General features: G+C 35.3%; 56 protein-coding genes, 1 tRNA gene, 2 pseudogenes and 1 riboswitch (1 of these 60 running past the window's edge). Of the genes and pseudogenes, 27 read left to right on the forward strand and 32 right to left on the reverse strand.

What is annotated here, in order from left to right; genetic code table 11:
* Positions 1-248: 248 nt before the first annotated feature.
* Positions 249-1,319 carry a branched-chain amino acid aminotransferase gene (locus tag BOQ62_RS01180; RefSeq protein WP_129036611.1) on the reverse strand — a complete coding sequence of 357 codons (1,071 nt, stop codon included), beginning with the start codon at positions 1,317-1,319 and terminating at the stop codon, positions 249-251.
* 85 nt (positions 1,320-1,404) lie between these two features.
* Between BOQ62_RS01180 and mnmD the strand changes: the two are divergent.
* Both mnmD and BOQ62_RS01190 read left to right on the forward strand, forming a co-directional pair.
* Positions 1,405-2,078: pseudogene (gene mnmD / locus BOQ62_RS01185) on the forward strand (tRNA (5-methylaminomethyl-2-thiouridine)(34)-methyltransferase MnmD).
* A gap of 208 nt (positions 2,079-2,286) precedes the next feature.
* Positions 2,287-2,703, forward strand: coding sequence for an NUDIX domain-containing protein (locus BOQ62_RS01190; RefSeq protein WP_129036612.1), 417 nt, complete (start codon positions 2,287-2,289; stop codon positions 2,701-2,703).
* Positions 2,704-2,727: 24 nt separating this feature from the next.
* Here BOQ62_RS01190 and BOQ62_RS01195 read toward each other — a convergent pair whose 3' ends face one another.
* On the reverse strand, positions 2,728-3,432 hold the full coding sequence (locus tag BOQ62_RS01195; RefSeq protein ID WP_129036613.1) for a DUF4294 domain-containing protein: 705 nt from the start codon (positions 3,430-3,432) through the stop codon (positions 2,728-2,730).
* A gap of 51 nt (positions 3,433-3,483) precedes the next feature.
* Between BOQ62_RS01195 and BOQ62_RS01200 the strand changes: the two genes are divergently transcribed.
* Together BOQ62_RS01200 and rpe are read left to right on the forward strand one after the other, a co-directional pair.
* A complete protein-coding gene (locus BOQ62_RS01200) occupies positions 3,484-4,557 on the forward strand; it encodes a M42 family peptidase (protein ID WP_121487549.1) in 1,074 nt (357 codons plus the stop codon).
* A 339-nt stretch (positions 4,558-4,896) separates the two neighbouring features.
* The gene (gene rpe / locus BOQ62_RS01205; protein ID WP_105702994.1) at positions 4,897-5,547 is read left to right on the forward strand and encodes a ribulose-phosphate 3-epimerase; all 651 of its coding nucleotides are present in this window, start codon (positions 4,897-4,899) and stop codon (positions 5,545-5,547) included.
* 217 nt (positions 5,548-5,764) lie between these two features.
* Here the strand turns inward: rpe and BOQ62_RS01210 are convergent, their stop codons facing one another.
* Genes BOQ62_RS01210 through BOQ62_RS01220 form a run of 3 tightly spaced genes read right to left on the reverse strand, consistent with a single transcriptional unit; the run spans position 5,765 to position 7,612 of the window.
* Positions 5,765-6,250, reverse strand: coding sequence for a DUF1772 domain-containing protein (locus BOQ62_RS01210; RefSeq protein WP_228413531.1), 486 nt, complete (start codon positions 6,248-6,250; stop codon positions 5,765-5,767).
* 39 nt (positions 6,251-6,289) lie between these two features.
* The gene (locus BOQ62_RS01215) at positions 6,290-7,387 is read right to left on the reverse strand and encodes a DUF692 family multinuclear iron-containing protein (protein ID WP_129036615.1); all 1,098 of its coding nucleotides are present in this window, start codon (positions 7,385-7,387) and stop codon (positions 6,290-6,292) included.
* A 3-nt stretch (positions 7,388-7,390) separates the two neighbouring features.
* Positions 7,391-7,612 carry a hypothetical protein gene (locus BOQ62_RS01220; protein WP_129036616.1) on the reverse strand — a complete coding sequence of 74 codons (222 nt, stop codon included), beginning with the start codon at positions 7,610-7,612 and terminating at the stop codon, positions 7,391-7,393.
* 157 nt (positions 7,613-7,769) lie between these two features.
* On the opposite strand from BOQ62_RS01220, the gene BOQ62_RS01225 reads away from it, so the two are divergent.
* The gene (locus BOQ62_RS01225; protein WP_129036617.1) at positions 7,770-9,617 is read left to right on the forward strand and encodes an alpha-L-fucosidase; all 1,848 of its coding nucleotides are present in this window, start codon (positions 7,770-7,772) and stop codon (positions 9,615-9,617) included.
* 78 nt (positions 9,618-9,695) lie between these two features.
* On the opposite strand, the gene BOQ62_RS01230 is transcribed toward BOQ62_RS01225, so the two are convergent.
* The 10 genes from BOQ62_RS01230 to BOQ62_RS22805 all read right to left on the reverse strand — a co-directional run bounded on the left by BOQ62_RS01230 (position 9,696) and on the right by BOQ62_RS22805 (position 18,580).
* Positions 9,696-10,112, reverse strand: a complete 417-nt coding sequence (locus BOQ62_RS01230; RefSeq protein ID WP_048507564.1) for a nucleoside-diphosphate kinase — start codon at positions 10,110-10,112, stop codon at positions 9,696-9,698.
* Positions 10,113-10,698: 586 nt separating this feature from the next.
* Entirely contained in the window at positions 10,699-11,625 is a 927-nt protein-coding gene (rsgA, locus tag BOQ62_RS01235) for a ribosome small subunit-dependent GTPase A (protein ID WP_129036618.1), read from the reverse strand.
* A gap of 164 nt (positions 11,626-11,789) precedes the next feature.
* Complete coding sequence (locus tag BOQ62_RS01240) at positions 11,790-12,869, reverse strand: chorismate mutase (RefSeq protein ID WP_129036619.1); 1,080 nt, start codon at positions 12,867-12,869, stop codon at positions 11,790-11,792.
* Positions 12,870-13,268: 399 nt separating this feature from the next.
* On the reverse strand, positions 13,269-13,850 hold the full coding sequence (locus BOQ62_RS22795; protein WP_228413533.1) for a hypothetical protein: 582 nt from the start codon (positions 13,848-13,850) through the stop codon (positions 13,269-13,271).
* Between the two features lie 32 nt (positions 13,851-13,882).
* Positions 13,883-14,968, reverse strand: coding sequence for a DNA polymerase III subunit gamma/tau (dnaX, locus tag BOQ62_RS01250; RefSeq protein ID WP_105702999.1), 1,086 nt, complete (start codon positions 14,966-14,968; stop codon positions 13,883-13,885).
* Between the two features lie 98 nt (positions 14,969-15,066).
* Positions 15,067-15,699 (reverse strand): TetR/AcrR family transcriptional regulator, encoded by a 633-nt coding sequence (locus tag BOQ62_RS01255; RefSeq protein WP_105703000.1) that lies wholly within the window; start codon positions 15,697-15,699, stop codon positions 15,067-15,069.
* 5 nt (positions 15,700-15,704) lie between these two features.
* On the reverse strand, positions 15,705-16,961 hold the full coding sequence (locus BOQ62_RS01260) for an aminotransferase class I/II-fold pyridoxal phosphate-dependent enzyme (protein WP_129036620.1): 1,257 nt from the start codon (positions 16,959-16,961) through the stop codon (positions 15,705-15,707).
* A gap of 426 nt (positions 16,962-17,387) precedes the next feature.
* Positions 17,388-17,747 (reverse strand): helix-turn-helix domain-containing protein, encoded by a 360-nt coding sequence (locus tag BOQ62_RS01265; RefSeq protein WP_129036621.1) that lies wholly within the window; start codon positions 17,745-17,747, stop codon positions 17,388-17,390.
* Between the two features lie 96 nt (positions 17,748-17,843).
* A complete protein-coding gene (locus BOQ62_RS22800) occupies positions 17,844-18,215 on the reverse strand; it encodes a response regulator transcription factor (RefSeq protein ID WP_228413536.1) in 372 nt (123 codons plus the stop codon).
* A 26-nt stretch (positions 18,216-18,241) separates the two neighbouring features.
* Positions 18,242-18,580 (reverse strand): hypothetical protein, encoded by a 339-nt coding sequence (locus BOQ62_RS22805; RefSeq protein ID WP_228413538.1) that lies wholly within the window; start codon positions 18,578-18,580, stop codon positions 18,242-18,244.
* A gap of 89 nt (positions 18,581-18,669) precedes the next feature.
* On the opposite strand from BOQ62_RS22805, the gene BOQ62_RS01275 reads away from it, so the two are divergent.
* The 15 genes from BOQ62_RS01275 to BOQ62_RS01340 all read left to right on the forward strand — a co-directional run bounded on the left by BOQ62_RS01275 (position 18,670) and on the right by BOQ62_RS01340 (position 31,648).
* Positions 18,670-19,317: a DUF1349 domain-containing protein gene (locus tag BOQ62_RS01275; protein ID WP_129036622.1), complete on the forward strand. Its 648-nt coding sequence runs from the start codon at positions 18,670-18,672 to the stop codon at positions 19,315-19,317.
* A 1,349-nt stretch (positions 19,318-20,666) separates the two neighbouring features.
* The gene (locus tag BOQ62_RS01285) at positions 20,667-23,300 is read left to right on the forward strand and encodes a two-component regulator propeller domain-containing protein (RefSeq protein ID WP_129036624.1); all 2,634 of its coding nucleotides are present in this window, start codon (positions 20,667-20,669) and stop codon (positions 23,298-23,300) included.
* Positions 23,301-23,335: 35 nt separating this feature from the next.
* On the forward strand, positions 23,336-23,575 hold the full coding sequence (locus tag BOQ62_RS24195; protein WP_410494161.1) for an ATP-binding protein: 240 nt from the start codon (positions 23,336-23,338) through the stop codon (positions 23,573-23,575).
* A gap of 85 nt (positions 23,576-23,660) precedes the next feature.
* Complete coding sequence (locus BOQ62_RS22810) at positions 23,661-23,858, forward strand: response regulator (protein ID WP_228413540.1); 198 nt, start codon at positions 23,661-23,663, stop codon at positions 23,856-23,858.
* The gene (locus tag BOQ62_RS01295) at positions 23,855-24,262 is read left to right on the forward strand and encodes a LuxR C-terminal-related transcriptional regulator (protein WP_228413542.1); all 408 of its coding nucleotides are present in this window, start codon (positions 23,855-23,857) and stop codon (positions 24,260-24,262) included. Before BOQ62_RS22810 ends, BOQ62_RS01295 begins: the two co-directional genes overlap by 4 nt.
* A 376-nt stretch (positions 24,263-24,638) precedes the next feature.
* The gene (locus tag BOQ62_RS01300) at positions 24,639-25,841 is read left to right on the forward strand and encodes an MFS transporter (RefSeq protein ID WP_129036625.1); all 1,203 of its coding nucleotides are present in this window, start codon (positions 24,639-24,641) and stop codon (positions 25,839-25,841) included.
* 196 nt (positions 25,842-26,037) lie between these two features.
* The gene (locus tag BOQ62_RS01305) at positions 26,038-26,451 is read left to right on the forward strand and encodes a hypothetical protein (protein ID WP_129036626.1); all 414 of its coding nucleotides are present in this window, start codon (positions 26,038-26,040) and stop codon (positions 26,449-26,451) included.
* Between the two features lie 165 nt (positions 26,452-26,616).
* On the forward strand, positions 26,617-26,964 hold the full coding sequence (locus BOQ62_RS01310) for a DoxX family protein (RefSeq protein WP_129036627.1): 348 nt from the start codon (positions 26,617-26,619) through the stop codon (positions 26,962-26,964).
* A gap of 150 nt (positions 26,965-27,114) precedes the next feature.
* A complete protein-coding gene (locus BOQ62_RS01315; RefSeq protein WP_228413544.1) occupies positions 27,115-27,405 on the forward strand; it encodes a hypothetical protein in 291 nt (96 codons plus the stop codon).
* A gap of 103 nt (positions 27,406-27,508) precedes the next feature.
* Positions 27,509-28,105 carry a Crp/Fnr family transcriptional regulator gene (locus BOQ62_RS01320; protein ID WP_129036629.1) on the forward strand — a complete coding sequence of 199 codons (597 nt, stop codon included), beginning with the start codon at positions 27,509-27,511 and terminating at the stop codon, positions 28,103-28,105.
* A 65-nt stretch (positions 28,106-28,170) separates the two neighbouring features.
* Positions 28,171-28,791, forward strand: a complete 621-nt coding sequence (locus BOQ62_RS01325) for a hypothetical protein (RefSeq protein ID WP_129036630.1) — start codon at positions 28,171-28,173, stop codon at positions 28,789-28,791.
* Between the two features lie 13 nt (positions 28,792-28,804).
* Positions 28,805-29,206 carry a DoxX family protein gene (locus tag BOQ62_RS01330; protein ID WP_129036631.1) on the forward strand — a complete coding sequence of 134 codons (402 nt, stop codon included), beginning with the start codon at positions 28,805-28,807 and terminating at the stop codon, positions 29,204-29,206.
* A gap of 135 nt (positions 29,207-29,341) precedes the next feature.
* Positions 29,342-29,878 carry a PhzF family phenazine biosynthesis isomerase gene (locus BOQ62_RS23765; RefSeq protein ID WP_262708285.1) on the forward strand — a complete coding sequence of 179 codons (537 nt, stop codon included), beginning with the start codon at positions 29,342-29,344 and terminating at the stop codon, positions 29,876-29,878.
* 26 nt (positions 29,879-29,904) lie between these two features.
* Positions 29,905-30,252 carry a PhzF family phenazine biosynthesis isomerase gene (locus BOQ62_RS23770; protein ID WP_262708286.1) on the forward strand — a complete coding sequence of 116 codons (348 nt, stop codon included), beginning with the start codon at positions 29,905-29,907 and terminating at the stop codon, positions 30,250-30,252.
* A 157-nt stretch (positions 30,253-30,409) separates the two neighbouring features.
* A complete protein-coding gene (locus tag BOQ62_RS01340) occupies positions 30,410-31,648 on the forward strand; it encodes an RNA polymerase sigma factor (RefSeq protein WP_129036632.1) in 1,239 nt (412 codons plus the stop codon).
* A gap of 40 nt (positions 31,649-31,688) precedes the next feature.
* Here BOQ62_RS01340 and BOQ62_RS01345 read toward each other — a convergent pair whose 3' ends face one another.
* The gene (locus tag BOQ62_RS01345; protein WP_129036633.1) at positions 31,689-32,336 is read right to left on the reverse strand and encodes a DUF1062 domain-containing protein; all 648 of its coding nucleotides are present in this window, start codon (positions 32,334-32,336) and stop codon (positions 31,689-31,691) included.
* A 501-nt stretch (positions 32,337-32,837) separates the two neighbouring features.
* On the opposite strand from BOQ62_RS01345, the pseudogene BOQ62_RS01350 reads away from it, so the two are divergent.
* Positions 32,838-34,252 (forward strand): annotated as a pseudogene (locus tag BOQ62_RS01350) (aldehyde dehydrogenase family protein).
* Between the two features lie 122 nt (positions 34,253-34,374).
* On the forward strand, positions 34,375-35,172 hold the full coding sequence (locus BOQ62_RS01355; RefSeq protein ID WP_129036634.1) for a helix-turn-helix domain-containing protein: 798 nt from the start codon (positions 34,375-34,377) through the stop codon (positions 35,170-35,172).
* Positions 35,173-35,184: 12 nt separating this feature from the next.
* Here the strand turns inward: BOQ62_RS01355 and BOQ62_RS01360 are convergent, their stop codons facing one another.
* A complete protein-coding gene (locus BOQ62_RS01360; RefSeq protein ID WP_129036635.1) occupies positions 35,185-35,883 on the reverse strand; it encodes a hypothetical protein in 699 nt (232 codons plus the stop codon).
* A 209-nt stretch (positions 35,884-36,092) separates the two neighbouring features.
* Positions 36,093-38,396, reverse strand: coding sequence for a 5-methyltetrahydropteroyltriglutamate--homocysteine S-methyltransferase (gene metE, locus BOQ62_RS01365; RefSeq protein ID WP_129036636.1), 2,304 nt, complete (start codon positions 38,394-38,396; stop codon positions 36,093-36,095).
* 174 nt (positions 38,397-38,570) lie between these two features.
* Positions 38,571-38,757: riboswitch (cobalamin riboswitch) on the reverse strand.
* Positions 38,758-38,952: 195 nt separating this feature from the next.
* On the opposite strand from metE, the gene BOQ62_RS01370 reads away from it, so the two are divergent.
* A complete protein-coding gene (locus BOQ62_RS01370) occupies positions 38,953-39,414 on the forward strand; it encodes an Lrp/AsnC family transcriptional regulator (protein ID WP_129036637.1) in 462 nt (153 codons plus the stop codon).
* Positions 39,415-39,497: 83 nt separating this feature from the next.
* On the opposite strand, the gene BOQ62_RS01375 is transcribed toward BOQ62_RS01370, so the two are convergent.
* The 3 genes from BOQ62_RS01375 to BOQ62_RS01385 form a co-directional block, all read right to left on the reverse strand.
* Positions 39,498-40,040, reverse strand: a complete 543-nt coding sequence (locus tag BOQ62_RS01375; RefSeq protein ID WP_129036638.1) for a hypothetical protein — start codon at positions 40,038-40,040, stop codon at positions 39,498-39,500.
* A gap of 103 nt (positions 40,041-40,143) precedes the next feature.
* A complete protein-coding gene (locus tag BOQ62_RS01380; protein WP_228413546.1) occupies positions 40,144-40,515 on the reverse strand; it encodes a VOC family protein in 372 nt (123 codons plus the stop codon).
* A 4-nt stretch (positions 40,516-40,519) separates the two neighbouring features.
* On the reverse strand, positions 40,520-41,380 hold the full coding sequence (locus tag BOQ62_RS01385; RefSeq protein ID WP_164976650.1) for an alpha/beta fold hydrolase: 861 nt from the start codon (positions 41,378-41,380) through the stop codon (positions 40,520-40,522).
* Between the two features lie 286 nt (positions 41,381-41,666).
* Here BOQ62_RS01385 and BOQ62_RS22285 point away from each other — a divergent pair, with 286 nt between their 5' ends.
* The 4 genes from BOQ62_RS22285 (at position 41,667) to BOQ62_RS22295 (ending at position 43,469) form a co-directional block, all read left to right on the forward strand.
* Complete coding sequence (locus BOQ62_RS22285; RefSeq protein WP_002980068.1) at positions 41,667-41,810, forward strand: bacteriocin-like protein; 144 nt, start codon at positions 41,667-41,669, stop codon at positions 41,808-41,810.
* A gap of 27 nt (positions 41,811-41,837) precedes the next feature.
* Positions 41,838-41,984 carry a bacteriocin-like protein gene (locus BOQ62_RS22290; RefSeq protein ID WP_164976651.1) on the forward strand — a complete coding sequence of 49 codons (147 nt, stop codon included), beginning with the start codon at positions 41,838-41,840 and terminating at the stop codon, positions 41,982-41,984.
* Between the two features lie 795 nt (positions 41,985-42,779).
* A complete protein-coding gene (locus tag BOQ62_RS01390; RefSeq protein WP_129036639.1) occupies positions 42,780-43,184 on the forward strand; it encodes a hypothetical protein in 405 nt (134 codons plus the stop codon).
* Positions 43,185-43,310: 126 nt separating this feature from the next.
* Positions 43,311-43,469 carry a hypothetical protein gene (locus BOQ62_RS22295; protein WP_164976652.1) on the forward strand — a complete coding sequence of 53 codons (159 nt, stop codon included), beginning with the start codon at positions 43,311-43,313 and terminating at the stop codon, positions 43,467-43,469.
* A gap of 247 nt (positions 43,470-43,716) precedes the next feature.
* On the opposite strand, the gene BOQ62_RS01395 is transcribed toward BOQ62_RS22295, so the two are convergent.
* The 11 genes from BOQ62_RS01395 to BOQ62_RS01445 all read right to left on the reverse strand — a co-directional run.
* The gene (locus tag BOQ62_RS01395; RefSeq protein ID WP_228413548.1) at positions 43,717-44,574 is read right to left on the reverse strand and encodes a GLPGLI family protein; all 858 of its coding nucleotides are present in this window, start codon (positions 44,572-44,574) and stop codon (positions 43,717-43,719) included.
* 91 nt (positions 44,575-44,665) lie between these two features.
* Complete coding sequence (locus BOQ62_RS01400; protein WP_129036640.1) at positions 44,666-44,920, reverse strand: hypothetical protein; 255 nt, start codon at positions 44,918-44,920, stop codon at positions 44,666-44,668.
* 573 nt (positions 44,921-45,493) lie between these two features.
* Positions 45,494-45,578, reverse strand: a tRNA-Ser gene (locus BOQ62_RS01405).
* Between the two features lie 215 nt (positions 45,579-45,793).
* Positions 45,794-46,288, reverse strand: coding sequence for a hypothetical protein (locus BOQ62_RS01410; protein ID WP_129036641.1), 495 nt, complete (start codon positions 46,286-46,288; stop codon positions 45,794-45,796).
* A 74-nt stretch (positions 46,289-46,362) separates the two neighbouring features.
* Positions 46,363-46,902: an SMI1/KNR4 family protein gene (locus tag BOQ62_RS01415; protein ID WP_129036642.1), complete on the reverse strand. Its 540-nt coding sequence runs from the start codon at positions 46,900-46,902 to the stop codon at positions 46,363-46,365.
* Between the two features lie 30 nt (positions 46,903-46,932).
* Entirely contained in the window at positions 46,933-47,487 is a 555-nt protein-coding gene (locus BOQ62_RS01420; RefSeq protein ID WP_228413550.1) for a hypothetical protein, read from the reverse strand.
* A gap of 73 nt (positions 47,488-47,560) precedes the next feature.
* On the reverse strand, positions 47,561-48,235 hold the full coding sequence (locus BOQ62_RS01425) for a leucine-rich repeat domain-containing protein (RefSeq protein ID WP_129036644.1): 675 nt from the start codon (positions 48,233-48,235) through the stop codon (positions 47,561-47,563).
* The gene (locus BOQ62_RS01430; protein ID WP_317127346.1) at positions 48,226-52,953 is read right to left on the reverse strand and encodes an RHS repeat-associated core domain-containing protein; all 4,728 of its coding nucleotides are present in this window, start codon (positions 52,951-52,953) and stop codon (positions 48,226-48,228) included. The genes BOQ62_RS01425 and BOQ62_RS01430 overlap by 10 nt, the downstream gene beginning before the upstream one ends.
* 18 nt (positions 52,954-52,971) lie before the next feature.
* Positions 52,972-54,231, reverse strand: coding sequence for a tetratricopeptide repeat protein (locus tag BOQ62_RS01435; RefSeq protein ID WP_129036645.1), 1,260 nt, complete (start codon positions 54,229-54,231; stop codon positions 52,972-52,974).
* 6 nt (positions 54,232-54,237) lie between these two features.
* Complete coding sequence (locus BOQ62_RS01440; protein WP_129036646.1) at positions 54,238-56,400, reverse strand: type VI secretion system Vgr family protein; 2,163 nt, start codon at positions 56,398-56,400, stop codon at positions 54,238-54,240.
* A gap of 570 nt (positions 56,401-56,970) precedes the next feature.
* Positions 56,971-57,671: the 3' portion of a S41 family peptidase gene (locus BOQ62_RS01445; protein WP_129036647.1), read on the reverse strand. The gene runs 1,066 nt beyond the window's last position; the window shows 701 of its 1,767 coding nt (coding positions 1,067-1,767); its start codon lies off the right edge, out of view — the gene reads right to left on this strand; the stop codon is at positions 56,971-56,973.

Below are 57,671 nucleotides of genomic sequence, written 5' to 3' on the forward strand. Positions count from 1 at the left end.
CTTAAAAGTGCTTCGGGAATAAATTCTAAAACATCTTTAAGTGATATTTTGTGATCTTTAAAAACTGACATAAACAATTGATTATCAGCAATAAAGATACAAAAAATGAAATAATAAAACAAATTAAATGGCTGATAATCAATTAATTAAAATAATAATATTGAATATCTAAAAACAAAAAGTCGGAAGAAAAAATCTTCCGACCATGACTAGGAAAACCCGGCTTTCATATCATTATTTAAATACTATTAAACTGTTTCTAAAGCATGATCTACAATCACTCTCCATCCGAAAGGATCTTCAGACAGGTTGTTTTGAAGATCTACCAAGTCTTTCTTAAGAAGAGCAGCAAAGCTTTCTTCGTCAGATAATCTTGGAAGCGCCAATTTCTCACCCTGATATCCTAAAGCCTGGAACTGAGTGGTTACAACTGCTGTACCTACTCCCCACACTTCTTTAAGAGATCCTCCTTTTAAAGCTTCAATAACTGTTTTTACAGGAATTGGTTCTACTTTTACTTCGATTCCTCTTTTCTTAGCTAACTGGATGAAACTGTCTCTTGTTACTCCGTCAAGAATTTTCTCAGACGTTGGAGGTGTATAGATCGTATCATTAATTCTTACAAATACGTTCATAGTACCACTCTCTTCGAAATATTCGTGAGTAGCATCATCCGTCCAGATGATTTGCTCGTAACCTTCTTCAATAGCCAACTGAGTTGGATAGAAAGAAGCAGCATAGTTTCCTGCAGCTTTTGCAGAACCTACTCCTCCGTTTGCAGCTCTTGAATAATGGTCAGAAATTTTTACAGATACCGGCTCAGAATAGTAGCTCTTCGCTGGTGTTGCAACAATAGCAAACATATATTTATTAGATACTCTTGCTTTCAAAGCTTCTTCTGTAGCAAAAATCAATGGTCTGATATAAAGAGACATTCCTTCCCCCTGTGGAATCCACTCTCTATCGATATCTACCAATGCTTTTAATCCGTCTAAAAACATTTCTTCAGTTACCTCAGGCATCGCAAGACGCTTTGCCGACTTATTGATACGTTCAAAATTCTTTTCAGGCCTGAAAAGGAAAACCTGCCCGTCTTTGTCTTTATAGGCTTTCATACCTTCAAAACAAGCTTGTCCATAGTTTACTCCCATCATAGCAGGTGTAAATGGTATTGGACCGTAAGGAACTAATTTTACATCTCCCCATTTTCCGTCTTCGTACTCACATATAATCATATGATCAATGAAAGTACCACCAAATGAAAAATTGTTAGGGTCAAATGTAGAAATTCTGGAGTTTTCAGTTTTTTGAATTATCATTTTTTAAAATTTTTACGATGTTCTACAAATTTAACATAATTTTCTAAATATAAAAATTTTAGAGTAAATTTGACAAAAAAATAGCTTGAAAAGAGAGATTAAGACTACAAACGACGGAAGTAAAACATTGTTTATCAATGATTTAAATGAAAACTACCATTCTCATCATGGAGCACTTCAGGAAGCAGAACATGTGTTTATTAAAAATGGACTAAATCTAATAAATGATTGCGAAATTAATATTTTAGAACTCGGTTTTGGAACAGGTTTGAATGTTTTGGTGACAATTAATGAATATTTAAAAACTGACAAAAATCATGTCATTAATTATTTTTCCCTTGAAAAATACCCCATAAATGAATCCGAAGTTAAGGATTTGGCTTACTTTGAGCTTTTTGACAATCCTGAGTTCAAAAATATTTATCAGAAAATTCATCTGGCAGATTGGGAAAAGTCAGTAGAAATTATTAGTGGATTCAACTTAAAAAAGATAGAATGTGATTTTTTGCGCTGAAAGACATTGATCTGCCCAAAATCAATCTGGTTTACTTCGATTGTTTTGGAGCCAGAGTACAGCCGGATCTTTGGGAAAAGCCCTTATTTGAACTTGTATCTGACAAAATGGCCATTAACGGATTATTAACCACCTATTCTTCTAAAGGCAGTGTAAGACGAATCCTTCAGGAACTGAATTTCCAGGTTGAGAAAAAACAGGGACCTCCGGGAAAAAGAGAGATGATTAATGCCATTAAATTGTAGAATGGAAGCTTGGGGATGGGTGCCGGATGTTTACAACCGGCTGTTTAATTAATTTTTTATTTTAAAATAATAATCAATATATAAAATTCGTTGATTCAAGATTACTAAAAATAAATAGTATTAAACTTCCAGCTTCGCGCTTCCAACTTCCAGCTTTTTCTCAACAAAATTTCTTACATTAGCTATACAAATATTATACATTATATATATGATAGATAAGATCAACATTAGAGTGTATGCGTGTGCAGTAAAAGATAAACAAGTTCTGACTTTATTTGAGGAATATGCCGGCGAGCCTTTAATGAAATTTCCGGGTGGCGGATTGGAATACGGTGAAGGAGTTGTGGAATGTCTGCATCGTGAATTTGATGAAGAACTGAATGTGAAGATCAATATTCTGGAACATTTCTACACTCAGGAAAACTTCCTGGTTTCCCGATTCAAAGAAAATGAGCAGCTTCTTACCATATATTATTTAGTAGACATCGTCAATGAGGAAGATTTTATTATTCTGGATCCCTGTATCGAAAAAACAGAATGGATTGATATAGACAGACCAGACAATCCTTTTCCTCTTCCAATAGATAAGATTGTATTCGATAAATTAAAAGAAAAATTCCTGTAAGTATTCTTACAGGAATTTTTTATATTATCTTTTAACTTTAAAATCATTGGCTCCGGGATAAGGCTGCAGGTAACCTGAATTCCAATTAGACTGAAGCAGTGACTCTATAAACTCATCCGTTCTGTTGCTATGAGGATCGTAGCGGTCCTTCAGATCAATATCGGCCATTTTTCCTTTTACATTCCACCAGAAAGCACTCCATCCACCTCTTAATTCTTTGATGATTTCAAATACATTTTTTCCGGTAGCTCTGTTCATCAGCTTTGCAAAAACCTGCCCTTCTGTCGTGGTAAGGTCTCTCAGTTGTTTTTCATACTGATCTGCAAGCATGTTCTGTCTCTCTCTTACAAACTTTCTTTTGGCTTTGCTGTCCATATCGTTCATATCCACCTGAATATCTCTGTACTGCTGGAGTGCAGTCACAAATAACGGATATACTCTATACAGCTTTTTATTGAGGAAATAATAGTAATTTTTATCCAGTTGATTGTTAAATCTTGGTTTATTCACCAAAACCAACTCATCCAGTACAATTACCGGTTCCCCATTCGTCTCATACACTCTGAACTTTTGCTGTTCATCGTAATAGTATTTACTTCCAAATTCATCTACTTTCAGAGATTCGGGCGGATATTGATTCAGTGGTTTTGCCACTATACCATCTTTTTGTCCGAAAACACTGACTCCAAAAAAGAAAACAAAAAGGCAGATAATCTTACTAAAATTCATTATTTTTACACTTATAAGAACAAAAATTGAACGCAAAAATCATTCCTTTTTATGAAATTTGAAAAGAAATCTTTGAAATTTTTAGAAAATTATTTAAACACTTCGTCACCAACCGGTTACGAACACAAAGGACAGGAAGTCTGGATGAACTACATCCGACCTTATGTAGACAAAATAGAAGTAGACCATTATGGGACCTGTTATGGGATCATCAATCCGGAAGCTGAATTTAAAGTAGTGATTGAAGCTCATGCTGATGAAATTTCGTGGTACGTTAATTATATTACAGATGACGGATTAATCTATGTTATCAGAAACGGAGGTTCAGACCAAACCATTGCTCCTTCAAAAGTGGTTCATATTCATGGAGAAAAAGGAATTGTAAAAGGAGTATTCGGATGGCCGGCTATTCATACAAGAACCAATCAAAATGAACCTACACCAAAAATCGAAAATATCTTCATCGACTGTGGTGCCACATCCAAAAAAGAAGTGGAAGAAATGGGAATTTTTGTAGGCTGCATGATCACTTACCCTGATGAATTCTTTGAAATGAATGACCGATATTTCGTCTGCAGAGCATTAGACAACAGAATCGGAGGTTTTATGATTGCTGAAGTAGCGAGACTTTTAAAAGAAAATAAAAAATCTATTCCTTTCGGGCTTTATATTACCAATTCTGTACAGGAAGAAGTAGGTTTATACGGAGCAGATATGATTGCAGATACCATCAAACCTAATATTGCAATTGTAACGGATGTTACCCACGATACCACTACCCCAATGATCGAAAAGAAAAAAGAAGGAGATCAGAAATGTGGTGCAGGACCGGTAGTTTTCTTTGCACCAAGTGTTCATCATACCATCAGAGAACTGATTATTGACACTGCAAAAGCTAAAAAAATTCCTTTCCAAAGAGCAGCGGCAAGCAGAGCAACAGGAACAGACACAGATGCTTTTGCCCATTCTAACGGCGGAGTACCAAGTGCGTTAATTTCCTTACCTTTGCGTTATATGCATACTACGGTAGAAATGGTTGCTAAAGAAGATGTAGGTAATGTGATTAAACTTATCTATGAAACTATTCTTAAGATCAAGCCGGAAATGAAGCTGAAGTATCATTAATTAAAATGAAAAAAGTTCTTTATTATCTAATCCGAAAGCCAACTTTTATATCAGTTTTAACTGCTCTCTTTTTTAGTTATATCTTTTTTTAATGATATATAAAATATTTTATCCTCCTAAAATAGGTTCAGCATATAATATGATCCTTGAGATGTTGTTAATCGTTAGTATTGTACCTTTAGGATTATTTATAATTGACAGATTATTAGTTATAAAAATTAATAATATCAAATTAACAATCATAGAAGCTGTTGTATTTGGAGGTATTTCCCTGTATTACTTTTTGATTGTTAATCCATTTTAAAGAAAGAAATCTAAGTAAAAGTATAAAAAGTAAAAATGAAAACGAAGCTTATTGCTCCATCCCTTTTATCTGCAGACTTTGGGAACCTGCAAAGAGACATTGAAATGCTGAACAACTCTCAGGCCGACTGGTTCCACATTGATGTAATGGACGGCAGATTTGTGCCTAACATTTCATTTGGTTTTCCGGTGATGAAAACTGTGCAGCAGCATGCCAAAAAATTTGTAGATGTTCACCTTATGATCGTGGAACCTGAAAAATATGTTGATGAATTCATCAATCATGGTGCCGATCTTATTTCTGTACATTATGAAGCATGTACTCACCTTCACAGAACTATTCACCATATTCAAAGCAAAGGGGCAAAAGCGGGTGTCGTTTTAAACCCATCCACTCCGGTATTAATGCTTGAAGACATTATTGCAGATGTAGATCTAGTATTGTTGATGAGTGTTAACCCAGGATTTGGAGGTCAGAAATTCATTGAAAACACCTACAAAAAGATTGCTGAAACTAAAGATTTGATCTTAAGCAATAACTCTACAGCGCTTATCGAAATTGATGGAGGAGTAAATATTGACAATGCTTCTAAACTTTTTGAAGCAGGAGCTGATGTTCTTGTAGCAGGAAATGCTGTTTTCTCAGCAGAAAGTCCGGAAAGAATGATTGAACTTTTAAAGATTTAAAAGATCAGTTTATCTTAATAATAAACAAAAGGCAGCCAATGGCTGCCTTTTCTCTTGTTTGGAATTAAAGTCTTCGTGGTTATAAATCTTTTCTCAACATTTAAAATGTTAAGATCTGTTTTGTCTTGCTAACAACACAAAGATCTAAATAAACCGGCAGTTAAACATCCGTAGAAATACCGAATCTATCATTAAGTATTTTCACTTAATCATTCTTCTATACTTCCCTGTTCCATACACAGGCACAGACTACAAAAATGATTGAAATGACGGAAAAAACGGTTCTTATATTATTCAGAAAGTTCCATCTGTTTTCAAAATTATCACGCATCTGTTTGATTGCTTCTGTTGTAGAATTGGAAATATCAAACTTATCCAGAGCATCATTCATTGGAACATTTCCGGCGATTGTTACTCCAAAAACACCAATCAGGTAAGCCAGTGTGGCCAACAGGAGAAAAATAAAAGCCAGCTGATGTCCACGGAACAAAAAAGTAGTTACCGGAAGAAGTATCACCGTTCCCATAAAACTCATAAAAAAGACAGGATTTAGAATTTCCCGGTTAATATTCTGCATTGCCTTCAGGTATTCCGTATCGGAAAGTTTTCCCAATCCAAGAACAACAGAACATGAATAAGCATAGAAAAGTCCTCCTATCAAAGCAGTGAGGACAGCGGTAATGATTAATACGAGTGTTGTCATTTTCATATAATTTGATTTTGGTTATCAGGTAGGAATGAATTAATAAGGATTCCATTTTTTAATGATATTCTGGGCTGTCAAAATCATTTCAGCATCCCAGTTTTCCGTTTTAAAATAATGAAAGTCCTGATCTTTAATGACTGCCACATCTATATTTTCAAAAAGAAGTTGGGTAATTTTGGACTGTTCTTCAAACAAAACAAGATCTTCCAAAGGCTCCTCAGGGAGTTTTATATCCTTCGCATTCCAGTTTTTTTTCTCTTTTTCTTTCCAGTCTGAAGCAGCGATAATCATTTTAACTTTATCAAAATCATTCAGGAAGTCATCCTTTTCATTATCTGTTTTCAAAGTATGCCCCAGCCTTTCAATAATAATATATTCCAGATTATGACATTGTGTCAGCACTGAGGGTAAAACAGCAAAAATATCGTCTGGGATAACATCATCATGCGTATCTCTTCTTACCTGCTTTTTCCCGTAAGCGCTCTCCTGCCAGCTTCCTCCGGAAAGATGAATTTCTTTCACTTTATCCAGCGGATACAAATCTATGATTTCCTGCAATCCAATCTCAAAATTGCAGGATTGGCAGTAAATATTATGAAGATCGAGAATCAGGAAACCATTAGTATCTTCTGTCAGTTCATCGAGAAAAACACCTTGTTCTTTAACATCATCTACAGAAAATGAAAAGGCAAGATTTTCTATCCCCACAGGAATATTCATAACTTCCTGAAGCCTGTACAACCTGTCTTTTCCTATTTCCAGGGTTTTGGGATTCAAAGATACCGGCAACGGCACTCCCTGGTGAAAATTTTCAGTATTCATAAAACCGAAATGTTCTGTGATATGATTGTATTTCCGCAGGGCTACTTCTTCTTTAAGCTTTCTCAGCCATTCTTCCTGCCTACTTGTCCATCTGGCATCAAACAGGGAATAATAAACACCATGCCCTATTAATCGGTTATTTTCCGCATAAAAATTCAGCAAATCACGAAGCCAGCCTGGTTCATTTGAATGGTAAAGAGTATCAAAAGACCATTCCAGTACATCCACAGAATTGCTTTGCAATAATGGCAAAAGGGCAGAAACGAAATCTGCTTCTGCCATCATTGATATTCCTAATAGCGGTTTACTCATATCTTATCCCATTCCGCAGGCCGGACAACCATGTCCACGAAGCACAAGCGTATCTTGTTTTACTACAGGTTTAGGAGTTCCCGGTTTTTTCTTTTCAATAGTATCCGGTGCAGTTGCTTTCTTTACTTTTTTAACAGGCTTTTTCGTTTTAGCATTAGGTTTCGTAGTTTGTGCAGAAACTCCTACTGCTAGTAAGCTGGCCATTAATATTGCTGGAATTTTCATAATCGATATTTTTTCAGATAAAATTTGCAAGAAGCGTTCCATTTATAAAAATACAACAATAAGTAACGCTTTGATACTATTAATCAATAAATAGTAGAAACTATTTTATGGTATAATACATTCTTTATTTATATTTAATGTTAAAATAAATCTATCTATGAAAATCAGTCTGACTAAAGCTGTTTTCCTTGGGTTGGTATTATCTGCATATACTACCGATGCACAGGTTCAAACAGTTGACAACAGCAAAAAAATGGAATGGTTTAAAAATGCCAAACTGGGTATTTTTATTCATTGGGGAATCTATTCTGTGAATGGGATCTCAGAATCCTGGTCATTCTTCAACAATTACATCAACCACGAAAGTTATATGAAACAGCTGAATGGTTTTTCAGCTTCAAAATATCAGCCTGAACAATGGGCAAACCTGATTAAAGAATCCGGAGCCAAATATGCAGTCATTACAACCAAACATCATGATGGCATAGCTTTATGGAACTCAAAAGCAGAAAATGCCACAACTATTCCTCAACAGTCCTTGGCAAAAAAAGATGTTTTGAGCCCATTTGTTACTGCATTGAAAAAATCGGGATTAAAAACCGGACTTTACTTTTCTTTACCAGATTGGAGCCATCCCTATTATGACATTAATACCCGCACAAAAAAACGATATGAAATAAAAGATGATCCGAAACGCTGGCAGAATTTCATCAGCTATTATCAAAGTCAGCTTAATGAACTATCTTCTCAATATTCACCTGATCTTCTTTGGTTTGATGGAGACTGGGAACATACTTCCGAAGAATGGAAAGCACCTCAAACATTAGGTTTACTTAAAAAATACAACCCTAATATCATCATCAATTCCAGACTCAATAATCACGGAGATTATGATACTCCTGAACAGGGAATTCCTGTAATTCCACCACAGAATCCATACTGGGAACTTTGTTATACGATGAATGATTCCTGGGGATTTCAGCCTTATGACAAAGCATACAAAACACCCAATATGATTGTAAGAACCCTGGCAGATGTGATAAGCATGGGAGGAAATCTTCTGCTTGATATTGGCCCGAAAGCAAATGGTACAATTCCTGAGGAACAGATTGAGATTCTGAAAAATCTTGGAAGATGGACGTCTAAAAATCAAAAAGCTATTTATGAAACAACTCGTGGTATTCCTTTTGAAAACTATAAAGGGAAATCTTCATTTTCTACCTCTAAGAAATCTTTATTCCTTTATCTTGAGGAAGTCAAAAATTTTACAAAAATCTATGGATTAGTAACCAAACCTATTTCAGTAAAAGTGATAGGAGATCCTTCTGCTGTTATTGCAATGGATCACAATGCCGAAAAAACACTGACATTGAATTTTTCCAATGTAAAATTTGACAAAGATGTTACCGTTGTGGAACTCACCTTTGATATTCCACCTGTATTTTTAAATAATTTTAAAACGGAAGAATATTCTCTGCCTGAAACTTTAGACAATACGAATACTCAGGAAGCAGCCTACAATATAGCCTATATGCTTTATAATGGAAATAATTTACTGACTTCTTCAGGACTGACCAGCGATGGACTTGATATGAACATCAGGAAAACATCCAAAACCAATCCGGAAACCCTGCAATGGATAAGTAAGCATGCTGAAGCTCTTTTTGAAACTGAAAAGGGATTACCCAGTGGTCATTATTCCGGAATGAGCGCATTATCAAAAGACAAACAAACGCTTTATCTTTTTGTAGAAGGGGCGCCTACAGGTCCAATTGCTTTAAAAGGTATAAAAAATGGAATTTCCAGAATAAGAGTTGTGGGCGAAGGTACTATGCTATCCCATACGATTTACAATAAGCTTTACTGGAGTGACCGGCCTGGAATTATTTATATTGATCTTCCCAAGGAAAAACTTGACAAACAGATGACCGTTATTGCTGTTTTACTTAATAAACCTCTGGAGCTGTACAGAGAAAGTGTAGGGGCAATTGAAAATAATCTTTAGCCCTCCTCAAAACTTTAGTCTATAAAAACAAAATCCGGAGATTTCTCTCCGGATCTTTTATTTTGTAAGATGATTTTCTTAGAAAATCTCTCTTCCTGAAAAATGGAACTGAGCTTCGATTAATGCATTCTCGTTAGAATCTGAACCGTGAACTGCATTTTCTCCGATGCTTCTTGCAAACATTTTTCTGATTGTACCTTCTGCAGCTTCTGCAGGGTTAGTAGAACCTATTAATGTTCTGAAGTCTTCAACTGCATTGTCTTTTTCTAAAACTGCAGCTACGATAGGACCAGAGCTCATAAATTCTACTAATTCTCCGTAAAATGGTCTTTCAGCGTGAACTTCATAGAATTTTTTTGCATCAGCAACTGTAAGCTGAGTTAATTTTAAAGCTTTGATTTTGAAACCTCCTTCAGCAATCTTACCCAATATAGCACCGATATGTCCGTCAGCAACAGCATCAGGCTTAATCATAGTGAATGTAATGTTAGACATAAATGTATATTTTTTTAATGGCGCAAAATTACAAAAAATATCTTTGATTTTTATTTTAATTTTTTTTTAACATAAAAATAACTTTTATTAAGAAATCATGAACCAAACTTTGGCACAGTAATTGTTTATTCTATTGCGATTCTCATGTTTAATTTGAGTTTTCATGGTTATTAGTTTTTACCCAGCTTCGGCTGGGTTTTTTATTTTCAAAAAACAGGGCTTTTTTTATTAATTATATAATTTTCAAAAGGATATTGAATCATATTTAATGATATTGTCGTTTTTATTTCAATTGATAAAACAACTGGGTTACATAAAAAACCATTCTCAAGATCTATTAAAATGTGACAAAAGTAGAGTTATCTGCCAAAAAAGAAACATCAAAAAGTAGAGTTATTTAAAAACTGATTTTTTTCATCAAAAACTAAAAAAAATAGTAATTAAAAAACTACATCATGTCAAAGAATTAAATTTAATCTTAAATAATTAATATCATAAAATATTACCCCAACAAAACAATAAGAGAATACGTACAGATTGTCCGAATTAATCTGCAGTAGTCATAAGTAAATTGATTTGTATCTGATTATTTTTGAGAAGCTTCTTCCGCTTCATCCATCAGTTTAATGTAAGTAGCATAGCGCGAATGCTCAATTTCTCCTGTTTCAAGAGCATCAATAACAGCACACTTTGGTTCGTTAACGTGTAAACAATTGTGAAATTTGCACTCTTCTCTCTTCTTGAAAATCTCAGGGAAGTAATGCTGTACCTCTTCTTTTTCAATATCAATCATAGCAAATTCACGAACACCAGGGGTATCGATAACATTTCCTCCAAAGTGCCAGAAATGCATCTGTGCAAAAGTTGTGGTATGTTTCCCTTTAAGGTGGGTGTCGGAAATTTCGGATGTCTTTAAGTTTAATCCAGGTTGCAGAGCATTCACTAATGTAGATTTTCCACAACCAGAATGGCCAAAGAATACAGAAGTTTTATCTTTAAGAATTTCCTGCAGCTGGTCAAGGTTTAATTTTGAATAGGATGAGATCTCCAAAGTATCATAGCCTATTTCCTGATAAAGAAACTCTACTTCTTTTACAATTTCAATTTCCTCTTCATGAAGAACATCCATTTTATTAAAAAGGATTACAGGTGTAATATTGTAAGCTTCGCAGCACGCCAAAAACCTATCCAGGAAACCTAAAGATGTTTCGGGATGCTTCAATGTAAAGATAAAGCATGCCAAATCAATATTGGATGCAATAATGTGTGCTTCTTTGGAAAGGTTTACAGATTTTCTGATCAGATAATTGGTGCGTGGCTCAATTTTCGTGATCCAGGCAATATCATCCTGTTCGAGTTGAAACTCAACAAAATCTCCTACAGCAAGTGGATTGGTAAGTCTGGTTTTTATTAATTTGAATTTCCCCCTGATTCTGGCCTCGAAAATTTTATTTGTTTCCAATTCCAAAACCTGGTACCAACTGCCTGTAGATTTAATGATTTTTCCTTTCATAGATAATGCTGGTGCAAATATACGCAATTAGGGCTTAGAATTCAGGAAATAGGTTTAAAAACACATGTTTCAATTGTCCTAAATACTGATGCCTAAGCCCTAATCTCTATTTTTAGCTGAAAATTAAGTAAAAGTTTTGTTACCTTTTACCTATTATTTACAACTTATCTTTCAATCATAATATTATTCTGAACTTCAATAGATTCTTCGTGAATCGCTTTGAAAACTTTTTCAATGAATTCCTGAGACATTCCGGTTTCTTTTGCTTTTTGAGTAGCGTATTCAGTAATAACTTTCCAACGTTCAGGCTGGAAGATCGCAATGTCATTCTCTTTTTTAAGTTTACCGATCTTTTCAGAAATTTTCATTCTTTGAGAAAGAAGTTCAATTAACTGAAAATCAAGATCTGAAATAAGGGTTCTGTGTCTTCCCATTTCACCTTCAAAACCTGCAAGATTAGAGCTTCTTACTTTCAGGTTACCGATAAGATCCGCAAGAACTTCCGGAGTAATCTGCTGAGAAGCATCACTCCAAGCCTCATTAGGGTTACAGTGAGATTCAATAATTGCTCCCTGATATCCTACGTTAAGTGCTTCCTGTGTGATATCGGCAAGACCTGTCCTGTTTCCGCAGATGTGAGAAGGGTCAATCAGCATTGGAATATTAGGGAACTGGCTTTTGAAATCAAGGGCAATCTGCCAATTTGGGTTGTTTCTGTATTTTGTTTTCTGGTATGTTGAAAATCCTCTGTGAATTGCTCCCAGGTTTTTAATATCCTGGCCTAAAAGTCTTTCCAAAGCTCCGATCCATAATGCAAGATCCGGATTAACAGGATTTTTCACGAATACAGGCTTATCTGTTCCTCTTAAAGCCATAGCGATTTCCTGTACTGTAAATGGATTCACTGTAGAACGGGCTCCAATCCAAAGAACGTCCACATCTGCTTCTAAGGCTGCAAATACGTGGTGTGCATTGGCAACTTCGGTAGCTGTTTTAAAACCGTACTCTTCTTTTACTTTTTTCAGCCAGTTCAAACCGATCACTCCTACTCCTTCGAAACCGTTTGGCTTGGTACGAGGTTTCCAGATTCCGGCACGGAAAACAGATACATTAGCATTGGATTCTTTGATCCTTTTAGCCGTCTCAAGCATTTGAGCTTCACTTTCCGCACTACATGGTCCCGCGATCATTAAAGGCTGTGTAAGCTCATTGATCCACTCATTTTTTAAATCATTTAAATTCATTATTCTAAATTTTATTGTTTTTTTATATCATTTTTCGTTAACAGCAATAGCCCTTTGGATTATAAAATTTAATTTATAATTCTTTTCAAAAAATGCCGTTCAAAATTGTTTAAAGGAATCAGGAAAATAATAGGGCTCTACTTCTCCTGTATTTTTTGGAAAGAAATTCAGTTAACAGTACCAATAAAATCGGTAATACGTTCTGAAATTTCTATAATAAGAAGCAGAAAAACTAAAATAACCGCTAAAAAAGTAATTAGCGGGTGCAAAAAAAGACTGATATGTGTTAGTCAAATTTTCCATTTTATTCTGGAAATGTCTTGTTTTAGCGTTTCTGGTTGTAATTTGCTTTTGTCAAAAAATTATTTTCGACAGAAATATTTGACAAATATATAAAAATTATGTCAAATCAAACTTCATTAAATCATCAAGATCTTTTAAAAGTGGATTTTTTTCGATAAATTTTTCAAACATTTTTCTCTTCGTCACCACCTCAATCTTCAGATTTTCAACGTCTCTGACGTATTCTACCTCGATAATATGATTCTGAATTTTTCTTTTAAAATGATTAAAAAATTCTCCACTTATTTTATCAAATTCTACTTTTGCAGAATCTGAAGGGAACAAAACTTTGATTTTATGTTCTTCAGCTTTTACCAGCTTAAAGGTTTTTACTGCATTAAATACAAAGTTATTTTTTACCTGAAGCTGTTTAAGCATAATTTTCCATTCCATCTGCAGATCTGTATCTGTAAAATGGTTTTGGGGAAGATTTTCGGTTCTTACAGTTACGTTTTCTGTTTCTTCTACTTTATCTTCTTTATTCAGGAAAGAATTGATGCTAAACCCGGAAGACATTCCCGGTCTTGATAATGGTTTGGATGTTTTTGTTACTGGAGTTTCTTGGACTTTATCTGAAACTGTAGTTGGCTGTTCTGTTTTAATTTCCTTTTTCTCCGGAGCTTTTTCCGGTATCTTCACTTCCTGCTTCTCACTGAGAAACGGAGCCAGAATTAGGAACTTTTTTTTTTAGTATCGCCTAAATTAGCTGTCAGTGAAGCCAGCTGCATTAATGCAATTTCAACCGTAAGTCTAGGGTTTTTTGAATTTTTATAATTAATATCCGCATGGTTGCAGATCTCAATACCATCAATCAACTGTTGGGCGACCCACTTTTGTCCCTGTTCTACAAACTTAGCTTTTGTCTTCTCTCCCACTTCAATGAGCTCCATGGTGGAAGCATTCTGTGCCATCATCAGATCTCTGAAATGATTTCCTAATCCGGCAATGAAGATATGAGGATCAAAACCTTTTTTTACAATCTCATTGAACGCGAAAAGTACTTCCGGAATTTTATTTTCCTTGGCGAGATCCACAATGTTCAGATATTGATCGTAATCCAGAATATTTAATACTTCAGCAGCTTTTGCCAGCGTAATATTTTTCTGGGAGAAAGTAGAAAGTCTATCAAAAATGGAAAGAGCATCTCTTAATGCACCATCAGCTTTTTGCGCGATCAGATACAATGCATCGTCTTCGTACTGGATATTTTCTTTTTGGGCAATATTTTTAAGATGATTCTGGATGTCTTCAATCGTAATTCTCTTGAAGTCATAAATCTGACAACGGGATAAAATGGTTGGGATAATCTTATGTTTCTCCGTGGTTGCCAGAATAAAAATAGCATGAGCAGGCGGCTCTTCCAAAGTTTTAAGGAAAGCATTGAAAGCGGCAGAAGACAGCATATGAACCTCATCGATGATATATACTTTGTATTTACCCACCTGAGGCGCAAATCTTACCTGATCTATCAGTTCCCTGATATCATCTACGGAGTTATTGGATGCTGCATCCAACTCATAGATATTATAGGCAAAGCCGTCTTCTGAAACCGAGCCATCTTTCTCATTAATTTTTCTTGCCAGAATCCTCGCGCAGGTAGTTTTACCCACACCACGAGGACCACAAAAAAGTAATGCCTGAGCTAACTGACTTTCTTCAATTGCATGTTCTAAAGTATCCGTAATATGGGATTGTCCTACAACTGTATCAAACTCTTGAGGACGATATTTTCTTGCAGATACTATAAAATTTTCCATTGGTCAAAAATAAGAAATATAGTTTTAATTTGAAAATTAAAAGTTTTCAAATATCAACAAAAAACATATTTCTGCTTAAATTGGAAAACTTTTAATCTCTATTTTTTCTTGCTGTAGGCAAAGTCAATCAATTCAACAACAGCTGCTTCAATTTCTTTTCTTCCTTCTTCAGTTTTCAGGTCGATACCACAGAACTTGTTAGCATTATATCCTGTATAAAGGTTAAGATAGTATGCTCCTGAAACAATTAAAGCCATAATTGCTCTGTGTCTCGTAGCTACTCCTTCACCGAAATAAGGATCTGAGATGTTTCCAAATAAAACTTCTCCTACTTCTTCGCGTTGTTCAACTAATTTTTTAAGAATAGGTTTACTTTCTGAAAGTTCCCAAAGGATAATTTTCTGAAGTTCTTTATTTTTCTTCAGGTTTTCGAACTGATTGAGTACAACCATTTTGGTAAGCTCGTGTCCACCATCGGAGAAATCCATATCAACATCCTGGTTAACCTGGCTCCAGTAATCCTGAGATTTGATATATTCATCGATCAGTTTATCAGTACTTCCAAAGTACTCATAGATCAATTTTTTATCAAATCCGGCTACTGCGGCAATTTTACTTACTTTTAGTCCGGAGTATCCTTTTACTCTTAAAATTTTACCAACTGCAGCAAGCAGTTTTTGCTTGGTTTTTTCTTTGTCCCTAATGGGGCCCTGCACTACTTTTCTAGGCATAATTATTATTTTTTCGCAATATGCAATTTTTTATTAATATCATCAAACGCATTAAGCGTTTTATCGAGATGTTCTTTTTCGTGTCTTGCCGTTACACTCATCCTGATACGCGCATCTTTTCTTGGTACAGCCGGATAAAGAATCGGGTTGGTATAGATTCCTTTTTCTATTAGTAGTTTTCCGGCTTCTCCTGTTACATAGGGATCTCCTATTTTCACAGGAATAATTGCGGAACAGGTAACTCCGGTATCTAAACCTAGATCATCAAGCCCTTTTTTGAAATAATTGATGTTGCTCCAGAGTTTTTCTCTCCAGATGGGTTCTTCGTCAATTAAATCAATGGCTTTAACAATTCCTGCTGATGATGGTGGAGCTGTTGCTGAGAAAATCTGCTGACGGGAATGGAATCTGATAAATGCTGCTATTTTTTTATCAGCAATGACATATCCTCCTAGATTTCCAAACGTTTTACTGAATGTTCCTGTAATGATGTCAACTTTATCCAATAATCCAGCCTGTTCCAAAGTACCTCTACCTGTTTCTCCAAGGATACCCACGCCATGTACGTCGTCTACCATTAGAAAGGCATTATACTTTTTCACAAGATTATAGATCTCATTAATACGGGAGGTATCACCATCCTGGGAATACACTCCATCCACAATAACGAGTTTCGTACGGTACAGATTTTCAGATACCTTCAAAATGTGTTCCAAAGATTCCAAATTATTGTGCGGAAATGTTTTTTTATTGGTAAAAGCACATCCTTCGTGTACGCTGGCATGCACAGCCATATCTAAAATAGCAAGATCTTCTTTCTGCATTAAGCACTGTAAACTAGCGCTATTGGCAGTATAACCGGTAGTAAATACTACGGCTTCATCTTCTGTTCTTTTAAAAAAACTTGAAATTCTTTTTTCTAAGGCGTTGTGGTAATCAAAATAGCCACCAATAAGAGGAGTAGCTCCTGTTCCTGTTCCATACTTCTCTATTCCCTCAATAGCAGCTTGTTTTACTTTTGGGTGCTGCGTAAATCCCAAATAATCACTAGATACGAAACTAACAAATTCTCTGTTTTGATCTGCAATATTTACATTCAGTATTGCATTGGTTCCTGAAGTATTCTTCAGTCTGTAGTTCATATGCCCGTTAGACTTTACAAAGTCTAAATATTCATAAAAAATTTCAGCCCTTTGAGCCATATTGTTATCTGGTATATTCTCAAAGTCTTTAATAGTTGCTGTTGTGAAATTGATGCTCATCCTTAATCTTATTTGTTGTGTGGTTTAAAAAGAAACAAATATATAACTATTTAGGAGGCTTAAAGGCCTCTTATAAGATTAAATATTATTAAAGACACAATATTTTATTCTTATTATCTGGAAACCAAAGTATTTATATGTTTATCAATCTTTTTAACGTTTTCACCTATTGAATTAATTAGTTTTTTCTTACCTAAATTTAATAAAAAAATCAAACAATAAAGAAATATTAGTACACAAATAATAAAAAAATATGGATATTTTTCACAACAAGCTCATTTATAAAAGATTATTTTTTTATTATTTTAACATTTTAATTCACTAAACAACCTTTTAAAACAGACATTCCAGATGATTAAATCCCTACTTAAAGATAAAACCAACCACAAATCTCCTGCTGTAGCAATATTAAACAAAAAAAAGTGGTCAAATTAAGTTCTTTTTAGAATTCCTGAAATTTCCGGGAGTAAAACCGGTCATTTTTTTGAAAAATTTTGAAAAATTAGAAGGGTCATAGGTAAAAATACGGGCAATTTCGGCTACTGATTTATCGGAAACAATGAGCATTTTTTTAATCTGACCGATAATTTTTTCATCATAAAAAGAACAAGGATGCTGTCCGGTTTCTTTTTTAATAGTATCAGAAAGATGTTTATGAGAGATCGCAAGCTTTCCGGCAATTTCATTCAATTCCATAAATTCAGGTACAGTTCCGGAAATTACATCCTGAATATGCTGGTCTAAAAAGGTAAAATACTGAATGGTGATTTCTTCGCTTCTTTTCATCGTGTATGGGTCTTTTTAATCTGTATTCAAGATATAAATTTAATCATAAGATACAAAATAACACGGTGAACTTTTAGGGTATTTCACGTTGAATCTTTAATAAAAACTATCTTTAAAAGCCTGTATAGAATTTTTCACTTTCAGTTTTTCCAGAATATTCTGACGGTGTCTGTTTACAGTATTGATACTTATAGAAAGAAGATCAGCAATTTCTTTGCTGGCATACCCTTCTCCTACAAATTTCAAGACTTCCATCTCTCTTGGACTCAGAATATTTTTATAATCAAGTTTATCTTTTACAAGAACCTCTCCTTTTATGGTATTGACAATCATAAAATCAGAAGCTGAAGAGGGAGAAAGAGCAATATTATAAAGACAAAGAGCCAACCTTAGCCGTCCATTGTAAGGAGAGTAAATATAAAACATGCGATGCTTCAGCCAGCAGTACTCTTCATTTTTATCTTTCATTCTTATTTTGGACACAACACTATATGCTATGCGCTGCTCCATTTCCATAACATCCAGTAATCTGAAAAAACGGAGTTCATGGATGTATTTTTTAACCTGTCATCGGGATGAATCTTTTTTAGCATTTCTTCTTCCCAGATAGAATCAATTTCTATAGGATTTTTTTCCGTACTCAGTCCCAGTTCACCCGCTGCTGCAGATTTATAAATATAACTTTTATTCTCCTGCATATCACTTAATACGGATATAGCGCCTTCCATCTGAGAATATACAAGTGCTCTCTGCTTATAGATCTCTACATCAAGCAGACATTTTTTGGAAGCTTTGTCCAGTAATTTACCACTGAGCTGTTCGCGGATTTCCATAATGGTTATTTATCAGTATTGACGTGATTTGGGTTTAATTATACTTTTGCTAAAATAATAATTTACCCTTAGAACTTATTTAAAATAGAATGAAGAAATTGCTTTTAGGCTTTTGTATGCTATTCCTGATTCAAAAACTTTCTGCCCAGACTCTGGAGAAGATGATATGGTTTAATGAACCGGAAAAATGGGAAATCAAAAACAACAGCCTGTCTATGTTTGTGACTCCGCAGAGTGATTACTGGAGGATTTCCCATTATGGATTTACCGTTGATGATGCTCCTTTTTACTACACTACTTACGGAGGTGAATTTGAAGCAAAAGTAAAAATCACAGGCAGCTATAAAGCAAGATTTGATCAGATGGGACTTATGCTCAGAACAGATAAAGAACATTACATCAAAGCCGGAGTGGAATTTGTGGATGGGAAGTATAATCTAAGCACTGTGGTCACTCACAATAAAAGTGACTGGAGCGTTATCACTTTAGACAAAACCCCTCGTGCTATATGGATAAAAGCTGTGAGAAGACTGGATGCTGTAGAAATATTCTACTCTTTTGATGATAAGGATTATATCATGATGAGAAATGCTCCATTACAGGACAACACTCCCATAATGGTTGGTTTAATGGCAGCCTGCCCAGACGGACAAGGTTTCAACGCTCTTTTTGAAAACTTCAAAATAAAACACCTGCCGGACGAACGCAGACTAAAGTGGCTTGAAACCCATAAATAATAATTGAATTACACTTCAATATACAGTCAATTTTATTCACCTCCCGTCATTTCCGGGAGGTTTTTTTTCAGAAACATAGGCAATTGATATGGAGACTACCTGTTTTAAAAAATCTTATACAAACTAACATTAACAGCTTTAATTATCACTAAAAACAACAGATAAAATAATCCTTTTCCCAAGCCATGTCTTGCCTACCTTATAAGTCCAGATGTCATGGTTAAAAAAATTAAACCCATCTCCCATTTCTGCTATTATTTCATGGCGTTTCTCATCAATCAGCAAAATAAAAACACCATCATCAAAACACAAAATACACATCAAAAACATTCTCAACACCTTATATCATTCATTATTTCCACAAAACAATGGGTCAGGTACAAAACTTGGGGACTATGCAAAAAGTTTGATAATCTGAAGAGAAAAAATGTTCTGTCCTTTCCATCCCCTGTAGTTTTACAAAATGCAAAGGCATGATGCGATTCCTTATTGATGAGGAGGCTAAGAAAGCGACAAAGTCGCTGATGAAACTGTATGGATATGCATGCGCTTAGAAAGAATCAACTTCGTGATTCCAACCTTTGCTTCCCTAAAATAATTCGCAAGAATAGTGAAAACTTTGCGTTATATTTAAATGGTATAGGTATCAATATTCCAACCTCCCCAACTTTTGAAACTCATCCAAAACAATATTTTTTATTATAAGAAATAAACCCCAGAAACATCAAAAGATCTCCATAAAGAGACCCTTTGCGTTGTGAGATAAAAACCGTTTGTGTTCTTAGAATCATTATGTAGAAACAAAGTTCTTTTAATTGTTCTGAGAATATTTTTGCAAAAATATGAATATTCATCAGTGATAACAATGATATTCTGTAGAATTAACCTCTGCTTTTTGTCAAACTTTTACTACAAAAAGCAATTCAATAAAACTTAAATCATTATTCAATAAATAATAAAAAAATTCCATAAGCATCAATATTTATCATTTATAAAATTCTAAAACAAATCGTAAATAAGGTATATCATTGATATTTAATGAAGATATTTTAAAATGAATCGTGAATAAATTTATCACTTATTATTGAATTACTAAAATATACAAGTACCACACTATCCTGAAACCTCGATAAAACTTATAGAAAACAGATTACAAAATACTAATTTATCTCCATAATTTCACTATTTTTACACAATCAAAAAATATAAAACACAATAGACCAGAAAACTTCAATGATAAAAATTTATTTTCAATCGTTCCTGACCATTAAAAAAACTTCGACTTGTACAAATACTATTATTAACCACCTCTTGCATTAGCATCAGGTATAGATCAGTTTTGCACATCTATGAGAGTTTGGGCATTTATTTTTGCTTGCATATACTTAAACGTTTCCGGACAGCACCACACTTCCACGTGGTACAATATAGACAATGGGCTTCCACAAAGCAGCGCAAAGGCCATTGTAAAAGACAAATATGGATTTATCTGGATTTCTACAGAAAATGGGCTGGTACGGTATGATGGAAGTTCGTTTATTACCTTTAATAATTTCAGGGTAAACAACCTGCATTTCGGAGAGTTTACCGGCGATCCCCATCTTGACAGTATCACCGTTCTTAATAATTTCCAGGAAAATAAAATCATTATTAAAAACAGGTTTCCAAAGCTTTCCAGCCTTGTTGAAGCGGATAAAATGACCTATTCCAATGGTACGGATGTCGTATATCGTATTGCCAATAATATTATAACATCGAACTTTTATAATGATGTTCAATATTTTATCCCACTCAAAAATTCGGTCTATCGTTTTACAGAAAAGAAGGAAATTATTTATAAAGAAGGGAAAAAGGAAATAAAAGTACCCATCCCTTTCACCAACAAAGACCTAAATTATGCTTTTGTATTGAATGATAGGCTTTTTATCAATGACCTGAAAAAAAGAAAGACTTATTCTATTTACAAGGGAAATCTTTCCATTTCTGAAAAGCCTACCCTTTTTAATCATCCTGACACTAAAATCTATTGGCAGCAAATTAACAATCAGACTTTTGTTATCAATCATGATAATATCTACCTCCTGGAAGGTAACGAAAAAGATCTTCGTCTGAAATTTCTTGTCAAATTTGAAGAAATAGGCAATCACTCTTATTGTTCTATGTTTTATGATAAAGATTTTAATAAACTTTATCTGGGAACGCTCAATAATGGGCTGAATATACTTCAGCTTTCTAACTTTCATGTTTCAAGAAAAGAGGCCGATTTTTCCAACAACGTGTACTTCGCGTCTCTCCCATTCAGCAAAAGTACAATTATTACAGAGGACGGTACAGAATTCGGGAAAAATGGGATTGTCAATAAGCATCTGTTCGGAAGCAATGATAATTACCTGATGATGTATGACAATTCTGGTAATATTCTGGTAAGAAACAGAAACAGTATTATCCGGTTTTATAAAAATTCGGGGTATAAAGAGAAAGATTCTACTTTTATCAATAAAGGACTTGAAACTTTTATGAAAAGCGGGAATCTTTATGGAACTACATTTACCAATCTTTCCGGTACTCAGCTTCATCTTTACAGGAAAGATTTGTTCGCTAAACCGGATTTTAAATATAATTTTAAAAGTTATGTAAATATTTTTCATCAATACAGTGATCATGAAATCCTGACAGGTAACAGTGACGGATTATATTCGATCTCGCTGGAAAATAATACAGTAAAACCTTTAATCAAAAATATCCATGTTAAAAATATTATAAAAACCAAGGATAATCTGATTTGGATTACCACTCATAAAAATGGCTTTTATCTTTTCAGAAACCACAAACTCATCAAGATGCCCAATGACAGGAATGACCATCTGCAGGCAGCTCATTACATCCTTGATGATCAAAATGGTTCTTATTGGATTTCTTCGAATAACGGTCTGTTTAAAGTTCCGAAAAAACAGCTGCTTCAGTATGCTGAAAACAGAAAAGCACCTGTTTACTATTACCGTTTTACAAAAAAAGACGGTTTCCTGACCAATGAATTCAATGGAAGTTCAGAGCCTAATGCTTATGCTTTGGAGAATGGAGATTTTGTATTTCCTTCTATGGATGGTTTTGTATTTTTCAATCCCAACAGTATTCAGACTTACTACCCCAAAAGGAATGAAATTTTTATTGAAAGGGTAAAAATCGGAAATTCTGAACCACAATATTTCCATGAGCTGCTTGATTTAAAAAATGATTATAAAACAGCAGATGTCTTCATTGATATTCCTTACTTCTCTAATCTGGAAAACCTTTATATTGAAGCTAAAATATCCGGAAAAGAAAACTCTGAATGGGAACAGATCACTACGGGAAAAGATTTAAAATATACGATCAGCAATCTTGCTCCGGGCGAATATGCGCTTAGTGTAAGAGTACTTATTTCTCCTGATGGAAAATATGAAGAAAATACAATCCGTTTTAAGATTGAGCCTCTTTTTTATCAGACAATCCTCTTTAGAGTGTCTGCTTCTATTATTATCCTAATCATTATTATTGTAATTGTTCAGCTTACCACCAATTTTTTAAGAATAAAAAATAAAGCGTTAAAACAAATTGTCCGTAACAAAAACTCTGAATTAAAAGAAACTTCTCTCCATCTGGAAGCAGTAAAAAGCAACCTGCAAAAAGAAACAGAATATCAGAAAAAACTGGTAGAAACCATCAGTCACGACATTACAACTCCTATCAGGTTTATTGCCATGCTTTCACAAAAGCTTCATGAGTCTGATGATGTAGAGCTTCAGAAGAAATATTTTGACAGTATTTATAAATCTTCGGAACAGCTTTATCAGTTTACACTGAACTTAAAAGAATATACTGAACTTTACAAGGCTGAGAATATTTTGAAGAAAAAGAATACCCAATCAACAGAATTCTGGAAATCAAGAACAGATTATTTTGTGAAATTGCAAAAGAAAAAGGAACAGTCATCACCAATCTGACTGAGCATAAAGTATATTCTAAAGTAAATGAAAGTATTTTAACCGCCATTATTCACAATATCCTTGATAATGCTGTGAAAAATACTTTTGAAGGGAGTATAATCCTAAATATTACAGAAAACCAACAAAAATCTACAATAATCATTACCGATACAGGAATCGGAATGTCAGCAGAACAGATTGATATTTATATGAATCTGTTCAGAATCCTACACTGGAAACCCCTAGTTTCAAGGGAAAAGGACTTGGCCTTCATATGGTTATCCATCTGGTAAAAAAAATCAATGCTGAAATCAGTTTCAGGCAAAACCAGCCTAAAGGAACTGTGGTAGAAATAACACTCAATAAAAACTAATTTGTATGAATGAAAGAATTTTAATTGCCGATGATCACTATGTAGTAAGGGCAGGAACATCATTGGTTCTTGAGACTGCTTATCCTGAACTGAAAATAGATTTTGCTGAAAACTATGACCAGGTGAAAAATAAGATCGCCTTTTCACGGTATGATCTTCTTATTTTAGATATTGATATGCCTGGGACACAGTATAAAAAATGATTCCGGAATTGAAAGATATACAGGATGATCTTAAGATCCTTATCTTCTCAGGGTATGATAAGGATGTTGCCATTCAATACATCAGAGAAGGAGCAGAAGGCTATCTGAACAAGCAAAGCAGTGAGGAAGAAATTAAGAATGCTGTGAAAACTGTAATTGAAAAGGGATATTTCTACCCTGCAGACCTGATTGGCCTTATTATCCAAAACAAAAGAGATAATCCTGTAGAAAAGTTATCCTCCCGTGAGTATGAAATCTTCAAGCTCCTTGCCGATGGAAACGGAAACCTTGAAATTGCCAACAGACTTAATATACAAATGTCTACGGTAAGTACTTACAAGAAAAGGATTTTTCAAAAGCTTAACGTAGCCAATATTGCAGAACTGATCAAGGTATATGAATGATGCATTAAAAAAATGGGGTCGGAATAATTTAATTCCGGCCCCGGAAAAAACACAAATCTCATTAGGTTTTAAACAGCTAACCTATTGAGCCCGTAGATTTTTTATATTGTCATTGTATTTTTAGTGATCTTGAGAAAGTAACCCTTATGTCTATTTATACTGGAGCCGGGTTTTCAAACCAATCTACCTTCAACAGGGTATTAAACAGATGGAAAATATTACCCCTTCAGAATACATCAGCAGTCTGCAGCTTCACTGATTGGTTTCACCAATAAATATCATTGAGATAATGATTTTTTAATTCGGAAAATTATCAGGAAATTTACATGACTTAATTTTTCTGTTAAACCACTGCATCTTAATTGCAAACAAAATCATGAATTCATCTGAAAAAGCCATTCAGGGAAGCTTACGTTTCCGCTATATAAAACTTTGTATTTTCTTTTCAGGACTTTCGGTTTTTGCACAGCTTTATCTTTTCCAGCCGATGCTGCCCATGGCTGCAGAACAGTTTGGGGTATCCGTAGGTGATACTTCCCTGTTGGTATCATCGTCTACAATAGGAATGGCATTAGGGTTGTTATTTTTTGCTTTTAAAGCCGATAGCTATTCGAGGAAGAATTTAATGGTTTTTTCATTGATTTCGTCTGCGTTACTCACCATTATTTCCACCTGGATCCCAAGCTTAAGTCTTCTAATTGCCATTGGAATACTGAAAGGTTTTGTAGTTTCCGGTGTCTCAGCAGTTGCTCTTGCTTATCTTACGGAAGAAGTAAATGCTCTGGCAGTACCGGCAGCAATCAGCATGTATCTTAGCGGTAATACAATTGGTGGGATGAGCGGAAGAATCATGGCTACTCTGTTTGCAGGAGAGTTTGGATGGCGAAATGCCGTTCTTCTTATCGGAGTAGAGAGTTTTATCCTTGGTGTTATATTTTGGAAACTCTTTCCGGAATCCAGATTTTTCAATCCACAGAAAACAGATTATCATCTTAAGGTAAAACAGATGAAGTTCTTCCTTACCAATCCTTATATGCTCCGCTTATACTGTACAGCAGCCTTATTGATGGGGGTTTTTGTGAGTGTTTACAATTATCTGACGTTCAGATTAGAAGCCAAGCCTTTTTCTTTAAGTCATTTTATCATTGCTTTTATCTTTCTGATGTATATTTTTGGGGTATTCGGAACAATGATCGTAGGCCGGCTTTCCAGAAGGTTTCCCATGAATAATATTCTTAAAGCCTCTATTCTGTGTATGATTACCGGAGCCGCTTTATTGTTATCTGAGAATATCTATATTCTTATTTTCGGGCTTGGACTTTTTACTTTGTCATTTTTTGCAGCACATACGATGGCCAGCCAGATGACTGCTTTGTATGCCAAGCGGGGAAAATCTTCAGCGACTTCTATTTATTGGCTGTTTTACTATTTTGGTTCAAGTATTCTGGGAAGTGGTACCGGATATCTGCTTCATGCCTATTCCTGGAATATTTTCATAAACGTTCTTATCATTTCTGTTATCATAGCACTTATTTTGACCACTTTTAATGTGAATCCAAAAGCAACCATAAAAAGCTAGTACCACATACATACCACATTTATTTTTCCGGCACATTCAATAATTCGCCTATAGGTGTAGTATTTTAACATATCATTAATTTTTTATAATAAAAATTTAACCTAATCTTCACTAAAACAGGGGTTAATAAAGCAATGCCGGGCATACTATTTGCTATTTATCCTAAACCATATCATCAACTAAAATTCAAAATATTATGAACGTAGCAGATCTAAAAATCAAGAACTTAGTGGAGTACAAAAACCAGATTTTCACAATCACTGAGATCTTTCACAATGTCGAGCAGGATTATTTTGTTAAAATTGAAAATGATATTCAAAGTATTTCCGTTCCGGCAGCATCTATCAAACCTATCAAAATAACGGAAGAATGGCTTGAAAAGCTAGGATTTTCAAGAACATACAGTTCGGATCAGAGCATCCGGTATGAAAGGCCGGAACCCTTTATAAAATACGATATCGACCTAAGCTCCAGAAAGATACTGGAAGGACTGAAAATATACGGGAACGCCATAAAATGCAGGTATATCCATGAGTTTCAGAATATTTTTTCAAGCTTATTCGGAAAAGAAACTGCGCTACATTATGGTTATTTGAAAACAGAATCGTAGTTAAATAGTTCTTAGTTGAGGAAGACTACAATTTAGCCCATAAATTGTGGTCTTCTTATTTTTAAATGAAGTGAGGGAAAAATCTATTTAATTTCCCGAAAAATTCACCATAGATAAATCATTAATTTCATTGATATTTGTATCAGTAATACAAAAAACACAACAGTGATTATCAAGATTATCAACTCCGTTCTCATCTTATTGGCGGTCTTCATGGGTTTCAAACAAGGAATTGCCATGATCTCAGGTAAACCCGAAATGACAGAAATGTTCGAAAAATGGGGCTTTGACAAAAAAGGACTTATGATTAACGGAGCAGTTACCATTCTGGCTTCTTTAATGATTTTATTTCCTAAAACATTTGTCTGGGGCAATTTTCTAATGGCAGCGGGTATCTTAATGATTATTTGCCTGCAGCTTTTTAATAAAGATTTGAAAGGTGCTATGATAGAACTTCCCTTTCTTTGTCTGAATCTCCTCATTATTTATCTGCAGCACCCTCTTAAAAGCTAAATTAATGAGAAATTATAACTGGATAATTCCATTACTACTATATTTCTCCTGTACAGCCTGCGGGTAAAACATTCATAATGAGAAGTAAAATCATACAACACAACCTTCAAAAAAACAACACAAAATGGATAATCAAAAATAACAGACCTTGTGGTAAAACAAGCTATAGAAGCATTACAAAATGGTGATAAAGGCTGGTACAGTTTCTTCACAGAAAATCCTGCCATGACAGACGATGGCAATTCTGTTGATTTTAAATCTTTCTTTTCCAACGCTTTGGGTAATGAAAAATTTCTAAGCATAGACCGTGTAGAAAATGATGGAAAAGACATCTATGGTGAGTTTAAAGCCGGAAAATGGGGAACCTTTCCTGTATTTTTTAAATTTCATAAGAATACTGAAGGAAAATTTAACAGACTGGATATCGGGCAGAGCAAATAAGCGTCCCTATTAGTAACCTTTTCAATGAATCTTCATATTACTTTATTAAAGCATTTTTTTAATATTTACGTAAATTTGTACCTGTACGTAAGCATAAATTCTCATGACAGATACAATATTTTCACAACTCATAGAACACTTTAAGGAAATAGTTTCTTTAGAAGATAAAGACATTGACTGTATCACGTCAAAATTAGAAATCATATCCCTTAAAAAGAAGGAATATCTGCTTCGTGAGGGACAGATTTCCAGACATATGCGTTTCATTGCAAAGGGAAGTTTGTGTGCTTATCATATTGATGAAAAAGGAAAAGAAAATACCACTCAGCTAGGTATTGAAAACTGGTGGGTAAATGACCTTTACAGCTACCTGAGTGAATTTCCTTCAAGAATGTTTATTCAGGCGAATGAAGACACAACCATCATACAAATCAGTAAGAGCAATCTGGAATTATTGTATAAAGAAGTTCCGGCTATCTCCGAATTCTGGCGTCTGAAAATGCAGTCTGCTTATGTTACTTTACAGGAAAGAACTTTTGAACATTCACGCGTGGATGCCTACACCAAATACCGCACATTTGTCACTACTTACCGCAATATAGAACAGCGTTTTCCTCAATACATGATCGCTTCCTACCTTGGAATAACCGTAGAATACCTGAGTTATCTGAGAAAAAAGCACCTGTCTGACGTTTCTTAAGATTTCTTAAGTTTATTCCCCTCCAGCCCGAATAATTTTGCTCAATGAAATTTAATGAGTGAAATATGAAGGCAAAAATCATCGCTATAACATCTCTTGCATTGGCTTCACTGAGCCTGAATGCACAGAAACTTTCCTATACTCCGGATCTTGTTTTAGGACACCGCTCCTATACTTATATGCACAATATCAATTATCAGTTGAATGACCGATTGAAATTGAACAATCTTACTTTATTTGACACAGAATATACCAAAGACAAGGAGAATATCTTCTTCATCAGAAATACCCTCGCTTATAGTTTGACTAAAAGACTGAGTGCCAATGCTGCATTTGGGATGAAAAACCCGGGAGCATTTTTCAGTGCTTATCTCCAGTATAAAATCATTCAGCCATCCTATTCGCTTTCCTACTCTATAGGAACCACCTATCAGAAAGGATTTTCATTGGAACAGTCTATATCGTTTGAATATACACCCTATCTGACCGAAAATTTTAAAGGATATTTCAGTGTGCTTGCTATTGGCAATCTTGATGACAGTGGATATCCGAGAGGGCTTCAGTTTATCAGACTGGGTATAAAACAGGATAAAACGATGTATGGACTGGCTTCCAACTTCGACCAGTTTAATAATGGAAAAAAGACCCTTGAAAATATCGGGGCATTTGTAAAATATAACTTTTAAATAATTATAAGAAATGAAAAAGAACATTGATCTAGGAATGCTTATCACAAGAATAGCGATCGGGTTTCCCATGTCGGTTTATGGAATCAGTAAACTAATCCATGGAGTTGGTTTTATTAAAGATATGATGACCATGCACGGATTACCTTCATTCTTTGCTTATGGTGTATTTGCGGGAGAAATTATAGCTCCTGTGATGCTGATCATAGGATTCCGGGCTCGTCTGGCAGGATTGATCTTTGCGGCCAATTGCTTCACAGCTACTATTCTTGCCCAAACAGCTAATATTTTTAAACTTAATGAATTTGGAGGCTGGGCTTTGGAATTACTTGTTATCTATATGCTTGTAAGTCTGAGCTTTTTCTTTACCGGAGCCGGAAAATATGCAGTTTCTACCCAAAATAAATGGGATTAAAATATCTCAGAAACTTTCTATTCACTAATTGATAAACCAGGATCTCAGGATTCTGGTTTTTTTGAATCATAATTAAAAAATTCCCTTAATCTCCGTCTTCATTGCTTAATTTTACAATCAACTTAATCATCCATCATGAAAGAAGTAATCGTTTATCAAATTGATTCTTTTACAAAAGAAAAATTCAAAGGAAATCCTGCAGGAGTTGTGTTAAATGCAGAACATATGACATCTGAAGAGATGCAGCTTGTTGCCAGGGAACTTAATAATTCTGAAACAGCCTTTGTTTTCAGACCTGATATTCAGGAAGAAAATTTTGATTATCACGTTCGCTACTTCACTCCTACTACAGAAGTTCCTACATGCGGGCATGCTACCATTGCCGCACTCTATGCACTAGCTCAGGAATATCAGCTAGATTCCTGCACCATTAGAATCAATACTCAAATCGGAATATTACCAATTCATATCGAAAGGAAAAACAATGATTATCTCATCACAATGACACAGGGAAGCTTTGAGCTAAGCCCTGCTTTTGATGATTTAACCACTCAGAAAATTGTGCGGGCTCTGGGATTGACGATGGACAGCCTTGATCAAAAATGCCCGGTACAGATTGCTTCCACAGGACATTCTAAAGTCATGATCGGCATTAAAAAAAATCAGTCTTAAACCATCTGGATCCTGATCTTATCACCTTGACAAAGCTGAGTAAAGAAATCGGATGTAACGGATATTTTGTATTTACTTTCGATACGGAAGAAAAAGATATTTTAACCAATGGAAGAATGTTTGCTCCGGCTATTGGTATTTCTGAAGATCCGGTTACCGGAAATGCTAACGGCCCTTTGGGTGGTTATCTTATTCAAAACAAAATCTGTGAGGCTGTGGATGGTGTATTCAAATTTACAGGAAAACAGGGTGAAGCTATCAACAGAATTGGTAAAGTAGAGGTACAGGTTAGTGTTAAAGACCATAAGCCCAACGTTGTAAGGATTACCGGAAATGCAGTATCTGTTTTCAGGACAACAATGAATCTGAAATAATTCTGAGCAGTATATAAAAAACAGTCCCCATTGTAGAAAATCAGTCGTCATGTAGATGAATCAAAAAATTGTAATCCTCACGCACATTGTGCAGATAACGCAGATCTTTGTTAGAAAATCATACCACAAGCGTTTCAATACTGTCATTTTATGAGCCATGGCAAATCCGAATAAAATAACCCCGCATTTATTCAGAAATGAGTACAGCAAAATCGTTGCAGTACTCTGCAAAACATTTGATATAAAACATATCGAAATTGCAGAAGATATTGCCAGCGAAACTTTTCTGAAAGCTTCGGAATATTGGACTGTGAATGGCATTCCCGACAACCCTGCAGCATGGCTTTACACGGTAGCAAAGAATAAAACGAAAGACTATTTCAAACACCTTTCCGTTATTGAAAAAAACAAACCAGTAGAGGTAACGACAGCGGAAAAAGAGCTTCAGGTAATAGATTTCGACACTAAAAACATATCCGACAGCCAGTTGGAAATGATTTTTGCGATCTGCAATCCGATCAATTCACAGAAAACCCAAATAGGTCTGGCTCTGCAGATTCTCTGTGGTTTCAGTGTAGAAGAAATTGCCAATGCTTTTCTTTCCAAAGCCGAAACCATTAAAAAACGGTTGCAACGAGGCCGGGAAGTTCTCAGAGCACATCATTTTAAAATAGATTCTTTAAGTGAACAGGAAATCCACCAACGTTTGGAAACCGTACTGACTACTTTATATTTGCTATTTAATGAAGGCTATTTTTCCAGAACAAATAACCTTTTAATCCGAAAAGATCTTTGCCTGGAAGCCATCAGACTCACCTTGTTTCTTACAGATAACCAAATTACCAATGCTCCTAAGACCAATGCTTTGCTCGCTTTGATGTGTTTTCAAAGTTCAAGACTGGAAGCAAGAACTAATGATGAAGGAGAAGCCATTCTTTTTAACGAACAGAATGAAGATTTATGGGATAAAGCCTTGATTGAAAAGGGTAATTATTACCTGATAGAAGCCTGCAAGAGCAACAACATCTCCGTTTCAAAATACCATCTGGAAGCCGGAATTGCTTACTGGCACACGTCTCCTGCTGGTAAAGATAAATGGCTGCCTATTTTAAACCTGTATAATCAGCTTATTATTGAATATTCTCCTGTTACCGCCTTAAACAGAGCTTTTGCTTTTTCCAAAGTCTATGGAAATGAGAAGGCACTTATTGAGGCGGAAAAGCTCAACCTCATCACTAGTGAATATTATCATGGATTGCTGGGATATTTATATTCAGAACTCAATATCGATAAGGCTATTCATCATTATGAAGAAGCCATTCGCCTGACCCAATCAAAACCGGAAAAACAGACATTGCAGAAACAGATCAATCTTTTAAGACTGTCAAAAATTTAAATAAAAACCTCCCGATCAATGATCTGGAGGTTTTTTATTATTATTGATCATCTACGGTATTAAGAAACAAATCTTCTCTTCCGATATGGTACATATTGATAAGTTCTTGCTTCTTGATCTTAACAATATCTCCGTTTTTAATCTTATATTTCTTTTGCAATGGTTTCTCATTAAAATAAACGGCATCTGTAATCAGCAGTTGATCTAATTTAGAGGATGAAATACCTAAACATGTTCGTATTACCGTTGATACTTTCATATTAAAATTAAAAGTACAGTCTATTTTAAACGAAATCATCTCGCTGTCCATATTGATAAGATCCTCAATCAAAAGGTTTGAATATATCATTTCATAGGCTACATTTTCCCAATCAGCTTCTACATTATTTTTTCTCATTACTTCCTGTGAAAAGGCATATTCCCAGGCAATTCCTGTATTATTTTCTGAGAGTTTATTAAATATTTCTTTGCTGATAGACTCCGTCCTGATTCTTGAGAATATGGTCATGTTATAGGTGTTGTTGCATTTTACACACCGGTAAATTAACCATATATCAATATTCTTTTTCTGAGCATTCAATCTGAATTTATCGCTGCATTGAAATCTTTCGCTGTTACAATGACTGCATTTCTTTTTGAGTAAGGGAGTATTTTTCACTTTTACCTCCCAGATATGTTGGGTACTCATAACTTATAATCGTGCTTATTATTCTTTATTGGATTTTTTCCATACTATTCACGTATTACAAGGAGATTATTAACATGTCTTTTTAGCTTCAAGATTGTCTCTTAAGCCAGAATCTGCTGTAAAGTCCAGTTTTGATCAATAGCAACGTCCAAAGCCAAAACAGCAGACAAAACCCCATTTTTAGGGTAATACAATAAATAATATGATGAAATGAAAATCTGTTCGGGTAGAATTACCCAAACGAAAGAACGATCAGCCTGTGGTTACTGAGACTGATACTAAGCGATAATAAGTTTAAGAGTTGTTCTCAAAACGAGTTATTTACTTGGTTATGATAAAAATAGTCAATTTTATTGAATAACAGAGCATTTCTACATTTACACTCAAAAAAATAAAAATTGACAGTCTGTAAAATGAACTATACAACAAATAAAAATTGAGCTATACAACAAACCTTCCCTTTCTGTTTCTGCCGAACTTTGTAGTATTAAAATCATCAAAATGATACAGATTAATAAAATTTACATCAACGGCGAATTTGTTACGCCAAAAGGAACAGAAACCTTTGATCTTATAAACCCAACTACCAATCAAAAAACCGGAGAAGTAGTTCTGGGAAATGAAGAAGATACTCAAATGGCCATTGCAGCTGCAAAAAAGCTTTTAAAACATTTTCAAAAACAACAAAAGAAGAAAGAATCAGCTTTCTTAAAAAACTACATGAAGCTGTAAGCAAAAAAGAAGATGAGCTGGTTTCTGCCATGGTAAATGAATATGGCGGAACATTACAATTCTGCAGAATGAGTGTTCAAAATGCCATTTCGTCTTTTACAGCAACCATCAACACCTTAGAATCTTATGATTTCGAGAGAACTGTAGGACATTCTAAAGTACGTTTTGAATCTTTAGGCGTAGTAGGAATCATTACTCCATGGAATGCCAGCAACAGTTTCATCTGTAATAAACTGGCTACTGCTATTGCTGCAGGATGTACAGCCGTTATAAAGCCCAGTGAAATGAGTGCCGTACAAACCCAGCTGCTTACAGAATGTTTCCATGAAGCAGGTTTACCGGAAGGAGTGTTCAATATCATCAATGGATTAGGAAATGTGGTTGGAAATGAAATCACTCAACATCCGGACATCGCTAAAATATCTTTTACAGGATCTACAATAACTGGAAAAGCAATTGCCAAAGGAGCTGTAGACACCATGAAAAGGGTAACCTTAGAACTTGGCGGAAAATCTCCTAACATTATCCTTGAAGATGCCGATCTTGAGAAAGCCATCCCAATGGCCGTTTTCGGAGCTTACATGAACAACGGACAGGCATGTATTGCCCCCACCCGACTTCTTGTTCCCCAAAACAGACTAAATGAAGTGAATGAACTGGCTAAAAAAGCTGCTGAACAGGTAAAAGTAGGAAATCCCAGCGAAGAAGACACCCTTGTAGGCCCAATGGTAAGCGCCAAACAGTTTGAAAGAGTACAAAACTACATCCGCATTGGTCAGGAAGAAGGAGCCATTCTTCTTGCAGGTGGTGAAGGAAAACCGGAAGGTCTTGAAAGCGGTAATTTCGTAAAAGCGACCATCTTTACGAATGTCCGTAATGATATGCGTATCGCTCAGGAGGAAATTTTCGGGCCTGTATTGTCTATTATTCCTTATGCCAATGAAGAAGAAGCGATTGCCATTGCTAATGATACTACCTATGGTCTGGCAGCCTATATCAGCTCTGCCGATCAGGAGCATGCTGAACGTGTAGCAGCACAGATTGATGCCGGAAGAATTTGTATTAATGGATTTGCACATGATCCTTACGCTCCTTTCGGAGGTTTTAAACAAAGTGGTATCGGACGTGAATTCGGGGTATTCGGGTTGGAAGCTTATCTGGAACCCAAAGCCATCCTTGTATAATATTAAATTCCTCAAAGTCCAATATTCAGGGGCTTTGGGGAATTTAAATATCTGCTGGAAGATAATCATAAAAAAGTTTTGTAAGTTTGAAAAAGAATCGATCAAGAAATACCATGTGAGATATGAGCGAAAGTAAAATCCCTTTTCCTATCAATTATTCCTGTCACTTTTCAGAATTCAGAGAAGGAGAACAGTTTGCACAGATCCACAGCCTTGGATTGGTTCTGTCCGGAGAAATGGAGCTCAATGATGGTATTACAAAAACAATTTTCAAGGAAGGAGAGCTTTATTCCGCCAGAAAAAACAGTTTATTAAAATTTGCAAAATATCCTCCTAAAAATGGAGAGATCAGAACGATATCCATTTATTTTGATGATGCTATGCTTCACAACTTCAGTCGTGAGTATGGATATCAGGCAGAAAAAAAAGAACATGTTCCAGCTTATATAAAACCTGAACAAAAGGCATTACATTCCTTTATGTATTCATTATTAGCCTATGAAGATCTTTCGGCTTCTGAAGAAATCCTGCGTCTTAAACAGAAAGAAGCTTTACTTCTGCTGCTGAATTATGACCCGGGTCTTAAGGATATTTTATTTGATTTTTCCGAGCCGTATAAAATTGATATTGAAACGTTTATGAATAAGAACTTTCATTTCAATGTGAATGTAGAACGTTTTGCTTATTTAACAGGGAGAAGCTTATCTGCATTCAAAAGAGATTTTCAGAAGATATTCGGAGTACCGCCAAGACAATGGCTGCAGCTTAGAAGATTAAAAGAAGCACATTTTCTGCTTACCCAAAAAGGAAGATCTGTTTCTGATATTTACCTGGATCTGGGGTTTGAAAACCTTTCTCATTTTTCCTTTGCCTTTAAAAAACAGTTTGGTTATCCTCCAAGCACATTACAGGCAAAATAACTCAGATCTCTTCTAAAAAAAGTATCTGAAAGCAATAATCACCACGATAATAACTGCTATTGTAATGATTTTCACTTTCATGTCGCTTTTAAGGTTTTCAGGGGTGTAACGGAGTGTTTTTTCATCAAGATAAAAGTCTTTGTACACTTCCGGATCAATTTTCAGATCAGGTCGGAACATCTTTATTCCCTTCAAAAAATGTCCGATAAGATCATATCGGTTTTTAAGCGGAATTACATCCAGATTGACCATTTTCTTTTTAGGCTCCCTGTTTTCATCTTTTTCATGAACATACAGATTCTTCCTGAAATCACTGTATTTTCCGTGGGAAGCAAATTCTGAAAATATATCTTTTGTATAAGGGTTTCCACTCTTTACCAAATCATAATATTTGATTGCTGACAACACTTTTTCATTCGTGTTGAGAAATAGAATTCCCTGATGGTTGATGAGCAGACCACTGATTTTTTCATCCTGATTTCTGATCATTTCATAGGCTAGCCAACCTGCCAGTGAACCCGCAATCAGAAACAATAAAAGGAAAATCATATCAGAAGCTGTATCTGTAGAAGGATCTGAAACAGCATCCATAAAAAACCCAAGTAAAACAACTGCTATGGCTCCAAAAAGAATAACAATACTCCATCGTAATCCGGATATATATTCAGGGCTGTAGGTTTCTGCTCTCAATTCAGAGAATGATTCTTTCATTGTTTAAATATATAGTTCGTTGGCAATCAGTTTTCAATGTATTATAGAGACTTTCTTTCTGTCAGAATGGGTCTGCTGTCAAAAATATACTATATAAATGAATGGTGAAAGCTTTATTTCATCAATGTTTTCAGGGATTATTACAATAAATCGTGCCATGAAAGTCATGGCACGATTCTGTGATTGTATCTAATTATTTCTAAAGTTTTCTAAAGTGCATATTCTACCGAAACTTCTTTAGCTGCGGCTACCATTGCTATTAAAGCTTTTTCGGTTTCATCCCAGTGTCTTGTTTTCAGTCCGCAGTCCGGATTTACCCAAAGCTGGCTTGCAGGAATTACATTCTGAGCTTTTCTCAACAGTTCAATCATTTCTTCTTTTGACGGAACTCTTGGTGAGTGAATGTCATATACTCCGGGACCAATTTCATTTGGATATTTGAAATCTGCAAAAGCATTCAGCAATTCCATCTGAGAACGTGAGCATTCTATGGTAATCACGTCTGCATCCATATCGGCGATATTTTCAATAATATCATTGAATTCCGAATAACACATATGCGTATGAATTTGAGTAGCATCTTCTACTCCGCTTGCTGAAATTCTAAAGGCTTCTACAGCCCATTTCAGATAATTCTGCCAGTCTGTTTTTCTTAAAGGAAGTCCCTCTCTGATAGCAGGTTCGTCAATCTGAATAATTCTGATTCCTGCTTTTTCCAGATCCACTACTTCATCACGGATTGCCAATGCAATCTGTTTACACGTTTCTGAACGAGGCTGGTCATCCCTTACAAAAGACCATTGCAAAATCGTAACCGGACCTGTCAGCATTCCTTTTACCCATTTTTCAGTCTGGGATTGTGCATATTGAGACCAGTAAACCGTCATCGGAGTCGGGCGGGAAACATCACCAAAGATCACAGGAGGCTTAACACAACGGCTTCCATAACTCTGTACCCATCCGTTTTTAGTGAATACAAATCCTTCAAGCTGTTCTCCGAAGTATTCTACCATGTCATTACGTTCAAATTCCCAGTGAACCAATACATCAATTCCGATATCTTCCTGCCAGCGGATTGTTCTCTGAGTTTCCTCTTTCAATAAGGTATCATATTGTTCTGCGGTAAGCTCTCCTTTTTTGAATTTGGCTCTCCAGCTTCTTACTTCTGTGGTTTGTGGGAATGATCCGATGGTGGTAGTTGGGAATAAAGGAAGCTGCAATACTTCCTGCTGTTCTTCTTTTCGGATCTTGAAGGTATTTATTCTCTGAGCATCTTTTTCAGTAACAGCATTGGCTCTTTGCTTCACCTGATTATTATGGATAAGAGAAGAGGTTCTTCTGCTTTCAATTGCTTTTTTATTTTCTTCGAATGCTTCAAGAACCTGTTCATTTTCTGTTCCTGCTGCCAGTTCTTTAAGGATTACCACTTCCGCTACTTTTTGTTTGGCAAAAGCCAGCCAATTTTTGATTTCAGGATTAAGACTGGTTTCAAAATCCAGATCACACGGTGAATGAAGCAATGAACATGATGGTGCAATGAAAATTCTTTCAGATCCTAATTTTTCAACTGCTTTTCTGATGAAAGACAGCGATTTTTCATAATCATTTTTCCAGATATTTCTGCCGTCAATTACCCCTAATGACAGACTTAAACTTTCCGGAATAACATTCAGAATATCGTCCAGCTGTTCAGGATTTCTTACCAGATCAATATGTAGTGTGTTCACCGGAAGTGAAACAGCAAGTGATGCGTTATCTTTTAATCCGTCAAAATAAGTGGCAATAATAAATTTCAGTTTCGGGAAACGTTTTCTGATTTCAGCATACACAGAAAGATAAGCTTCTTTTGCTTTTTCGGTTAAGTCCAATGCCAGAAAAGGTTCATCAAACTGAATCCATTCAGCACCCTGATCCTGAAGCTTAGTTAAAATTTCTGTGTATACTGGAAGAAGATTTCCGGCAAGATCTAACTTATCAAATCCTTCTTCTTTTTCCTTTCCTAAAAGAAGATAGGAAACCAATCCAATAATGACTGGTTTTGCATTGATTCCCGCTTGTTTTGCTCCGGCAAATTCATTGAAAATTTTGTCTGAACTTAGTTTAAACTGTTGATTTTTATAAAATTCCGGTACGATATAGTGATAATTGGTATCAAACCATTTGGTCATTTCCATCGCCGTGATATCCAGTCCATCTTTCTGATACCCTCTTGCCATCGCAAAATAAAGATCCAGCTCAGAATTGTTCTTTTTAAGTACAACTTCATGATAGCGGGTTGGGATTGCTCCTACCACAAGGCTCATATCCAATACCTGATCATAATAGGAAAAATCATTACACGGGATAAGGTCTATTCCGGCTTCTTTCTGGATATTCCAGTTTTGATTACAGATATTTCTTTCTGTATTCAGAAGTTCTTCCAAAAGGATATTACCTGACCAATACTGCTCGCAGGCTTTTTTGAGTTCTCTTTTGCTACCAATACGCGGATAGCCAAGGATGTGAGTTTGCATTTTTTAAAACTTTTTAATTAAACTTATTGGGAAAGTCCTTTAAAATGCTTCGTTATGTTCAAGCGGAAGAAATTTCAGGGAAATAATGATACAGCAGACGCTGCATTTCCCTTCAATAGAAAATACATATCTGATCTATCATCTGTATGACCCAAAAGCTTCAGACCGCGAAAGCATTGTCAATTCAGTAAAGGCAGGTCTCCTGACTTGTAGCGGTTTCCGTCATCCTTCCCGCTTTTGGCAGTGGATATGCAAGGACAGAGACCTTTGGTGTGTTACTTACAGTTGCGCGACAGCTCGTGATTTTCACACGATTCCCTATTAATCTACCTTAAGCAAAACCTTTCCTGTTTGATGAAGTATCTATAAAGAACTGTACTTTTACCTTTAACAACTGTCATCAGTAAAAGTTTTTAATTTTGTTTAAAATTAGCAATACAGAATAAAAGAACAATTAAAAGGAAATAATTAAGCAAATTAAACTTTTAAAAACCAAAATAAAAGCATATAATTCTTTACATTTGAAGATTATAATCATTTAAAAGAATAATATTCTGTGGAACAACTCGATGATAAGGACTTACAGCTTCTCAGGCTGCTCCAGAAAAATGCCAAACTGACTGTTAAAGAGCTGGCAAAAGAAATAAACCTCTCCACCTCTCCCGTTTTTGAACGGGTAAAAAGACTGGAACAGGAAGGTTTTGTTAAAAGATATACAGCAGTTCTTGATGCTGAAAAGCTGAACCGTGGATTTACCGTTTTCTGCCAAATCAAGCTCAAAATTCACGACAGATCTGTAGGGTATGATTTTGTAAAAGAGATTTTAGAAATTGAAGAGGTTGCCGAATGCTATAATATTTCCGGAGATTTTGATTTTCTTCTGAAGGTTCAGGTAAGAGATATGAAGCATTATCAGGATTTTGTATTCAATAAGCTGGGATCTGTGGATTCTATCGGGAGTACCCACAGTACTTTTGTGATGGCTGAAGTGAAAAACAACCATGGATTAACGATATAGATTTTTCTTAAAGTTAACCACTCTATGAATAAAAATCCGTCAAATAATGACGGATTTTATAGTATTTTGAAGCTTTTCAGCGATTAGTTGGCCGCCGGATCAATAAGTTCTGTTGTTAAACCTAATGATTTCAACAGATTTTTATTGTCAAAAAGCAAGGTTGCATAATGTTTTCCTTTTTTAAAAACCAGCTTTGATCCTCCCGAAAACTCACTGTCTGATCCCAGCTTTTGGGTTTTTGCATGGTATTTACTGAATCTGTTTTTACTGTCCTGTAATGTACTTTTATTCAGGATAAGGCCAAAAGGAAGACCTTCTACCACCATAGGTTTATTGTCTGAAGTAGTGAAAAACATCTCATTAACAGTATTATCTTTTCCAAGGCTGCAGTATAGCTCCAAACCAGTCTTCATTGGCCATTTTGCATATTTTTCTTCATTGGCATCTTCATAAAAAACGGTTTTTATGCTCAATGCTTTTGAGATTTTATCAGCAGTCTGCGGGAAAACAAATTCTGAATTTTTGTCTAGTAATGAATTTAAAGCGGCTGTTTTCTGTGAGAATACTGTTACACTTAACACAAGTAAAAAAACAGTTGCAATAAAAGTGAAAGGTTTCGTCTGCATGAGAATATTTTAAAATTTTAATGATTTGATGGCTAAAGGTATTAAAATTACGTAATTCACCCAATATAATTCTAAGAAATAGCCAGACAGGTTCAATATTAGTTCATACCTTTTGCTGCAAATTAAACACCGTACCCGAGGGATCAGTAATCCAGTGCATATTTTCAGGAAGTTCTTCAATTTCATCACAGGTTTCTACATCATTCGACTGTAAATATTGAGTGGCTTTTTCTACATCGGGAACAGTGAGCTGCAACCAGGTTTCCGAATGGGTATAGTTGTCTACACAATCCAGCCAGATGATATTGTGACCGAATTTTACTTCATGTGTTCTGGAAACAGTAGGGTTTTTTATAGGTTTTTCTTCAACGTCTAATTTTAAAATATCCCTATAAAAAGCAACCGTTTTTTCATATTTACTTTTTGGAATTTTTATGGCGATATTAATTCCTGCTTCAAATTGTATATCCATCATTAAGTTATTTTAAAAAACCATTAAGATAATTAAGAATTGTAGCTGTCTGCATCATCAGACTCACATGGGTCTGCCCCGGAGCAATAGCCAATTGAGATTTTGGCATCCCCCCCATATCTGCAAAAACATCACCCCCCAATAACTTATAGGTCTTTGAAAGTTCTGTTTTATCCAGCCCATCATTATCACCTGCAATGATTAAAACAGGTGCCGGTATTTTAGAAATATTATTATCTCCAAGGTCGAAAGGCTTTCCGGCAGAAACAATCATCTGCTCCAGAAATTTTGTCCATTTTGTTTTATCCGGTGCTACGGCATTGTAGGCTGTATGCAGAGGGCTGTTTGTAAAGAGATCAGGTTTCATTCCTTCAAACGCTTTATTGACTTCAGGCAGCCAGCCATTTGTTTTATAAGTTGACGAAATAATCACCAGATTATTAAGCCTTTCCGGACTTTGTATAGCCAGCTGATAAGCTACTTCCCCACCAAAACTGTACCCCACAACATCTGCTTTACCAATTTTCAGATAGTCCATTACTTTTGTAACATCCCTTGCCAAAGTAGCATGTGATAATTTTCGTTCCGAAAACGGGGAATGCCCATGTCCCTGTAATTCAAGAGCTATTACTTTTCTGTTTTTAGACAGCTCCGGTATCAATTCACCCCAGTTCATATCAATGGTCATGAAAGCACCATGCAGCAACACAATAGGTTTTCCCTGACCGTAAACTTCGTAGTAAACTTTGATGCCATTCACAGGCGCATAGCCACTTTCAGAAGGTTTTACTTTTTGTCCATATACCTGAGATACAGTGAGAATAATGGTTAAAACCAGTAGCGCAGAGAATTTGAATAAAGTTTTCATAATAGTATCAGATTTGGTGGATTAAACTTTTAACCAAAATTAGCTGGTTACAATGAAACAGGACTTGTCACAGGACAAGATTTTATTGAAACAAAATCTCCTATGATGGTTTCTCCCCAACCTTACTTTTAAAGCATAGCTGCCCACAATCACATTTTGCTTAATCAATAAAATAAATGTAAAAAATCACATAATTAACTATTTAAAAATAAATATTTTCACAATAATTCTACAACAGTTGATAAAAATTTATTAATTTCGAGTAGAACTAAACCTAAAAATTATTATGAAAAATTTAAAGAAAATCGAAAGACAGGAATTGAAAACAATTAAGGGTGGAATTGACTGCAGAGGTGGTCAATTGTGTTTAATCGGAGGAAAGTGGCAATGTATGCCTTATGATGGATGTGGCGGCGGAAATCAGCCATAATTGTATGTTTAACCCAACAACTTGACTATGAAAAATTCTAAAAAAATTTCAAGAGACCAATTGAAGAGTATTAATGGCGGAGCAGTAAGCTGCTCTGAAGCATGCTGCCCACCTCCGGGAATCAAAAGATGCCCATGGATATATTGTGTAGCGCCATGTGAGATTTTAAGTTAAGAAAAGACTGTATTTTTCAAAAAAATAAACTCTGCGGTTCAATGGAACTGCAGGGTTATTTGTAATTATTTTTGCGTTTATTATTTCATTTTCTTCACATCCAATGAATACCGATATGTCTCATTTTATAACTTCTAAATTTTTGTTGTACATATCATAGATTACTTTAGTAGTATCTTTTTTATAAACGGTAAAGTAAGTAACATCCTTATTCTTTACTATAGAATCTCCTATTTTAATTAATGAAATTATTTTTTCATCTTCCAAATAAATTGTATTACCATCTGAAAATTTGACAATATTGAAATGAGTTATAAGGTCATATTGAAGACTTACCCTTTTGGTAAACCTTCCTTTTTTGAGCAATATGCAAAAATTGTAACATAAGTTATTTTTTTTGAATAGCTTAAGAAATAGCTTTGCAGAGCTATGCATTTACAAAATAACAATAATTATGATTTTAAAAATGAATTGGATCTGCCAATGTGTAATCTCTTTCGAAAGTTCATTATTATTTGGGAAATCGAAATGATGCTACAGGTATATAAAATACGGAAGATTTGAAAACTATTGGCATTATTTCACTTATTAACTCTAGATACATATAAAGGATTTATCTAAATATCAGAAGAATAGGCTGATGTTTACAATTTGGAAACATGATATGAATGGACTTGTAGAATGGAGAATATTTTACCAGTTCTGAAAATAGAAATAACACTAAAACAGCCATTGTGAAAAAGAAAGTAGTTTTTCCTGCGAAATCTTTTTTACTGGTTTTTACAACAAAAAAACATGAGAGAATTAATACTAAAACACCAAAAAATAATTATCATTGTTGCAAGCTTATTAAGCATTACGTTCGCTTCATATTCTATATATGGTAAAATTAGTTTGGCATTTTCCCCCAACCAGGCAACTTGGGCAGAATTATCTACAATCATTTTTGATTTGCCCATATTATTACCTGGGATCATTGGCCTTTTCTATTTTTTCAGAAATAAATCTGCAAACATTTTGGTTCCAGCTGCTTATCTGGTATTATCATTGGCGTGTATACTCAGCATCTTTTTGGCCATCACCCAGGTTGACGCTCTTGCATTTGGGTTACCGATGCTTTTGATTGTAATACCTATATGTATTCTCATTTGTATATTATTAATTGGTCTAATACTTTTTGATTATGGAAAATTAAAATAATTTCTAAAAATTAATCTTCTCTCACAAAATCTTCCCTTGAAGGCAGACTTCCCTTTTTGAAGACTTACCCCATGGTTATATGCTAAAGAAGCTTTAGACTATTAGAAGGTATTTTATATTTATCAAATGTTTGAAAAAGGGGAAGTCTTCAGCTATGTCTCGTCATCTTCTCAGGTAATGGGTTCAATGAACAGGAGGTATGACAGGTATTTTGAGGAGTTGTTGAGATTTGCCCGTACATTCCCTAATTATAAAGCTGTCATTACAGATAAAAATTCTTTATAAATCAAACAACAGTCATAGACCTTTATCTAGGTTTTAGGAAATAGTAATCCCCTCCATTTTCAGAGGGGATTTTGCTTAGCTATATATAGGTCACACAAATAACTATTATTTTATATATTAGAACACTGATTATCAGTATATTATAAAAAATAAAAAGCAAATTAGGTTTTAACCAATTTTTTAGCAGCTTTTCAATTTATGTACAAAGGTCTCATAGTTAAAAAAGTGTTAAGAAAATAAATTCTCATTACTCTAATTCAATAGGGTTATAACCTTTTTTCTCTGCTTCACTTATTTTTTGTCTGTTTTGCCCCTCTGAAAATACAGTCCCCATTTTTTCTAATTCATATTTAATATTGTCTCTGTAATTTGTTGTTGCTTGAATTAATTCTTTTTTTGTGACTAACTTAGCATTTTGATAGTGTCTTTTATTTATTGTTATTATTTTTCCCTTCAACTTAGCACTTGATACCGATTTTACAAGTTCAAAATCATAATCCCCTGTCTTATCTGTTATTTTAACAATTAAGCCTGGAAGACCACTAAATTTGTATGGTCCATAAGGAAAAGGAATCTCCATTGAATACCAAGCTATCCAATCTCTTCCTTTATAATGAACCTCTGCTTTTTTACAATGAATAGAATTAATTACTTTGGTTTCATCAATCAACTTCCAGTCACGAATTACAGGGGTATTATAAGATAGAAGAGCAGTTCCAACTGACTCGTAAAATTCGGAATTATCATTTGTTTGGATAATTAAAAATTTAAATTTTGATGAAGGCAACCCTCTCATATCAATATTAAAATTACTCCTATTTTTATTATACTGCTCCATGAAAAGAGAGTCAAATTTCAACCTGTTTTCACTAATAAAAAAAGCACGTTTATCACTTATTTGCATTGTAAAAAGTTCTTTGTAAACGTTATCTCGATTTAGAGTATTAGGTTTGTATTGAAGTAAATAGGTAAATTCTCCCCTTAATGAATCACTAGTAGTTGTTTGAGAAAACAAAAAGGAGAAAAAAAATAAAAATAAAATTGTTAAAGTTTGTTTCTTTGTGAAATTCATTGCTGTTTTTTGTAAAAATAATAAATCGTTCAAACAAGATTTATTATTTGAACGATTTTTTGATTAATAATCAAGACTTCTTTCCTATTAAGTTCAAAGAAATGATTAACTTATGACTCAGAAATTATAATTGACAATAATTATCTTGAATTTTTTCTGCCCACTCTATCCATTGACCAGCACTCCAATCCTGACAAGTATAAGCAGATGTACAGCTTGCCTGAAATGTTCCACATTGCATTTGAAGTTTTTTCTTAGCTTTTTTAGTGCTTTTAGCAACCGTAACTTCTTTTGCTTTAGAATTTAATTTCTCCACGTTTCCTTTTGCACTTGCAAAGCCTGCTATACCAATCATAGCAATAAATAATAGTTTTTTCATGATTGTAATAAATTTTAAAATTACACATCAAACATATGAATATAAGTCAATAAAAAAAGAAATATTTTATTATGTTAAACACCCTCCATTAAACGACTTATACCAACTTGAACATTATGTATTACCTCACATTTTTATGAAATATTTGTACATAAATCCAGTTTTTGAATTGATTTTAAGAAGAGCCAATTTAGATAAACCAAATAGCAAAGAAGACCTTTGGTTTTATCCAGAATTTGAAGCCCCTTTTTTAAAGTTGTACCAGCTTTTTATATGTGGTTTATTTACCTATATGAACAACAAGCCCCTCCCTTTGTTTTAGTTTTGGTAATGCCCCCTCTTTTTGAAATCGGGCTTATCTCTGTTTATCGGAAAAAAGATAAAAGATTTTCAGTTTGGGGATTTTTCGAGAGATACAGCAGTCAGTTTTGAACCTGAAAATTTACTAAATGAGGTACTGAGATAAGAAATCATTATCTTTGTTATATAAGAAATGTAGGGAAAATGTGGGGAAGAAAATTTTAATGAAAAACAAAACCCACTGATTATCAGTAGGTTTATGTTTAACTATTGCGGAGAGTGAGGGATTCGAACCCCCGGACCTGTTACAGTCAACAGTTTTCAAGACTGCCGCAATCGACCACTCTGCCAACTCTCCTTCAACTCCGGTAGTACCGTTGTTTTCAGTGGTGCAAATATAGAAAGTTTTTTATTACTGACAAAATATTTTTTCAATAAAATTTACATTTCCGTAGTTTTAAAGAAAACTCAGTTTTTTCAGGCTTTCAAAATAAAAATATTAAAAACTCAACTTCAGCTACTTACCCTTAAACAGGGGATATTTTGACTTCAGTATTATTTTTTACAAAATTTTTATCCGTAGTAATATTCTGTAGTGACATCTCCGCTAAAGGCTGGGGGCATATCCTGTTTCTGCATGTTCAGTTCAAATAATCTTTCGCCATTTTTATTTCCTCCTAGTATTTTTAAGGAATACCAACCGTTTTCTAAGGAAAAAGTTATGCAATTTTCATCATTAATAGAGGTAATATCTTTTAAATAACCTATACCAACAATTTTCACTTCATTGTTCGCAGTCTGAAATATCCAGCCTCTCGACTCTACTTCTACCTCATCATCATTCAAAATCTTTTCATCATTCACAGAAACCCGAAATGCATAGTAATCTTCTTCTACACCTATTATTGGAATAGCAATTCCTGATTGTGTAATTTCATCTCCATGTTCGTTTTCTACGAAATATTTTAAAATATTAGTACCCTGAAGATGATTTTCTTCCAGATATTTTGCTAAAAGCTGCGGGCTAAATACTACAAAACCTTTAAGTTCAGAGAATATTTTCTTCATATATATTGGGATTGGATTTGGATTAAATATTTTATAAAGGAAAAGGCTACATGAATGGAAATATTATTTTGAGGTTAAATTCTTTTTAAACATTTAAAATTTCTTGCCAGAGGTTCACTAGAAAATCGTAAAAATTCTTTGAAGTTACTCCCTGTTAAGTTATCTACAGCCTCATACAAAGAGTGCCCAATTTTTCTAAACCCAATTCCTCTAAAATCTGTTAAATAGATATCAAACTCATTGTCCGTTCCTGATTCCGGATCCCAAAAAAGGTACAAGCCATTATCACTTGAAGCGAAGGGAAATAACCTTTTTAATAACTCAGGAGAACCATCCGGAGCAATACTAAACCAAATATCATCATTATTAACGTCATCTATGTACGTATTTTTAATCCCTTCTGTTCTTACAAATAAGGAATCCCCATAGTTTTCCATTGGCAGATAAATATGAAATTCTTCAAGTGCTACTCCATATCCATACTGCTTCACAAATCTTTTATAAGATTCTGGAAATCCTTTTCCGTTTGAAAATCTGAAACTTTCCAGTTCTGTAATATTCCCAAATTCTGTAGGTGTCCCGATTATTTCTAAATTAAATTCATTAGATTCCATGGTTTGCGTTTTTGTATCGCTTGGATTGTGTTATTTAAATTTCCCTACTAAATCTAAATAATATTGCTTGCCATATTCATTGTTTGATTCTTCAGCCTTTCTATTGAAATAGCTTGCTGCTTCTTCTTTATTTTCCTTAGGAATTTCATTACCATACAGATCCATGATTACTTCAAAAGAACTTTCTGCTACTTTTTTGGGAGACATTTCCTTTACCTCCATAAAATACTGCCATTTTTGATTGTAACTTTTGAAATGTTCCATTCTTGGAAGAAATATTGCCACATAAGGTCCTACATTCTTTTTGTAAGCATTTTCAAGCATAAACTCATAAATATCATTTGTTTCCGACAGACTGTATCTTTGAAGCATGTTTCCTATTGCAGAAATGAGTAAAACTACCAGTTTGGTATTATCAGCATTTCTTTTATAAATGTCTAAAAGAATATCTGCAAATTTTGTATCATTAAAAAGATCGTTATAATATACTGATACTTCAAGTCTCGGAGTCTTTTCAAATTCTTTTACAGCCTGAAACAGTTGCTCTTCACTCAGTTTTTTCCATCCGGAAATTTGTTTTTTCAACGATTCAATGTTATCAATATTCTTCTGTATCTTTTGAGGTATGTTGCTCATTTATACTTCTTCAATTTCCTATTTATTTAATAATTCTTACGTTCACTTTGTCTTTTATCTCTTCAATAGATTCATAGTCATCAATTTTTTTACACTTTTCAATTAAAAGATCCTTTAGTATTTCTAAGTTTTTAATGGCTTGAATATTTTCTAAACTATTGTTTTTCACTAAAGCTAATTCTTCCAATGGAAGATTTTCTATACCATCCAGTGTTTCTATCTTCGAATTGTAGACATGAAGAACTTTCAGATTTTGTAATTTGGAAAGTTCACGAAGATTCGTGTTTGAAAATTTTGTAAGCACCAGACTTTGTAATGAATAAGCTTCATTAAAATTAACCAACCCCTTCCAATACTCAGTACCAAGATGTTTAATTTTATGGAAATTTGATATATCAATTGAAAATTTTTGTTTCTCTAAATAGATCTTTTCAAGGTTTTGCAAAGAGTATATTGATTCAATATTTATAACATTTTCTATTGTGCTTAAAGATATGATTTTCAAGTAATCTGAAAGTTTTTCAAATTCTTTAAAATCTACCTTAGACTCAGTATTCTCATGTCCTAAGAATCCTCTTATCTGAATTTGAGCAATTTTTAAATGCTTAGCATATTCTACACCTTCTTTTAACTGATTAGCGTGAATAACTATATATTCACCGTCTAAATTTTTTCTTACCGTTTTATCTAGTAACATTTTATTCCTACTGTAGTATTAAATTTTGTTTCAAAATCATCCGCTTTCTTTACAATATCATTGTATATGGTTGGATTATTCAATTGTGCATCTGCCAATAATTTTTCTCCTGGTGAATTGATTGCATTATCAAAATCAATAGCAGTTACAGCATTATTTCTTCTCATTAATTCAGCTTCTACCATCAACCCCGTTTTATTATCTCCATAATCCACATGTATCCCCTGAGTAACATTTCCTTTACCTCCCACTCTTTCTCCCATTGAAGTATACATCCTATTGGAAGGCCCTTTTCCTATATACCATTTTGAACCATTAGTAAACATATAGGTACCTGTGAGCCCGAATGGATCTACCCAGATATTACTGTCAAAAACGTATGCATAGAAGTTGGGATTATTTCCTAATAACCCTATCGGGTCTTTAGAAATATAAATTCCACTATCGTTATCATAATACCTAAAGCGATTATAATAAAGACCATCTGTTTCTATATCCTCATATTGTCCGAGCTGCCTAAACGGAATAAAATATCTATCGCCTTTTACATTTTGAAGATTTCCATAAATATCATATTCTGTACTCCAGATGACCTTACCTACTTCATCAAAAGCCTGAACAGGTCTACCTAAATAATCAGAAATAATACTGTAGCTTTCCCCATTAACAATTTTGGCACATGGCACATATGAATTTTGCTCATACACCCAGGTCACCATATTCTCCACAGGTTCTTTTCCCGCAATGACATTTCCGTCATCATCTACAACCGTTACAGGAACTTTTTCAGCATCATAGCTCCATTCATGCAGAAGAACATTACCATCCCAAATATAACGAGTTATTTTCTTTAGGCCAATTTTTGAGGTTCTTCTTCCGAGAGCATCATACTCAAAGCTTACATCTTTGCCGTCGGGGCATTTTACTTTGGCCAGCATTCCGTTGGCATTCCAGGAATACGCCCAGTCTCCGGGGGACCATTCCGGGTTTTGGATTTCTGTTGGAAGGTCTTCGGTTACATTGGGTAAATCAGCTCCATCCGGCAGTTTCGGGCTGTTCAGCCAATCTGAAGCAATGGTTTTATAATAAGGATGTGTATTCTTTTGCTCTTCTGTATGCTCCGGCTTGGCATCGTTGATCGGCCGCTTACTTTTTAACAATAAATTTCCTTCTTCATCGTAATGGTAAAACCAGTTTTTATCGCGCATCAGCTTTCCTCCTTTGTCGTAGACGCGGTCAGTCTGCCGGGAACTTTCATATAAGCATCCTGTAGCATCCGGATTTTTGTACTGTACCTCTCCGTTCGAATATTCTGCAGCAACAAGGCTTCCGAAAGCATCGTAATCAAATCTTGTTCTTCCGCCCGTCACCCTGTCCAGCGTATGCAACAATCGGTTTCCGGCTCCCCAGTCGTAATCTTTATGGAAGGTAGTATTGGTTTTATTCACTGTTACTTTCTGACTTACCGGCATTCCGATATGGTCAAATTCAAAAGTGCTTTCTACCCCGCCGGTCATTTCACGGGAATGCATCTGTCCGTTCCGGCTGATCTCAAGATTCATCCGCCAGGGTGCATGCACTTCCGGAGTAGCGGCAGTTACCGTTTTAAACTGTCCCAGATCATTATAAGAATAGTCTACTTCGGCTCCTAAGCTACTTTTCAAACCGATCAGATTTGCCTGACTGTCATATTCATATTGAATGGTATGCGCACCCTGTTTTTCACTGGTGATCTGTCCTAATTTATTTCTCTGAAAACTAACACTATTATCTTCATTATCTGCTTTGATCAATAATCCTGAAGTGTCATATTGGTAAGCTTCCCAGGTTCCGTCCGGATAATGGGTTTGCGTTATTCTTCCCGCTAAATCATATTCATAAAAAATATTCTTCCCGTGAGGGGTTCTTCTTTGGGTAATCAATCCGTCTTTATCACGAACAAAGAATTTTTTCTGGCCTTCAAAGCCGGTTTCACCTATGATTTCGTTATTATTATTTCTTTCAAAAGAATAGACTTCTCCTTTTTCATTGGTAATGCTCATTAAGTTTTCATAAGCATCATATCCAAAAGCCAGCGTTTGTTCTTTTTTACCCGTAAGTGCATTCCTGCGAACCTGTCTTTTAAGGCTTCCCATAGGAGTGTAACTCACAAGCCATTCTGCACGGCCATCCGTGACATACACCGGAAGATCATAGGCATCATAACGAAACTTCAATGGTAATTGTCCCTGTTCATTTATTTCTACTACCCTTCCCATTTTATCCCGGTTCCAAAGAGTCCTTTTTAAGGGTTTCGGACTGAAAGCCAATAATCTTCCATACTCATCATACTTCCAATATTGTTCAGCTCCGAGCGTATTGGTCAGTTGAACAAGCTGCCCTCTCTGATTATATTCGTAAGATGTTGTAATGTGTTCTCTTATATTCTTTTTGGGAAGTCTTTCCCCTTCGGCATATTCATAATAAACGCTATCTTCAGCAGCATCTGTATGGCTTATCAGCCTTCCATCCTCATCATAACTCCATGTTTCAGAAGCTCCGGATGGTGAAAGGCGTGCAGTCACCTGTCCGAATTCGTTGTATTGATAATGATATTCTTCTCCATCCGGACTATGGAAAATTTTGATATTTCCCATTTCGTCATAGGTATATCCCTGAACTCTTCCTTCCGGAGTTCCTATCATTTTCAACTCGTTGTTCGCTGTAAAATCATACCAGGTTTCACCTCCTTCTCCATCTACTTTTTTATAAACAAGAAAATTCTCATCGTAATAATAGCGTTCGGTTTTATTGTTCTGTTTTGGATATATTACTTCTGTAAAACCTTCTTCTTCATTATAATTGAGACTTCCTTCCATATAGCCATCCACTCCTTTGGTATGAACCACTCTTCCTTCTTTATCATAATTCCAGTTGTAGCTCATCCCATTTCGGTTGGTTCTTTTCACTACCTGATTATTTCCGTCATATTCAAAGGCAATTGCTTTTTTGTGAACATCCCATATCTGGGTAAGATTTCCTCGGTCATCATATTCATAGCGAACCTGCAGATCTCTCTGTTTTTTATAACAGTAATAAACTTCCGTTACTTTTTTATATTCAGGATGGATCACAGTTTCTATTCTGAATCCACTTTTCACATCTATGATACATTTTAGGACAATATTGCGGTCTTCATACTCATATTCCCGGATGGTTCCATCACCATATTCAATACGAACTACCTTATAAATGGGTCCTTCTGTAATATGATGGAAACGTTTATAAGTATAGATATCAGTTCCTTTGCGAATAACCCAGATACTGCTGCTTGGTCTGTACTGCCATATCTTCTGATCTCTGAAATAGGTCATTTCTTCACCAATTTCAGGCGCAGGAATCAGCATGGCAATATTTTCATAAGGGTGCATCCATCCGGCAAACTTATTGTTTTCTTCGGACAGAATAAACAGATCATGATTATTAAAGACTCCGTTTCCTAAAGGACCAAAATCATAAGGCCTGTCACTGTGCCATAAATTCCTCCATTTTAAAGGAGTACTTCCCTGAATCTCAAAATCATCCCATTCAAAAACCATTGCTCCTGTAGCAAAATTAACAGGTTCCAATCCCCAGTGGCATAATTTCTTAGAAAGGGCATTAGCAAATTTAAATTTATTGAATGGAGCTTTTTTAAGGACACTGTTATTCAGTTTTTTTAATCCATTTGCTCCCAGTTTGCCTATTTTTTTGGTCAGGCTTCTCATTAAAAACATTCCTGCAATACGCATGAGCATTTCTCCGGGGGTGTAAACATGGGGAACAAAAGCTCCTCCCACCAATACAGGTCCACCCGTATTGATCTGGATATACATGCTTGAAAAATTATTATAGAAGGCGAAATACGCCAGTGGATTTTTCTTTGGTTTGTCCGGCATAGCAGGCAACATAGTCATCCCGAAAGGAAACCCCATACAGGTAAGTACCTGCTGAGGCTGGTTTCCGCTCATTTTACTTCCTTGTGCCAAGACGGTCTGTGAACCATAATATACCTCCCCCTCGTGTGGAGCTTCCTGGGGAAAAGGAATGAGATATACCGGAATCAGCGAGGTGATATGTCTGAACGGAATTACCACTCCCATTACACTCGTCGTAGTGGTTGCTTTATGTCTTCCGTGAACGTATATTGATCCTCCCATCGGAATACTTTCCGGAAGTGAAGGCATGAGGTTTCTTGCAAACTGAGGAATCGGAATGGTGATCGTAATGTAATCCATCACATCAAACACGATCCCGATGAAAGGATGCGGCAAAGGCAGTGGAATCAGCATAAATGAAGGTGGCGGCGGGATTAATGTCCAGTGGATATCAATCGCCAGCACAATGTCAAAATGCTTACTCGTATGCTGAATCGCGGTGGACGGCATTGCTGGTGTATTGACTTTGATCAGCTTTACTTTGCTTTCCGGAGCGGCTTTTTCTGCGGTTACAGCACTGTCTCCGCCACCTCCTCCGCTGCTTTTTCCTGACTGAGCACTATCTCCTCCCGCAATGGATTTAGCCATAGAAACCGGATTCAGCGAATCGAAATTATTTTTCATTCCATTCTTCCAGCCCTGTGTAGTTTTGTCCCAGCTTACTGAGGTAACATCCGCATTTACCTTCAAGGAGCGGTCTGGGTTCATATTCGGTTTTTCAACCTTGATGGGTTTTACTGTTTTTTTATTCAGATCTGCCATGATTCTTTTAATTTGAGATTACCCAGCTTTTGGTCTTTCTACACTTACCTTCCAGTCATCACCAAAATAAGCCTTCATTTCATTGTCCAGTTTTGTTTTTTTATCCTGATCACCTTCATATTTAAGAATCAGCATTGAGGCTACGAACCGCAGGCTGCTTTGTTCTCTTGATGAAGGATCCATTACTTTTGCGATATCAAGGCATTTTTCAAAATACCTTATCATTTTATCTTTTGTCAAAACAGTATCATTCAGGGTTGCGATGATTCTGTAGCATTCAATAGCCATAGCATATTCTCCAATCTTCTGTGCTGTTTCTGCAGCTTTTTCAAATATTTTTTCTGCTTTGGATTTTTTGGAATTTCCTAGCAGATGGCTTCCGTAATTCATCAACATCTGGACTTCCAAAGGCGAATCCGGCTCTACTTCTTCTAATATCGTTCTGTAAGTATCTTCTGCACGGTCTTTTTTCTTATCTGCGGTGTAGGCTTGGGTAAGCATAAAATAGGCAGAAATTTCTCCCTGTTTATTCTTTTGCTCTTTAGCCAGTTTCACCGCTGTTTTCAGAGCATGTTCCGCTTCTTTGAATCTTTCTTTGCTTAAATGATTACTCGCTACAAGAATCTGCTGCTGAAAATCCGTATCCGGGCTATTCTTCTTCCGGTTGGTATGTGCTGCGGTATTCTGCATCAGCTGATGAATATCCACTTCTACTCTGAAACTATGTGCGGAAGGAATGTGTGGCAGTGTTCTATGGGTATGATGTTCTGCCCAGACCAGTTTAATATCTTTATTTTCTGATGCTTCACAGATGCTGCACCATTCTTTTACCCATAGTGACAGCTCTTCTTTATCACTGATCCTGAGCGGGGCAATATAGAGATAGATCCTGGAGTGCTGAATACTCGGGAAGTTTTTCTTTAACTCCAGTAAAGGATAAAATGCTTTATAAGCATCTGTTTTAAAAGATTCTTCCGGATTCTTTAAATCCCATTCTGGAATATTTTCTTGGCTTTTTTTCAGCATTTCGTAGAACTCGGTCCATTCATCCAATAAGATCTGCCCGTAAGAATTCATGCCGTTAAATTCCTGATAATGGAGTAAAAAAACATCGTCGCTTTCCTCATCTTCAGAAAGTTTCGATTTGATAAATCCATCAAAAAGATCCGTTTCATGCTTTTCTCCTATACAGATCAGCATAGGTTTTTCTTCGTTTTTTGAAACGACTTTCTGCCATTGTCTTTTTAATTTTACCAGCTCCAGATCTACAGGATTCATTTTCTTTTAATTCAGTTTTACAGTTCCGCTTACAATATTTGTTTCACTTCCGCCCCCTACATTTATTTTTCCTCCACTGCTGAGATTGGCTTCAGTATCTCCTCTCATGGAAAGGGTTTTGGTTCCGATATCCAGAGTATCTGATTTGATTCCTATTCCTGAAGTTGGATCACCATCTTCAGGTCCGACGCCAACTCCAATACTGGATGTTCCTCCCACTCCGATATTGATTCCCTGTACAAATATTTCTTTTCCTTTGATCTGAATATTTCCATCTTTATCCATATAAAGAGAGCTGCTTCCACAGTTGAGGGTGATAGAAATTTTGCTGTCTATCGTTATATTTCCTGCTCCATCCAGAAAGACAGAGTTTTGATCTTTATCTTTTACCGTAATTCCTCCGCCGTCATCCAGACTCATGGTATGACCGCTTTTACTGCTTAAGCTTTTAATATTATTTCCGGCACCTCCGCCGCCGCCAACTCCGCCATGAAACATTCCTCCCATTACAAACGGACGGTCAGGATGCTGATGGGCAAAATTGACCACCACCTGATCTCCTTCTTCCGGAATGGCCATAAATCCACGATTTTTGCTTACTTTTTCGCTTCCACCGCCATCTGGGGTCATTACTCTGATGTATTCTGTGGTGGTAGAACCATTCTGCCAGTCAAACTGAACTTTCACTCTTCCCTGATTTAAAGGATCTGTATTGGAAATTACTTTGGCAAATTGTGCATCTGCTTTTGGAGTTTGAAATTCCGGGCGGGGAATAAATCCTGTGTCAGAAGCAATGGCTTCAAAAGTTCCTGTATAATATCCTCTTGCATCTACCTCATGTTGCATATCTACAATCATCAGTTTGGTGAAATAGGTTGTTTCACTGCTTTCTGCTTTTCTCATTTCGATATCAGCGATACAGCCCGGATAAAGGAAAGGTACTGTTGTAATCCCTGAAATAACAAATACTTCTGAGGCTTTGCTTCCGGCTGTTCCTTTCTGAGAATTTTCCACATCCATAAAAGACGATGCTTTTATCGGAGCTACTCTTAGTGAAGGTGTTGTAAAGGTCTTTTCTGAAATCTCATAAGCTCTTTTAGCAATATCTGAAGTATGATTTATTTTTGAATTTCCAGTGGTTAATTTTTCATTTTTACTGCTGTTATAACCATAAAATGAAGGATTCACGTGCTGGGCTTTCATTTTTATCTTTACATCACTTACGCTGCTTCCGTAGGTCAGTTTTACTGGCTTTTCCTGAGGTGGCAGTTTTCCGAAATGAAGCACTTCCCCATCATAAAAAAACTGTTCTCCATAGGCTTCTGCCATTCTTGCGAGATAGTTGTAATGGGTTTCTTCGTATTGTGAGCTGTATGAAACATTTCCGTGTGCTGCATCTACCCTGAAATCAAAGGAGTTTTGTCCTAAACCTTCTTTAATCACCTGATCTGCAATACTGTTCAAACTGATTTCCTGTGCTCCGCCAAAACTTTGAATATGAGGAGCTGCATCTAAAAGAACGGTTGGACTTGATCCTGTAAGAACAATATTTCCCAGACTTCCTTTTTCCTGGCTAAAACCTACTTCTGTAATTACGCCTACAAAGTTTCTTTCCGGGCCATCCTCAACGTCTTTATATCTGAAAATTACAGTAATTCTTTTTCCCAGAAAGTTTTGCGCTTCTTCCAGATTATGATTTTCTGAACTCCCTAAAATATCGTGAGCCAGCATCAGATCAAATTCATGATGTTTTACAGCACTTTGCTTTAATTGAAAATGCTTGAAATGTTTGATCACCTTTCCGTCAATCACAATTTCAAGTTTTACCACACGGTTGATTCCTGCTACCTGATTGCCTGCGATTGTATTGGCATTATAAATTCCGGAAGTAGGCTGTTTGGACCATACTTTGTCTTCTACCAATGTGGGTGGGTTAGACTGTTTAACCTGATTCATAAACATTTGGGAGCCGTTCTGAACCATTCCTGTATAGGCTTGAGCCTGAACCATTTTTTCAGTTGCTTTTTTAACGGTTCCGCTCGATTTTTCCTGTATTTCCTTGGCAGCTTTGCCTACTGCCTGATCTTTCAGCGTTTCTTTTATATTATTGGCGGCTGGAATTTTATCTTTGGAAACAGGCATTTTGGGTGAATGATCGTCCTGAAACATAATTGTAGTATTTTGATTGATTGGGTGTCAAGTTTTTAAAGGCTAAAATTTATCTGAAGTAGATCAGATAGATTTTCGTTATCCGGATTCTATTCCGAAAAATAAAATGCAGATAATGAGTTCAAAACAGGGCATGAATAGTAATTGTAAAAATGTAAAGCAGAAAATTTTTTCACTTTACTCCCTGTTGAATTCCGGGATTTCTCCAGTATTTATCGTTATGAGATGAATGTTTTAATCATTATTAATTTTTTTGTCATTAGATTGGTGGTATTACAAAGATAGAACGGTAATTTCTATTCAAAAAATTTTCAGAAGCCAATCTGAAAATTTGTAGTAGTTCTACGACTTTCATATTAATAATTCTAAAATAAATGATTTAAAAAAAGAAATAAACATCTATTTATCAGAATAATATTTAACAATTTTTAATAAATAAAAACAACAAATTTATCACTATAAATAGACATAATTTAAAATTACGCTATAATTTGGTCACAAAAAAACCAACTGCAAATTCATTATTTACAGCTGGTTTTATATGAAATGATTCAATCAATGAAATCCTATTTACTGTTTTCTGAGTTCTGAAACTTTTTTAAGATAAACATCGGTCTGATCCAGAAATTCCTGATTGGTCTGTTGAACTTTTATATGAGGTATAATACCCTGCCCTCTTTTCTGATCAGGAAGATTTTGCGCATCCTGAATCACATGAACAATAGAAAATCCTGTCTGAATACCTGTATTAGGAAGTTCGTAAACCAATGGAAGATGACCGTTGTGTTCATAGTACCCTCCTACTGTTTCTTTTCCGATGACTACTGCATTGGTGTAGGATTTAATCAGTGATGCCAGATGCGAAGCTGCGGAAGCCACACGCTGGTCTACAAAAAGATAAAGCTGACCTTTAAACGTTCTGTCATTAGGTAGAATGGAAGGGTTTTTGTCATCCGCCCAATAATATTTTCCCTGAACTTCTTTAGGGTAAAGCTGTTTCAGATAAGCGTTCAATCCATGTTTATCCTTTACTCCGTTGGAAAGAAAAAGTGGAGTTATTACCAGTTTCCCTTCCATAGGCACTTCATTAAATTGAGTATAAGCATAATGACTGTCGCGGAAAGGTCTTTGGGTAAGATAAGAGAATACTTTCTCATAGAGAGCCCCTGTACCCCCGGTATTTCCTCTGAGATCTACGATAAGATTTTCTATTTTTTCCCGCTCCAGAGTATCCATCATATGTTCAAGAAAAACACTGAATTTTTTATAAG

The organism is Chryseobacterium sp. CH21, assembly GCF_004119445.1.
Classification (GTDB): domain Bacteria; phylum Bacteroidota; class Bacteroidia; order Flavobacteriales; family Weeksellaceae; genus Chryseobacterium.

What these genes read in the sequence shown, in the direction of transcription:
- BOQ62_RS01390 (WP_129036639.1), top strand. Translation starts at nt 42,780, where the DNA reads ATGAGAGAATTAATACTAAAACACCAAAAAATAATTATCATTGTTGCA.
- BOQ62_RS01190 (WP_129036612.1), top strand. Translation starts at nt 2,287, where the DNA reads ATGATAGATAAGATCAACATTAGAGTGTATGCGTGTGCAGTAAAAGAT.
- BOQ62_RS01410 (WP_129036641.1), bottom strand. Translation starts at nt 46,288, where the DNA reads ATGAAGAAAATATTCTCTGAACTTAAAGGTTTTGTAGTATTTAGCCCG.
- BOQ62_RS22295 (WP_164976652.1), top strand. Translation starts at nt 43,311, where the DNA reads ATGTTTGAAAAAGGGGAAGTCTTCAGCTATGTCTCGTCATCTTCTCAG.
- BOQ62_RS23765 (WP_262708285.1), top strand. Translation starts at nt 29,342, where the DNA reads ATGAAAGAAGTAATCGTTTATCAAATTGATTCTTTTACAAAAGAAAAA.
- BOQ62_RS22810 (WP_228413540.1), top strand. Translation starts at nt 23,661, where the DNA reads ATGAATGAAAGAATTTTAATTGCCGATGATCACTATGTAGTAAGGGCA.
- BOQ62_RS22290 (WP_164976651.1), top strand. Translation starts at nt 41,838, where the DNA reads ATGAAAAATTCTAAAAAAATTTCAAGAGACCAATTGAAGAGTATTAAT.
- BOQ62_RS01210 (WP_228413531.1), bottom strand. Translation starts at nt 6,250, where the DNA reads ATGACAACACTCGTATTAATCATTACCGCTGTCCTCACTGCTTTGATA.
- BOQ62_RS22805 (WP_228413538.1), bottom strand. Translation starts at nt 18,580, where the DNA reads ATGGAAATCCGCGAACAGCTCAGTGGTAAATTACTGGACAAAGCTTCC.
- BOQ62_RS01360 (WP_129036635.1), bottom strand. Translation starts at nt 35,883, where the DNA reads ATGAAAGAATCATTCTCTGAATTGAGAGCAGAAACCTACAGCCCTGAA.
- BOQ62_RS01240 (WP_129036619.1), bottom strand. Translation starts at nt 12,869, where the DNA reads ATGAATTTAAATGATTTAAAAAATGAGTGGATCAATGAGCTTACACAG.
- BOQ62_RS01355 (WP_129036634.1), top strand. Translation starts at nt 34,375, where the DNA reads ATGAGCGAAAGTAAAATCCCTTTTCCTATCAATTATTCCTGTCACTTT.
- BOQ62_RS01295 (WP_228413542.1), top strand. Translation starts at nt 23,855, where the DNA reads ATGATTCCGGAATTGAAAGATATACAGGATGATCTTAAGATCCTTATC.
- BOQ62_RS01435 (WP_129036645.1), bottom strand. Translation starts at nt 54,231, where the DNA reads ATGAATCCTGTAGATCTGGAGCTGGTAAAATTAAAAAGACAATGGCAG.
- BOQ62_RS01255 (WP_105703000.1), bottom strand. Translation starts at nt 15,699, where the DNA reads ATGCCTAGAAAAGTAGTGCAGGGCCCCATTAGGGACAAAGAAAAAACC.
- BOQ62_RS01340 (WP_129036632.1), top strand. Translation starts at nt 30,410, where the DNA reads ATGGCAAATCCGAATAAAATAACCCCGCATTTATTCAGAAATGAGTAC.
- BOQ62_RS01275 (WP_129036622.1), top strand. Translation starts at nt 18,670, where the DNA reads ATGAAGAAATTGCTTTTAGGCTTTTGTATGCTATTCCTGATTCAAAAA.
- BOQ62_RS01260 (WP_129036620.1), bottom strand. Translation starts at nt 16,961, where the DNA reads ATGAGCATCAATTTCACAACAGCAACTATTAAAGACTTTGAGAATATA.
- BOQ62_RS01415 (WP_129036642.1), bottom strand. Translation starts at nt 46,902, where the DNA reads ATGGAATCTAATGAATTTAATTTAGAAATAATCGGGACACCTACAGAA.
- BOQ62_RS01425 (WP_129036644.1), bottom strand. Translation starts at nt 48,235, where the DNA reads ATGTTACTAGATAAAACGGTAAGAAAAAATTTAGACGGTGAATATATA.
- BOQ62_RS01180 (WP_129036611.1), bottom strand. Translation starts at nt 1,319, where the DNA reads ATGATAATTCAAAAAACTGAAAACTCCAGAATTTCTACATTTGACCCT.
- BOQ62_RS22285 (WP_002980068.1), top strand. Translation starts at nt 41,667, where the DNA reads ATGAAAAATTTAAAGAAAATCGAAAGACAGGAATTGAAAACAATTAAG.
- BOQ62_RS01320 (WP_129036629.1), top strand. Translation starts at nt 27,509, where the DNA reads ATGACAGATACAATATTTTCACAACTCATAGAACACTTTAAGGAAATA.
- BOQ62_RS01225 (WP_129036617.1), top strand. Translation starts at nt 7,770, where the DNA reads ATGAAAATCAGTCTGACTAAAGCTGTTTTCCTTGGGTTGGTATTATCT.
- BOQ62_RS01345 (WP_129036633.1), bottom strand. Translation starts at nt 32,336, where the DNA reads ATGAGTACCCAACATATCTGGGAGGTAAAAGTGAAAAATACTCCCTTA.
- BOQ62_RS01440 (WP_129036646.1), bottom strand. Translation starts at nt 56,400, where the DNA reads ATGTTTCAGGACGATCATTCACCCAAAATGCCTGTTTCCAAAGATAAA.
- BOQ62_RS01285 (WP_129036624.1), top strand. Translation starts at nt 20,667, where the DNA reads ATGAGAGTTTGGGCATTTATTTTTGCTTGCATATACTTAAACGTTTCC.
- BOQ62_RS01265 (WP_129036621.1), bottom strand. Translation starts at nt 17,747, where the DNA reads ATGAAAAGAAGCGAAGAAATCACCATTCAGTATTTTACCTTTTTAGAC.
- BOQ62_RS01300 (WP_129036625.1), top strand. Translation starts at nt 24,639, where the DNA reads ATGAATTCATCTGAAAAAGCCATTCAGGGAAGCTTACGTTTCCGCTAT.
- rsgA (WP_129036618.1), bottom strand. Translation starts at nt 11,625, where the DNA reads ATGAAAGGAAAAATCATTAAATCTACAGGCAGTTGGTACCAGGTTTTG.
- BOQ62_RS01230 (WP_048507564.1), bottom strand. Translation starts at nt 10,112, where the DNA reads ATGTCTAACATTACATTCACTATGATTAAGCCTGATGCTGTTGCTGAC.
- rpe (WP_105702994.1), top strand. Translation starts at nt 4,897, where the DNA reads ATGAAAACGAAGCTTATTGCTCCATCCCTTTTATCTGCAGACTTTGGG.
- BOQ62_RS01200 (WP_121487549.1), top strand. Translation starts at nt 3,484, where the DNA reads ATGAAATTTGAAAAGAAATCTTTGAAATTTTTAGAAAATTATTTAAAC.
- dnaX (WP_105702999.1), bottom strand. Translation starts at nt 14,968, where the DNA reads ATGGAAAATTTTATAGTATCTGCAAGAAAATATCGTCCTCAAGAGTTT.
- BOQ62_RS01330 (WP_129036631.1), top strand. Translation starts at nt 28,805, where the DNA reads ATGAAAAAGAACATTGATCTAGGAATGCTTATCACAAGAATAGCGATC.
- BOQ62_RS01215 (WP_129036615.1), bottom strand. Translation starts at nt 7,387, where the DNA reads ATGAGTAAACCGCTATTAGGAATATCAATGATGGCAGAAGCAGATTTC.
- BOQ62_RS01430 (WP_317127346.1), bottom strand. Translation starts at nt 52,953, where the DNA reads ATGGCAGATCTGAATAAAAAAACAGTAAAACCCATCAAGGTTGAAAAA.
- BOQ62_RS01305 (WP_129036626.1), top strand. Translation starts at nt 26,038, where the DNA reads ATGAACGTAGCAGATCTAAAAATCAAGAACTTAGTGGAGTACAAAAAC.
- metE (WP_129036636.1), bottom strand. Translation starts at nt 38,396, where the DNA reads ATGCAAACTCACATCCTTGGCTATCCGCGTATTGGTAGCAAAAGAGAA.
- BOQ62_RS01195 (WP_129036613.1), bottom strand. Translation starts at nt 3,432, where the DNA reads ATGAATTTTAGTAAGATTATCTGCCTTTTTGTTTTCTTTTTTGGAGTC.
- BOQ62_RS22800 (WP_228413536.1), bottom strand. Translation starts at nt 18,215, where the DNA reads ATGAAAGATAAAAATGAAGAGTACTGCTGGCTGAAGCATCGCATGTTT.
- BOQ62_RS01400 (WP_129036640.1), bottom strand. Translation starts at nt 44,920, where the DNA reads ATGAAAAAACTATTATTTATTGCTATGATTGGTATAGCAGGCTTTGCA.
- BOQ62_RS01325 (WP_129036630.1), top strand. Translation starts at nt 28,171, where the DNA reads ATGAAGGCAAAAATCATCGCTATAACATCTCTTGCATTGGCTTCACTG.
- BOQ62_RS01375 (WP_129036638.1), bottom strand. Translation starts at nt 40,040, where the DNA reads ATGCAGACGAAACCTTTCACTTTTATTGCAACTGTTTTTTTACTTGTG.
- BOQ62_RS01380 (WP_228413546.1), bottom strand. Translation starts at nt 40,515, where the DNA reads ATGATGGATATACAATTTGAAGCAGGAATTAATATCGCCATAAAAATT.
- BOQ62_RS01220 (WP_129036616.1), bottom strand. Translation starts at nt 7,612, where the DNA reads ATGAAAATTCCAGCAATATTAATGGCCAGCTTACTAGCAGTAGGAGTT.
- BOQ62_RS01385 (WP_164976650.1), bottom strand. Translation starts at nt 41,380, where the DNA reads ATGAAAACTTTATTCAAATTCTCTGCGCTACTGGTTTTAACCATTATT.